Origin of the sequence: Streptomyces sp. CBMA123 (genome assembly GCF_014596465.1) — a bacterium.
Taxonomy (GTDB): Bacteria; Actinomycetota; Actinomycetes; order Streptomycetales; family Streptomycetaceae; genus Kitasatospora.
The window spans coordinates 1-47,834 of record NZ_MECK01000112.1 but is presented as its reverse complement, the minus strand read 5'-3'; the positions used below and the strand labels follow the sequence as shown (position 1 = coordinate 47,834).

General features: G+C 72.8%; 44 protein-coding genes, 4 tRNA genes and 1 pseudogene. 20 read left to right on the top strand and 29 right to left on the bottom strand.

Annotation, left to right across the window (positions count from 1 at the left end):
• Nucleotides 1–1,675 (bottom strand): PAS domain-containing protein (locus tag BG452_RS15465; RefSeq protein ID WP_188304865.1); only part of this gene is annotated, 1,675 nt, incomplete at its 3' end.
• Between the two features lie 178 nt (nucleotides 1,676–1,853).
• Here BG452_RS15465 and BG452_RS15460 point away from each other — a divergent pair.
• The 3 genes from BG452_RS15460 (at nucleotide 1,854) to BG452_RS15450 (ending at nucleotide 2,325) form a co-directional block, all read left to right on the top strand.
• Nucleotides 1,854–1,944, top strand: a tRNA-Ser gene (locus BG452_RS15460).
• A gap of 198 nt (nucleotides 1,945–2,142) precedes the next feature.
• Nucleotides 2,143–2,218: transfer RNA gene (locus BG452_RS15455), tRNA-Arg, on the top strand.
• A 31-nt stretch (nucleotides 2,219–2,249) separates the two neighbouring features.
• Nucleotides 2,250–2,325: transfer RNA gene (locus BG452_RS15450), tRNA-Arg, on the top strand.
• Nucleotides 2,326–2,469: 144 nt separating this feature from the next.
• Here BG452_RS15450 and BG452_RS15445 read toward each other — a convergent pair.
• Both BG452_RS15445 and BG452_RS15440 read right to left on the bottom strand, forming a co-directional pair.
• On the bottom strand, nucleotides 2,470–2,850 hold the full coding sequence (locus BG452_RS15445) for a hypothetical protein (RefSeq protein ID WP_188304864.1): 381 nt from the start codon (nucleotides 2,848–2,850) through the stop codon (nucleotides 2,470–2,472).
• 13 nt (nucleotides 2,851–2,863) lie between these two features.
• Nucleotides 2,864–3,145 (bottom strand): hypothetical protein, encoded by a 282-nt coding sequence (locus BG452_RS15440; protein ID WP_188304863.1) that lies wholly within the window; start codon nucleotides 3,143–3,145, stop codon nucleotides 2,864–2,866.
• A 339-nt stretch (nucleotides 3,146–3,484) separates the two neighbouring features.
• On the opposite strand from BG452_RS15440, the gene BG452_RS47055 reads away from it, so the two are divergent.
• The 3 genes from BG452_RS47055 (at nucleotide 3,485) to BG452_RS15425 (ending at nucleotide 8,883) form a co-directional block, all read left to right on the top strand.
• Nucleotides 3,485–6,391: an Ig-like domain-containing protein gene (locus BG452_RS47055; protein ID WP_188304862.1), complete on the top strand. Its 2,907-nt coding sequence runs from the start codon at nucleotides 3,485–3,487 to the stop codon at nucleotides 6,389–6,391.
• A gap of 195 nt (nucleotides 6,392–6,586) precedes the next feature.
• Nucleotides 6,587–7,861 carry an SPFH domain-containing protein gene (locus BG452_RS15430; RefSeq protein ID WP_188304861.1) on the top strand — a complete coding sequence of 425 codons (1,275 nt, stop codon included), beginning with the start codon at nucleotides 6,587–6,589 and terminating at the stop codon, nucleotides 7,859–7,861.
• Nucleotides 7,858–8,883, top strand: coding sequence for a C40 family peptidase (locus tag BG452_RS15425; protein ID WP_188304860.1), 1,026 nt, complete (start codon nucleotides 7,858–7,860; stop codon nucleotides 8,881–8,883). Before BG452_RS15430 ends, BG452_RS15425 begins: the two co-directional genes overlap by 4 nt.
• Nucleotides 8,884–8,941: 58 nt before the next feature.
• Here the strand turns inward: BG452_RS15425 and BG452_RS15420 are convergent, their stop codons facing one another.
• Nucleotides 8,942–9,895: an aldo/keto reductase gene (locus BG452_RS15420; protein WP_188304859.1), complete on the bottom strand. Its 954-nt coding sequence runs from the start codon at nucleotides 9,893–9,895 to the stop codon at nucleotides 8,942–8,944.
• A gap of 153 nt (nucleotides 9,896–10,048) precedes the next feature.
• Between BG452_RS15420 and BG452_RS15415 the strand changes: the two genes are divergently transcribed.
• Nucleotides 10,049–10,249: a hypothetical protein gene (locus BG452_RS15415; RefSeq protein WP_188304858.1), complete on the top strand. Its 201-nt coding sequence runs from the start codon at nucleotides 10,049–10,051 to the stop codon at nucleotides 10,247–10,249.
• 54 nt (nucleotides 10,250–10,303) lie between these two features.
• On the opposite strand, the gene BG452_RS15410 is transcribed toward BG452_RS15415, so the two are convergent.
• The 8 genes and pseudogenes from BG452_RS15410 to BG452_RS15375 all read right to left on the bottom strand — a co-directional run bounded on the left by BG452_RS15410 (nucleotide 10,304) and on the right by BG452_RS15375 (nucleotide 20,534).
• Complete coding sequence (locus tag BG452_RS15410) at nucleotides 10,304–11,305, bottom strand: endo alpha-1,4 polygalactosaminidase (protein WP_317621054.1); 1,002 nt, start codon at nucleotides 11,303–11,305, stop codon at nucleotides 10,304–10,306.
• 22 nt (nucleotides 11,306–11,327) lie between these two features.
• Nucleotides 11,328–12,023, bottom strand: a complete 696-nt coding sequence (locus BG452_RS15405; protein ID WP_188304857.1) for a spherulation-specific family 4 protein — start codon at nucleotides 12,021–12,023, stop codon at nucleotides 11,328–11,330.
• Entirely contained in the window at nucleotides 12,020–12,937 is a 918-nt protein-coding gene (locus tag BG452_RS15400) for an NAD-dependent epimerase/dehydratase family protein (RefSeq protein ID WP_188304856.1), read from the bottom strand. Before BG452_RS15400 ends, BG452_RS15405 begins: the two co-directional genes overlap by 4 nt.
• A gap of 122 nt (nucleotides 12,938–13,059) precedes the next feature.
• A pseudogene (locus BG452_RS15395) lies at nucleotides 13,060–13,761 on the bottom strand (NDP-sugar synthase); the annotation flags it as partial.
• Nucleotides 13,762–13,834: 73 nt separating this feature from the next.
• A complete protein-coding gene (locus BG452_RS15390; RefSeq protein ID WP_188304854.1) occupies nucleotides 13,835–14,827 on the bottom strand; it encodes an SDR family NAD(P)-dependent oxidoreductase in 993 nt (330 codons plus the stop codon).
• An 80-nt stretch (nucleotides 14,828–14,907) separates the two neighbouring features.
• On the bottom strand, nucleotides 14,908–16,449 hold the full coding sequence (locus BG452_RS15385) for a hypothetical protein (RefSeq protein WP_188304853.1): 1,542 nt from the start codon (nucleotides 16,447–16,449) through the stop codon (nucleotides 14,908–14,910).
• A gap of 150 nt (nucleotides 16,450–16,599) precedes the next feature.
• Nucleotides 16,600–18,114 carry a GT4 family glycosyltransferase PelF gene (gene pelF / locus BG452_RS15380; RefSeq protein ID WP_188304852.1) on the bottom strand — a complete coding sequence of 505 codons (1,515 nt, stop codon included), beginning with the start codon at nucleotides 18,112–18,114 and terminating at the stop codon, nucleotides 16,600–16,602.
• A 113-nt stretch (nucleotides 18,115–18,227) separates the two neighbouring features.
• Nucleotides 18,228–20,534, bottom strand: a complete 2,307-nt coding sequence (locus BG452_RS15375; RefSeq protein WP_223242250.1) for a hypothetical protein — start codon at nucleotides 20,532–20,534, stop codon at nucleotides 18,228–18,230.
• A gap of 415 nt (nucleotides 20,535–20,949) precedes the next feature.
• Here BG452_RS15375 and BG452_RS15370 point away from each other — a divergent pair, with 415 nt between their 5' ends.
• The gene (locus BG452_RS15370; protein ID WP_188304851.1) at nucleotides 20,950–21,837 is read left to right on the top strand and encodes a tyrosine-protein phosphatase; all 888 of its coding nucleotides are present in this window, start codon (nucleotides 20,950–20,952) and stop codon (nucleotides 21,835–21,837) included.
• 18 nt (nucleotides 21,838–21,855) lie between these two features.
• Here the strand turns inward: BG452_RS15370 and BG452_RS15365 are convergent, their stop codons facing one another.
• From BG452_RS15365 to BG452_RS15330, 8 genes are all read right to left on the bottom strand, one after another.
• On the bottom strand, nucleotides 21,856–22,776 hold the full coding sequence (locus BG452_RS15365) for an RNA polymerase sigma factor SigF (RefSeq protein ID WP_188304850.1): 921 nt from the start codon (nucleotides 22,774–22,776) through the stop codon (nucleotides 21,856–21,858).
• Nucleotides 22,777–22,921: 145 nt separating this feature from the next.
• Complete coding sequence (locus BG452_RS15360; RefSeq protein WP_411292954.1) at nucleotides 22,922–23,677, bottom strand: RNA polymerase sigma factor SigF; 756 nt, start codon at nucleotides 23,675–23,677, stop codon at nucleotides 22,922–22,924.
• A gap of 358 nt (nucleotides 23,678–24,035) precedes the next feature.
• Complete coding sequence (locus BG452_RS15355; protein WP_188304849.1) at nucleotides 24,036–24,329, bottom strand: Dabb family protein; 294 nt, start codon at nucleotides 24,327–24,329, stop codon at nucleotides 24,036–24,038.
• Between the two features lie 13 nt (nucleotides 24,330–24,342).
• On the bottom strand, nucleotides 24,343–24,507 hold the full coding sequence (locus BG452_RS15350; RefSeq protein WP_188304848.1) for a hypothetical protein: 165 nt from the start codon (nucleotides 24,505–24,507) through the stop codon (nucleotides 24,343–24,345).
• Between the two features lie 444 nt (nucleotides 24,508–24,951).
• Nucleotides 24,952–25,041 (bottom strand) — tRNA-Ser (locus BG452_RS15345).
• 30 nt (nucleotides 25,042–25,071) lie between these two features.
• Entirely contained in the window at nucleotides 25,072–25,635 is a 564-nt protein-coding gene (gene tadA, locus BG452_RS15340) for a tRNA adenosine(34) deaminase TadA (protein WP_188304847.1), read from the bottom strand.
• A gap of 50 nt (nucleotides 25,636–25,685) precedes the next feature.
• Nucleotides 25,686–26,243 carry a tRNA adenosine deaminase-associated protein gene (locus BG452_RS15335; RefSeq protein WP_188304846.1) on the bottom strand — a complete coding sequence of 186 codons (558 nt, stop codon included), beginning with the start codon at nucleotides 26,241–26,243 and terminating at the stop codon, nucleotides 25,686–25,688.
• 280 nt (nucleotides 26,244–26,523) lie between these two features.
• Nucleotides 26,524–26,760 (bottom strand): hypothetical protein, encoded by a 237-nt coding sequence (locus BG452_RS15330; RefSeq protein ID WP_188304845.1) that lies wholly within the window; start codon nucleotides 26,758–26,760, stop codon nucleotides 26,524–26,526.
• Between the two features lie 162 nt (nucleotides 26,761–26,922).
• On the opposite strand from BG452_RS15330, the gene upp reads away from it, so the two are divergent.
• Nucleotides 26,923–27,558, top strand: coding sequence for a uracil phosphoribosyltransferase (upp, locus tag BG452_RS15325; protein ID WP_188304844.1), 636 nt, complete (start codon nucleotides 26,923–26,925; stop codon nucleotides 27,556–27,558).
• Nucleotides 27,559–27,645: 87 nt separating this feature from the next.
• Here the strand turns inward: upp and BG452_RS15320 are convergent, their stop codons facing one another.
• Together BG452_RS15320 and BG452_RS15315 are read right to left on the bottom strand one after the other, a co-directional pair.
• Nucleotides 27,646–28,317 (bottom strand): LytR C-terminal domain-containing protein, encoded by a 672-nt coding sequence (locus BG452_RS15320; protein WP_223242253.1) that lies wholly within the window; start codon nucleotides 28,315–28,317, stop codon nucleotides 27,646–27,648.
• Nucleotides 28,318–28,568: 251 nt separating this feature from the next.
• Entirely contained in the window at nucleotides 28,569–28,865 is a 297-nt protein-coding gene (locus BG452_RS15315; protein ID WP_030273186.1) for a type II toxin-antitoxin system VapB family antitoxin, read from the bottom strand.
• 181 nt (nucleotides 28,866–29,046) lie between these two features.
• On the opposite strand from BG452_RS15315, the gene BG452_RS15310 reads away from it, so the two are divergent.
• Complete coding sequence (locus BG452_RS15310; RefSeq protein WP_188304842.1) at nucleotides 29,047–30,612, top strand: helicase HerA-like domain-containing protein; 1,566 nt, start codon at nucleotides 29,047–29,049, stop codon at nucleotides 30,610–30,612.
• A gap of 79 nt (nucleotides 30,613–30,691) precedes the next feature.
• Here BG452_RS15310 and BG452_RS15305 read toward each other — a convergent pair whose 3' ends face one another.
• On the bottom strand, nucleotides 30,692–31,858 hold the full coding sequence (locus tag BG452_RS15305) for a hypothetical protein (protein ID WP_188304841.1): 1,167 nt from the start codon (nucleotides 31,856–31,858) through the stop codon (nucleotides 30,692–30,694).
• 150 nt (nucleotides 31,859–32,008) lie between these two features.
• On the bottom strand, nucleotides 32,009–32,692 hold the full coding sequence (locus BG452_RS15300; RefSeq protein WP_188304840.1) for a rhomboid family intramembrane serine protease: 684 nt from the start codon (nucleotides 32,690–32,692) through the stop codon (nucleotides 32,009–32,011).
• 82 nt (nucleotides 32,693–32,774) lie between these two features.
• On the opposite strand from BG452_RS15300, the gene BG452_RS15295 reads away from it, so the two are divergent.
• A complete protein-coding gene (locus tag BG452_RS15295; RefSeq protein ID WP_188304839.1) occupies nucleotides 32,775–33,293 on the top strand; it encodes a YbhB/YbcL family Raf kinase inhibitor-like protein in 519 nt (172 codons plus the stop codon).
• Between the two features lie 140 nt (nucleotides 33,294–33,433).
• Here the strand turns inward: BG452_RS15295 and BG452_RS15290 are convergent, their stop codons facing one another.
• A complete protein-coding gene (locus BG452_RS15290) occupies nucleotides 33,434–34,399 on the bottom strand; it encodes a helix-turn-helix transcriptional regulator (RefSeq protein WP_188304838.1) in 966 nt (321 codons plus the stop codon).
• Between the two features lie 94 nt (nucleotides 34,400–34,493).
• Here BG452_RS15290 and BG452_RS15285 point away from each other — a divergent pair, with 94 nt between their 5' ends.
• Together BG452_RS15285 and BG452_RS15280 are read left to right on the top strand one after the other, a co-directional pair.
• Nucleotides 34,494–35,984, top strand: a complete 1,491-nt coding sequence (locus tag BG452_RS15285; protein WP_188304837.1) for an MFS transporter — start codon at nucleotides 34,494–34,496, stop codon at nucleotides 35,982–35,984.
• Nucleotides 35,985–36,055: 71 nt separating this feature from the next.
• Nucleotides 36,056–36,277, top strand: a complete 222-nt coding sequence (locus tag BG452_RS15280) for a KTSC domain-containing protein (protein ID WP_188304836.1) — start codon at nucleotides 36,056–36,058, stop codon at nucleotides 36,275–36,277.
• Here BG452_RS15280 and BG452_RS15275 read toward each other — a convergent pair.
• Nucleotides 36,250–36,534, bottom strand: a complete 285-nt coding sequence (locus BG452_RS15275) for a DUF2087 domain-containing protein (RefSeq protein WP_188304835.1) — start codon at nucleotides 36,532–36,534, stop codon at nucleotides 36,250–36,252. The two genes, BG452_RS15280 and BG452_RS15275, sit on opposite strands and share 28 nt — an antisense overlap.
• A 95-nt stretch (nucleotides 36,535–36,629) precedes the next feature.
• Nucleotides 36,630–37,271, bottom strand: coding sequence for an HhH-GPD-type base excision DNA repair protein (locus BG452_RS15270; RefSeq protein ID WP_188304834.1), 642 nt, complete (start codon nucleotides 37,269–37,271; stop codon nucleotides 36,630–36,632).
• 296 nt (nucleotides 37,272–37,567) lie between these two features.
• On the opposite strand from BG452_RS15270, the gene BG452_RS15265 reads away from it, so the two are divergent.
• From BG452_RS15265 to BG452_RS15250, 4 genes are all read left to right on the top strand, one after another.
• Nucleotides 37,568–37,915 (top strand): DoxX family protein, encoded by a 348-nt coding sequence (locus BG452_RS15265; protein ID WP_188304833.1) that lies wholly within the window; start codon nucleotides 37,568–37,570, stop codon nucleotides 37,913–37,915.
• 196 nt (nucleotides 37,916–38,111) lie between these two features.
• Nucleotides 38,112–40,523 (top strand): terpene synthase family protein, encoded by a 2,412-nt coding sequence (locus BG452_RS15260; protein WP_188304832.1) that lies wholly within the window; start codon nucleotides 38,112–38,114, stop codon nucleotides 40,521–40,523.
• A gap of 168 nt (nucleotides 40,524–40,691) precedes the next feature.
• Entirely contained in the window at nucleotides 40,692–41,489 is a 798-nt protein-coding gene (locus BG452_RS15255) for a VOC family protein (RefSeq protein ID WP_188304831.1), read from the top strand.
• Nucleotides 41,489–41,977: a DinB family protein gene (locus BG452_RS15250; RefSeq protein WP_188304830.1), complete on the top strand. Its 489-nt coding sequence runs from the start codon at nucleotides 41,489–41,491 to the stop codon at nucleotides 41,975–41,977. The genes BG452_RS15255 and BG452_RS15250 overlap by 1 nt, the downstream gene beginning before the upstream one ends.
• Before the next feature lie 35 nt (nucleotides 41,978–42,012).
• Here the strand turns inward: BG452_RS15250 and BG452_RS15245 are convergent, their stop codons facing one another.
• Complete coding sequence (locus BG452_RS15245) at nucleotides 42,013–42,774, bottom strand: ArsR/SmtB family transcription factor (protein WP_223242248.1); 762 nt, start codon at nucleotides 42,772–42,774, stop codon at nucleotides 42,013–42,015.
• A gap of 64 nt (nucleotides 42,775–42,838) precedes the next feature.
• Between BG452_RS15245 and BG452_RS45610 the strand changes: the two genes are divergently transcribed.
• Nucleotides 42,839–44,185: a hypothetical protein gene (locus BG452_RS45610; protein WP_223242247.1), complete on the top strand. Its 1,347-nt coding sequence runs from the start codon at nucleotides 42,839–42,841 to the stop codon at nucleotides 44,183–44,185.
• A complete protein-coding gene (locus BG452_RS15235) occupies nucleotides 44,182–44,982 on the top strand; it encodes an isocitrate lyase/phosphoenolpyruvate mutase family protein (RefSeq protein ID WP_223242246.1) in 801 nt (266 codons plus the stop codon). Before BG452_RS45610 ends, BG452_RS15235 begins: the two co-directional genes overlap by 4 nt.
• A 21-nt stretch (nucleotides 44,983–45,003) precedes the next feature.
• On the opposite strand, the gene BG452_RS15230 is transcribed toward BG452_RS15235, so the two are convergent.
• Entirely contained in the window at nucleotides 45,004–45,783 is a 780-nt protein-coding gene (locus BG452_RS15230; protein ID WP_188304828.1) for a TetR/AcrR family transcriptional regulator, read from the bottom strand.
• 316 nt (nucleotides 45,784–46,099) lie between these two features.
• Between BG452_RS15230 and BG452_RS15225 the strand changes: the two genes are divergently transcribed.
• Nucleotides 46,100–47,635: an MFS transporter gene (locus tag BG452_RS15225; RefSeq protein WP_317621053.1), complete on the top strand. Its 1,536-nt coding sequence runs from the start codon at nucleotides 46,100–46,102 to the stop codon at nucleotides 47,633–47,635.
• Nucleotides 47,636–47,834: the final 199 nt, after the last annotated feature.

The following is a 47,834-nucleotide window of genomic DNA, read 5'->3' as shown; positions in this document are numbered from 1 at the left end:
CCTCGGCGCCGGCGCGTTCGGCGGCGGCCTTCGCGGCGGCCGGGTCCAGCGGCAGCTCGACCACGTAGGTGGTGCCGGCCTTGCCGGGCAGCTCGTGCGGCTGGAGCACGCCGCCGTGGCGCTCGACCACCGCGCGGGCTATCGGCAGGTGGACGGGGCTGCCGCCGACGCCGGGGCCGCGGATCTCGACCCGGGCGACGTCACCGCGCTGGGCGGCGGCCAGCACGACGGTCGGCGGTTCGGGGGGCGCGGTCGGCGCGGTCGGGTTGCCCAGGCCGGACACCGACAGTCCGGGGACGGCCAGGCCGGGGGAGGAGGCGGTGGGGGCGTCCAGCGCGAGGCCGGTGCCACTGACGTCGGCGACCAGGTGGGCCAGCGCCTGGGCGAGCCGGCGCTCGTCGGCGATCACCTCGACGGCGGCGGCGTGCACCGAGAAGCGCACCCGGCCCGGGCCGACCAGTTCGCCGGCCTGCTCGACGGCCCGGCGCACCACCTTGTCCAGGCCGACCGGCACCTGCCGAGCGGCCTTGCGCCCGTCTTTGCCGTCCTTGGCGTCCTTGTCCTCCTTCGCGCCCGTGGAGTCCTTGGGGTCCTTGGTGTCCTTGCCCTCGCCCGGGCCGGCCTCCCCGGCCTCGGAGCGCTGGTGCTCCAGCACGTCGTCGATCAGCTTGCCGAACCGGCGGCACTCGTCGGCGAGCCGGCGCAGGGTCCAGTTGGCCTCCGGCCAGAGCTGCCCGGCCGGGTCGGCGGCGAGGGTGTCCAGCCGCTGGTTCAGCGCGCTCAGCGCGCCGCCGAGTTCGCCCTCCAGGACGGCGGTGAGGTGCTCGTTGCGGGCGACCAGGGCGAGTTCGCGGCTGCGGTCGGTGAAGGTCATCACCGCGCCGACCAGCTGGTCGCCGTCCCGGACCGGGGCCGTGGTGAGGTCGACGGTGACCGGCCGGCCGTCCTTGCGCCACAGCACGGTGCCGCGCACCCGGTGCTTGCGGCCGGAGGTCAGGGTGTCCAGCAGCGCGGACTCCTCCAGCGCCAGCGGGGTGCCGTCGGCCCGGGAGTGCTGGATCAGCGGGTGCAGCTCGCGCCCGCCCAGCTCGCTCGCCCGGTACTCCAGGATGTGCGCGGCGGCCGGGTTGACCAGCACGCAGCGGCCTTCGAGGTCGACCCCGAGCACGCCCTCGGCGGCGGCCCGCAGGATCATCTCGGTCTGCTTGTGCTGGCGGCGCAGCTCGGCCTCGACGCCGAGCCGCCCGGAGAGGTCACGGACCAGCAGCAGGAGCAGGTCGGAGGACGAGGAGGCGCGCGGGCCCTCGCGGTACGGCTCGTACGGGGAGCGCCCGTAGCCGTCGCCGCCGTCGGTGGCGAAGTCGTTGCCGGAGACCTCGACCGGGAAGGTCGTGCCGTCGGTGCGGTGGGCGGTCATCCGGACCGGGCGGTCGAGGTCGTCGCCGTCCCGGGTGGCCGGGCGCATCGAGCCGGGGATCCGGCTGGGGTCGAACTCGGGCAGCAGTCCGAGCACGCCCATGCCGACCAGCGAGGTGCCGGGCGCCTGTAGCGCCTGGACCGCCGCGCTGTTGGCGTCCACCACCGTGCCGTTGCTGTTCACCAGCAACAACGCGTCGGGCAGGGCGTCGAGTATGGCGTCGAGGCGAGCAGCGCCTCGGATCGGCCTGCTGCTCACGTCGACAGGTCTCCTCGGCTCAGGGCAGCTCCTCCGGAGTCGGCAGTATCTCATTCTTCTTTGCGGCGGGGACGACCCGCCTAGTAACGTGGGCGGTGGTTGGTGCCGAGCCCCACGGTTGTGGCATCATCGCTGACACACGGAACGGGTCCGCATCGCGCGGGCATGGTCCTTGTGGGGAGGCTTCGCCTAGTCCGGTCTATGGCGCCGCACTGCTAATGCGGTTTCGGGGTTATTCCTGATCGAGGGTTCAAATCCCTCAGCCTCCGCAGCCGGGGAGCCCCGTCGACGATCTCGTCGGCGGGGCTCTTCGCATGTCCGGGGCCTGGTCGGCGGCCGGGCCGGAGCCGGCCGGGAGCCGGGTCGTCACGGGCCCGGAGGGGGCCGGATCAATCGATTTCGTCCTGCGTCGCAGGTCATGTAATGTTGTCCCCGCAACGCCCCGGGGGCCACGGTCACCAGGGCGAGCGCTCATAGCTCAACGGATAGAGCACTTGACTACGGATCAAGAGGTTGCAGGTTCGAATCCTGCTGAGCGCACCAACCTTCGCAAGATCGGGTTCGCCCGTTCCTTGCGCTCATAGCTCAACGGATAGAGCACTTGACTACGGATCAAGAGGTTGCAGGTTCGAATCCTGCTGAGCGCACCAGCGAGAAGCCCCTGGCCACCGGCCGGGGGCTTCTCCGTTTTCCCGGTCCGGCCCCGCTCCCGCTCGACTGTGACGACGGTCACTCCAGGTCGGTCCGGTTGATCCAGGGCACGTTCCGGTGGTCCAGGAGCCAGTCCGAGCTGGTCAGCGGCCGGGCCCGGTTGAAGGTGACGGGCGCGGGGTCGTGACGGACCAGCCCGGGGCGGCGCCCAGGGCGAGCACCAGTCCGGCCGGCTCGGCGACCGGCTCCGGCGGGCCGGAGAGGTGGACCTCCCAGCCGGTGAAGTCGCCGTGCCCGTGCAGGGTCCGTCGCAGCAGCGCGGTGGTCCCGTCGGGGCCCGACGGCCGGTCGGGGAGGGCGGTCGGCACCCGCAGCCGGGGGTTGCGGGTGAGCAGCCGCCACGGCGTCCAGGTCGTACTGCCCGGCCGCCGAGCGGGCCGCCAGCAGGACGGTCGCCCCAGGTGGTCGGCCCGGCGCTCGACGACGGCGAAGCCGGCGCGGATGACCGCGGGGTCGAAGGCCACGGACCGCTCCCGGCTAGGCCGACCGGGCGTCGGTGAGCGCCGCGCCCCTGGTGTCGCCGACCACCGCGTAGACGGCGGTCCGGGCGGCCTCGGCCTGCGGGGTCCACGCGTCGCCGGCGTAGTGGGTCAGGCGGGCGAACAGCCGGTCCCGATGTTTTTCCAGGTGCTCGGCGAAGAGGCCGCGGAGAGCGGGATCGTGCTCGAACAGATGCCGGTGGACGTATTCGGTGACGACGGGACCGTGGGGCGCTACGGCGGCGAAACCGCGCCTGACGAGTACGGGGTCCATGGTCACGGGGCCCGACTCTACTGAGCGGATGGGTAATTCAAACAGAGTTCCCTGATGAATGGTCAGGTGCCGGACGCTGGTGTCCGCCTACTCGGCCGGAATTCCCCCTTCTCCGCCATTCGGGTGGGCGCAGCCGTTCGTGTGAGATCCATTGCCGCCCAATGGATGAAATGCAGCCGATTCAGGTACAACCCGTCCTGCCGCCCGGATGACCGCCAAACGGGTGGGACGCGGTTAAAAGCCCAGGTGTCGCCGTATGACCGGTCCGGGATCGTGATTCCGTCTTGTCCGATCGTGTGCCCGGACTGCCCACCACCCCGGCAGCCGACCGTGAAGGAGAGCCGGATGAGCCGACAGTTTCCCCGCACAGCTGCCGCCCTGGCCGTTCTCACGGTCGGGGCGCTGACCGGTTGGGACGCCCCGCTCTCGGTGGCCCAGCAGTCCCCTGACGCCTGGTCGGGCGAGCACCGGGCGGTGCTGCCGTCCGGCCTCTCCGTCCAGCTCGACCTCACGGGCGCGGACGGCACGGCCGTCACCGCCGGGGCCGGCCGGCTCGCCGACCGTTCCGGTGGTGGACGCTCCACCGCGGTCTACGCGGACGGCAAGCGCCCCGGGGATGCCGCCCAGACCTTCGGCATCACCCCCGACCAGCCGCTGACGGACGGTTCCTGGCGCACCGTCGGAACCCTCCGGCTGGGCTTCTCCCGGCCGGTCCGCAATCCCCGGCTGCACCTCAGCGGACTGGCCGCGGTCGCCACCGGGAAGTCCGGCACCACCGGCACCGCCGCCCGGCTGACCCTCACCGGCGGCTCGCCCGCCGCCCCCACCCTGGTCGGGCGCACCGACTGGCCCGGCTGGACGGTCGACGGCGACTCCCTCGCCCCCGCCGGGAGCGACGGCAGCACCGACGGTGCCGCGGGCTCCGCCGCCGAGGGCACCCTGGAGCTCGCCGGCACGGTCCGCACCGCGGTGTTCCGGATCGAGCAGCGCTCCACCGCCCGGGCCGGGAGCACCACCGCCCCGCCCGTCCTGCGCCAGGCCTACACCGTCACCGTGGACGAGGACCTCGGCACCGCGCCGCAGGCCTACGGCAACGCCTCGCACGTGGTCTCCGACCTCTTCCTGGGCGCCGACGCGGCCACCCCGCCGCGCCGGGACCGGAGCCGGACCGGCGCCGGCACGGGCGACGAACCGCTGGTCGAGCTGGACCACGGCGCGGTCCGGCGCGGCAACCCCTTCGCCAGCACGGCCGCCAGCCCGCCACCCCCCAAGCTCCAGCCCGGCCGCGGCGAGTACCAGGGCGCCGACCCGTCGATCGGCTTCCCCGACGAGGCCGCCATCGGCCGCTACTACCGGGTCACCGTCCCGGTCGCGGTGGGCGGCCAGCCCGCCACCCTGGCCGGCTGGATCGACTTCGACCACAGCGGCCGCTTCGAACCCGCCGACCGGGTGCAGACCGAGATCCCGGCCGGCGCCGACACCGCGATCCTGGAGTGGACCGTGCCGCCCGGCGCCGCCGCCGGTGAGACCTGGGCCCGGCTGCGGATCGGCCGCGACACCAGCCAACTCGTCCCCTCCGGCGGCTTCGCCGACTCGGGGGAGGTCTCCGACCAGCGGATCAGGCTGACCGTCGGCGCCGCCCGGCCCGAGATCGCCGAGCCGGTCGACGGCACCATCCTGGCCGACGCCCGCCCGCAGATCCGCGGCGAGGGCGCCGTCGCGGGCGCCGCGGTGGAGGTCCGGGACGGTGACGCGACGCTCTGCAAGGCCAAGGTCGACCGTGGCGGCGCCTGGTCCTGCCGCCCCGGCGGCCCGCTCGCGGCCGGGCCGCACGCCCTCACCCCGGTGGAGACCACCAGCGGCGGCGTGGTGCTGCGCGGCGAGCCGGCCAAGGTCGCCGTGAAGACCGCGCCGCCGGCCGCCCCCGTGCTCACCCTCCCCGCCTACACCAACGACCCGGGGTTGCGGCTCACCGCCACCGGCGAGGCCGGCAGCACCGTATCCGTCACCGACCGGTCCACCTCCTCCGAACTGTGCAGCAGCGCCGTCCGCACGGACGGCGAGTGGTCCTGTCTGCCGGTCGAGAACCTGGCGGACGGCATCCACCAGCTCACCCCGGTCGCCGTCGACGCCGCCGGGAACCGGACGGCCGGGCAGCCGGTCGTCCTGGTGGTGGACACCGTGCCGCCGGACAAGCCGGTGCTCACCTCCCCGGCCCCCGGCGAGGTGCTGCGAGCCGGCCGGCCGAAGCTCACCGGGCGGGCCGAACCGGGCTCGAACGTGCTGGTCACGGCGAGTCCGGCGGCGGGCTCCGACGACCGTACGGTGCTCTGCGGGGCCGCGGTGGCGCTGGACGGGAGCTGGAGCTGCACCGCCAACCGGGACCTGGCGGACGGGGAGCAGTGGCTGACCGTCACGGCGACCGACCGGGCGGGGAACGGGACTGCGGCGGATCCGGTGCGGGTGCGGGTGCGGGTGGCGGCTGTGGTGCCCGGTCCGGTGGCTTCTTCGAGTCCGGTGGTTTCGGCCTCGGCGTCGGCCTCGGCCACCGCAACGCCCGGTTCCACGGTGTCCGTTGGACCGGGTGTGAGTCCGAGCGCGAGTCCGAGGCCGAGTGCCGGTTCGAGCGTGACGGCGTCGGTGGGGGCCTCGCCGAGACCCTCCGGTACGGCGGGGGCGGCCACGGTGGCGCCCACGGCCGCGGTCGGGTCGCCGAGTCCGACCGAGGTTCCGGCGCTCCGGCCGATCCCGCCGGGGCTGCTGCCGATCGTCGTCCCGCCGGTCGTCCCGCCGGTGGTCGGGGCCCCGGCGAAGCCCTCGGCGCCGGTGCCACCAGTGCCGTCCGCCCCCGCGACCCCTGCCGTCCCGACCTTTGCCGTCCCGACCTCCGCCGTCCCGACCTCCGCCGTCTCCGGCTCTTCGAGCCGTCCGGGGGTCCCGTTCGTTCCCGCCGTCTCCGCCCAGCCGTCCGGCAGCGTCGCCCCGTCCCCGGGTGTCCCGTCGGCCGTCGTCGCCGACGCGAGCCCGGCCGTCGTCGCCGAGCCGCTGTCGGCCGCCGACCAGGGCGAACCCCGGACGGGCGGGGTTGCCGCCCGGCCGCTGCCCGCGCCCCCGGTCGAGGGGGCGGCGGTCGGGCGGCCCCGGGAGTCCCGCTGGCACGGTCTGCTCGCCGGGGTACTGCTGGTGCTCGCCGGGATCGGGCTGATCACCCGTCGGGTGTTCGCCCGTGGATCCGGTGCCCGACGGCGCTGACCTGCGCCGAACCGTCCCAACCATCCGCTCATGTGCCTGCGCGTCAGGTCAACTTCGGACGATTCGTCAGCAAATGTCGACACACCTCGGCTCAAATGTCGCATTTGATGACGTATGAACTTAGCCTGACTCTGGCACTGCCCGTCAGATCCGGGCCGCCCGTTGCGCGACACACCAGACCCAGAGGATCCGTGCATGGACGTCACCCGCGATTCTTCGCAGCGACCCGACAACCTGCCCAAGTCGTTCCCGCCGGCCCTGCCGGAACGTTCCGCCTCCGGTGCCAGCCCGCTGGCCAAGGTCTCCACCGTCAAGGCCGTCAAGCCGGCGGGCGCGGTCGGCGCCGGTCCGGCGACCGCCCCGCTGGCGGTCGTCCCCGGTCCGTCCCCGGCCCGCTCCGCCGACCTGCGGGACCCGCTGGAGACGGCCGGCCCGGAGACCGTCGAACTCCCCGAGGCCGACCAGGCCGGGGCCCCCGCCGCCGCCACCTCGCGCCGCCCCCCGCGGGCGGACCAGGCGCTGCGCGAGCACACCGCCGGCGCGCTGCCCGGCTGGGTCGCCCTGCTGGTGGTGCTGCTCGGCCTGGCCGGCGTGGTGTACGTGCTGCTGCGCACCGGTGTCATCCCGTACGGGGACGCGCTGCCCGAACTGCGCGGCCCCGCCGCCCAGGCCAGTGGCCGGCCCGAGGTGGACGCCCCGGCGATCGCCGGGGTCAGCGCGGCCGGTCTGCTGGTGGTGTGCGCGCTGGCCGGCCTGCTGGCCAACGCCGGCGGCGAGACCCGGGTGCTGACCCGCTGGGGCCGCTACCGGGGCACGGTGCGCAGGACCGGGCTGGTCTGGGTCAACCCGCTGCTGCGCCGCCGCCGGGTCGACGTGCGGCTGCGGCACTGGCGCAGCGAGCCGGTCAAGGTGGTCGACCGCACCGGCACCCCGATCGTCGTCCGGCTGCTGATCGTCTGGCGGGTCAAGGACACCGCGCGGGCGCTGCTGGCGATCGAGGACCACGAGAGCTACCTGCGCGAGCAGGTCCAGGCGGTACTCACCCGTACCGCCTCCACCCTGCCGTGCGACAGCAACGCGGCACCCGGGCCCGCCCTGCGCGACGGACAGTGGTTCGCCGACGAGCTGACCCGGGCGCTGGCCGCCGAGGCCGCCCCGGCGGGCCTGGAGGTCTACTCGGTGCAGCCGCTGGCGCTGGACTACGCGCCCGAGGTGGCCGAGTCGATGCGCCGCCGCCGGCTCGCCGACCTGGACGCCGGCCTGCGGACCGTACTGGTCGACGACGCGGTGGAGGCGGCGGCGCTGGCCGTGCGCCGGCTGGAACGCGCGACCGCGCACGAACTGGACGAGGCCGCTCGCAGCGCGCTGATGGAACAGCTGCTGGTCGCCTTCGTCGCCCCGGCCGGAGTGGCCGCCTCGGTACCGCCCCCGGCCGCCCGTGCCGGGCGGAAGGAAGGACGACCCGCATGAGGATAGCCACCGGCGCGTACGCCGACCCCGGCATCGACCCCGGTGCCGACTCCGGTCTGATCGGCTTCGAGGAGCGCCTCGGCAGCATCCCCGCGATCACGGGCTGCGGCTGCCCGAACTGCGCGGCCAGGCCGCGCACCGCCCGCGCCGCCGAGGCCGGCGGTGGCAGCCGAATACACCGGGCCGTGCGAAGTACCTGCCTGGCCACCACCGTGCTGGCGGGCGCCGGCGTGGTCGGCCTGACGGCGGGGGCCGGCTCCGCGCACGCCGCGGCCGGAAAGCAGGGCTGGGACGGGTCGAAGTACTGGTTCAAGAACGGTGCCGGTGAGTGGCGCTGGACCAGCCACTACGACGTCTACGCCAGTCGCACCGGGAAGTCCGGCGGTTCCTCGGGCTCCTCCGGCGCATCCGGCTCATCCGACTCCGGCACCGAGGTCGTCTCGAACGGCTCGGCCTCCTCCTGGGGCCCGCGCCAGGGCTGGGACGGGTCGAAGTACTGGTTCAAGAACGGTGCCGGTGAGTGGCGCTGGACCAGCCACTACGACGTCTACGTCAGCCGCACCGGGAAGTCCGGCGGTTCCTCCGGCGGGTCCGGCGGTTCGGACCAGGCCTCCGGCCGGCCGGACAGCCGCCCGTCCTCGGGCGACGCGTCGTCCACCGGGAGCACCGAGTCGGCCGTCGACTACGCGCTCGCCCAGCTGGGCAAGCCGTACGTCTGGGGCGGCAACGGCCCGTCCGGCTACGACTGCTCCGGGCTGGTCCAGCAGGCCTACCGGCGCAGCGGGATAAGCCTGCCGCGGGTGGCCGACGACCAGTACGCGGCCACCACACCGATCAGCGCGGGGCAGCTGCGCCGCGGTGACCTGGTGTTCTGGTCGGACAGCGGCCGGGCCTCGGGGATCCACCACGTGGGGATCTACCTGGGCGGCGGCACGTTCGTGGAGGCGCCGCGGCCGGGCAAGACCGTCCGGATATCGACGCTCAACTCCGGCTACTACCCGACCCACTTCGGGCGGCCGTAGCCGGAGGGCGGCCCAGGGCCCCCGACAGCGGTGTGCTGTCGGGGGCCCCGGCACGGGCTCAGGCGGAGGCCGCGTCCAGCAGGGCGGTCTGCTCGGGGGTGAGCTTCAGCGTGACGCCGGCCAGCAGCGGGGGCAGCTGGTCGAGGGTGCGGGCGCTGGCGATCGGGGCGGCGACCGTCGGGCGGGCGGCGAGCCAGGCCAGGGCGACACTGGCGAGCGCGACGCCGTGCTCGGCGGCGACCGTGTCCAGCGCCTCCAGGACCTTGGGACCGCGCGGCTCCGCCAGGTAGCGGGCGGCGCCCTCGGCCCGGGCGCTGTCGACGCCCGCGCCGCCCGGGCGGTACTTGCCGGTCAGGAAGCCGGAGGCGAGCGCGTAGTAGGGCACGGTGGCCAGCCCGTGCTCGGCGACCAGGTCGGCCAGCGGGCCCTCGAAGGTGTCCCGGGACACCAGGTTGTAGTGCGGCTGGACCGCCACGTACTTGGCCAGGCCCTCGCGCTCGGCGAAGGACAGCGCCTCGGCGAGCCGCTCGGTGGAGATGTTGGAGGCGGCGACCGCCCGGACCTTGCCGGCGCGGACCAGCTCGTCCAGGGCCGTCACGAACTCCTCGACCGGGGTGTCGTCGTCCCGGTGGGTGTAGTACAGGTCGATGTGGTCCACACCGAGGCGGCGCAGCGACTCCTCGGCGCAGGCCTTGATGTTGGCCGCGCCCAGACCCTTCGCCTCGGGGTGCATGCCGGCCTTGGTGGCGATCACGATCCCGTCCCGGTTGCCCCGGCTGCGCAACCAGTTGCCGATCACCGTCTCGGACTCGCCGCCGGTGTTGCCGGGGGCCCAGGCGGAGTAGACATCGGCGGTGTCGACGAAGTTGCCGCCGGCGGCGGCGTAGGCGTCCAGTACGGCGAAGGACTGCTGTTCGTCGGCCGTCCAGCCGAAGACGTTGCCGCCGAGGGAGAGCGGGTGGACGGACAGGTCGGAGGTGCCGAGGCGGACCCGGCTCTGGTTTCCGGTCATGACCGAAGTCAACCCGCTTGCGCGGCAGCGCATTCCGTCGGTCACACGGATTTCACGATCCGGTCGTGTCGCCGCCGCACGCGCGAGTGGTGGGTCGCCCGAGCAGGGGTCCGGGGTGTGCCTGAGGTGGGCGGATTCGTTAGAGTCCGTGCCATGGCTGACAACGACTACGACCCCGCCGGTAGCACCCAGATGTTCCGGGCGTTCGTCGACGAGACCCCGGCGCCCCAGGCGCCGGGCTCCGTCTCCACCTACGGCAGCAGCAACACACGCAGTCGCACCGGTGTGATCGCGCTGATCGCCGTCGTCGCCCTGGTGGTCCTGGGCGCCGTCGTCTGGCTGGCGGTCAAGTGACTCTCGCGCGGGTGGCCCTGGTGAGGGTCACCCGCGCGACGGGTGGCTCCGACCTCAGCAGGGCTTGCGCCAGGCGTTGAGGTCGAGCTTCTTCTGCATCGAACTGAAGCCCAGCGCCTTGGTCTTGGCGCAGAACTGGTCCGTGTCGAGCTTGTACTCGACGTGGAAGACCGCCTTGCCCGCCTTGATGAAGGGCGAGACCCGGTCGCACTCGTCGAACTGCGAGCACTCCTCGTTGACCGCGAAGTCGAAGTCCGGCTGCAGCGCGGGGATCTGGTCCAGGTCGTTCTTCAGGCCGATGGCCAGACCGCGTTCGTGGGCGAGCTGGGCCAGCATCCGGTTGTACGCCAGCTGGTCGTCCGGGGTCAGCGGGAAGCCGCTGTTCTGGTTGTAGGCCTCGATGGTGTCCGGTTCGATGGCGTCGAAGCCCTTGCTCCTGCACATGTCGAAGCGGGCCGCCATCAGTGGCCTCAGCTGGTCGAGCTTGCGGATGTCGAACCACTTCTCGCCCTTCCAGCCGGTGTCCGAGCCCTGGAGGGACTTGGCGAAGGCGGCGGCGTCGGGGCGGAAGTTCTCCCAGGAGCCGGCGTTGACGTAGCAGATCACCTTGCGGCCCTTGGCGTGCAGCGCGGCGACCACCGAGGCGTCGTTCTCGAAGCCGTCGATGTCGTAGACCGGCACGTCCACCGACTGGTCCACCGGGCCGCCGCCGAGCTGCCACTGCCAGGCCAGGCCCGGGGTGGGCTGCCAGCGGGCGCCGGCCGGCGGCGGCCCGGTGGTGCCGGGCGGGGTGGTGCCCGGCGGGGTGCCCGGGGCGGTGGTGCCGCTCGGGGTGCCCGGGGCCGAGGTGGTGCCGGGGGCGCTGGGCGTGCCGGGGTCGGTCGGCGGGGTGGTGCCGGGGGTGCTCGGCGCGGTGGCCGTGGGAGAGTCGCTCTGGTTGCCGTCGGCCGAGTCGTTGTCGTCCTCCGAGCCGGAGCTGCTGCACGAGCTGACCAGCAGGGCGGTGACGGTGGCGAGGGCCATGGCGGCGGGCAGCAGCCGGGTGCGGCGGTTCACGGTAGTCGAACTCCGGATCGGGTCAGGTCAGTTCAGCGGCGGTCAGGCCGTACGGGAGGGTGCGCCAGGGGTTGTCCCCGGCGCCGGGTACGGCGCAGCCGACGCCGGCTCGCCGGGCGGTGATCAGTGCGGAGGCGTCCTGGGCGGACTCGGCCGGGACGTCGTAGACCAGGTGGCAGAAGCGGGAGGCCGCGTGGCGGCCGGTCCACAGCGGCAGCGTCATCGAGCGGTACGCGTCCCAGTCGCCCTCGAAGGTGACCAGCAGGTCGGCCAGGCCGACTTCGGCGTACCCGGGGTCCGGGTGCTCGCCGTGGCCGAACACCACGATGCCGCAGCCGGCCGCCCGAGCGGCCGTCGCGAGGCGCCGGTAGTGCGCCAGCGCGCCCGGGTGGGTGGCGACCTGGTCGAGGTAGACGCCGGTGATGCCGTGTCGCTGACGGTACGTCAGGATATCGGCGACCACGGCCGCGTGGGGACGGCGGCCGTAGTCGGTGTCGGCGTACCCGACCAACGGCAGGCCGGCCGCCCGGAGTTCTTCGGCGGCCTCGGCGAAGACGTGGTCCGGAACCTCGCCCGGGCCGTCCGCGAGGTTGAGCACCACGGCGGCGATCCGGGCGGGGTCGGCGGCGGCGACCGCCCGCCAGGCCGCTGGGTCCACCGCGGGGTGGACGTACAGCGGCACCAGCAGGCGGCCGTCGGGGGTGGTCCCGGCGGTCATGCGACCACCGGGGTCGGGGCGGGCTCGGCGGTGCTGAGCCACAGGTCGCGCAGGGTGTCGGCGAGGCCGGTCTCCGGGTGCCAGCCGAGTGCCCGGGCGGCGGCCGACACGTCGGCCTGCTGCCAGGAGACCGCGGTGGAGCGCTCGGAGCCCACTCCGCTCTCGTCGATCCGGCCGGTGAAGCCGGACGCCGCGACCAGGCCGTCGGCGATCGCCCGGACCCGCTGGGCCCGCCCGGTCGCCAGGTTGAGCACCCGGGGGAGCGGGCCGTCGGCGGTGACGGCCAGGCCGATCGCCTTGGCGATGTCCCGGGCGTCCACGAAGTCCCGGAAGGCGGAGAGGTCCCCGACCGTGATCACGGCGTCGGCGCCCTCGGGCGCCGCCCGGCGCAGCTCGGCCGCCAGCCGGCCGGGCAGCGAGCCCGCCGGGGCGCCCGGACCGACCGGGTTGAACACCCGCAGCACCACCGCGTCCAGCGGCGAACCGGCCACCGCGAGGGAACCGGCCAGCTTGGTCGCGCCGTACACGCCGACCGGGCGGGCGTCGGCCTGCTCGGAGAGCGACTCGCCCTCGTCGCAGACGCCGTACTCGCCGGCCGAACCGATGTGCACCAGACGGGCCTTCGGGGCGCCCAGGGCGAGCGCCTCGCAGAGCACCGCCGGGCCGCGGGCGTTCACCTCGGCGAGCTTGACCGCGCTGCCGGCCACCGCCCCCGCGAAGTTGATCACCACGTCGGGAGCCAGCGCGGCCAGCTCCTCGCCGAGCGGGCCGACCTGGGCGGTGCCCAGGTCCAGCCGGAGGTCGTGGGTGGGTCGCCGGCCCGCGGACAGCAGGGTGGCCCCGGGCAGTGTCCGCAGGACGGTGACGGCGTGACGGCCCAGGAAGCCGTCGCCGCCGAGGAGCAGGATTCTCACGCGGCCCGTCCGTCGGTCTCGGCGCCCGCGGGGACGGGCTCCTCGGCCGTGTCGTCCGGGGCGGTACGGGCGGCCGGGACCGGCAGCTCCGTGACGCCCGGCGCGGCGGCCGATTCGAATGGCATCAGGACCGGGCGGATCGAGGAGAACTCGGCGTTCGCCCGGTCGTAGTCGTCGGGGCGGCCGATGTCCAGCCAGTAGCCGCCGAAGTCGTAGGCGGCCGGCGGGGTGTCGGCGGCCAGCAGGTCGAGCACCAGCTCGTCGAAGCCCAGCGGCAGGCCCGGGGTGTACTTGGCGAGCGCGGCGCGGGAGACGCCGTACACGCCCATCGAGACCCGGTAGTCGATGCTGGGCTTCTCCTGGAAGCCGGTGATGGTGCCGGAGTCGGTGGTCAGCACGCCGAAGTCGATCTTCACCTGGCGGGCGTAGGTGGCGATGGTCAGCGGGGCGCCGGACTGCTCGTGGTGCTTGAGCACCCCGGAGAAGTCCAGGTCGGTGAGGATGTCGCCGTTCATCACCAGGAAGTGCTCCGGCAGGCGGTCCTGCATGGTGAGCAGCGGGCCCATGGTGCCGAGCGGGCTGTCCTCGACGGCGTAGCCGACCCGCAGGCCCCACTGCGAGCCGTTGCCGACGTAGGCGCGGATGATGTGGCCGAGGTGGCCGATGGCCAGGGTGACGGTCTTGAAGCCCGCGGCGGCGAGCTGGCGCATCACGATCTCCAGGATCGCGTGCTGGTCGCCGATCGGGACGAGCGGCTTGGGGAGCGCGGTGGTGTACGGGCGGAGCCGGACGCCCTTACCGCCGGCCAGGATCACTGCATGCATGGTGTTTCCCCCACGGAAAAGGTGTGTAGGACACGAACCTTGGCTACCAGGACGATCATGATCGGTACGGCGGTCAGACGTTGTAGATGTCGGTCTTGTAGCGGGCCAGGTTGGCCGGGTCGCGGAAGAACTCGATGGTCTGCTCCAGACCCTGCTCCAGGCTGAACTGCGGGGCCCAGCCGGTGGCCTGGCGCAGCCGGGTGGCGTCCGCGACCAGGCGCATGACCTCGGAGTTGGTCGGACGGATGCGCTGCTCGTCCTCCTTCACCACCAGGTCCACGCCCATCAGCTTGCCGACCAGGGTGACCAGGTCGCCGACCGAGATCTCGCCGCCGGTGCCGGCGTTGAAGGTCCGGCCGACCACGTTCTCGGCGGCCGCGGTGCCCACCGTGCGGAAGGCGTTGGCGGTGTCCTTGACGAACGTGAAGTCGCGGGTCGGGCGCAGGTCGCCGAGGGTGATCTCGGTCTGGCCGGACGCGACCTGGGCGATCACGGTCGGGATGACGGCGCGCATCGACTGGCGCGGGCCGAAGGTGTTGAACGGGCGCAGGGTGACGACCGGGGTCTCGAAGCTGGCGTGGTAGCTGTCGGCCAGCCGGTCCCCGCCGGCCTTGGAGGCGGCGTACGGGGACTGGGTGTTGATCGGGTGGTCCTCGGTGATCGGCACGGTCTGCGCGGTGCCGTAGGTCTCGCTGGTGGAGGTGTGCACCAGGCGCGGGATCTCCAGGTGGCGCACCGCCTCCAGCACGTTCAGGGTGCCGGTGACGTTGGTGTCCACGTACGAGTGGGGGGCGCGGTAGGAGTACGGGATCGCGATCAGCGCGGCCAGGTGGTAGACCGCCTCGGTGCCCTTGACCAGGCCGTTGACCGAGCCCGGGTCCCGGACGTCGCCGAGGACGATCTCGACCGAGTCCAGCACCTCCGCGGACAGGGTCTCCAGCCAGCCGAAGGAGGAGAAGGAGTTGTACTGGACCATCGCGCGGACGTGGTGCCCGTCGGCGACCAGGGTCTCGACGAGGTGGGAGCCGATGAAGCCCTCGGCTCCGGTAACCGCGACGCTGCTCATGCGTATTCGCTTTCTCGATTTCGGGAGCAGCCGGACGTGTGGTCACGACCGGCCGATGGTGCCTCGGGAGAGGCGGATTCTCAGCGGTGTTGGGTGGTGCGGCCGAGCGCGGGCCCGGCGGTTGCGGTGAGGACGAGTGCGGCCGCCCCGCAGCCGATCAGCTGCAGGACGATCGGGTCCGCACCGGTCAGCAGCCCGACGCTCTCGGCGATCGCGGCGGCCAGACAGATGAGGGCGGTGCTCCAGCTGAACCCGAAGGCGTTCAGCAGCAGCGCCAGCCAGAGCGAGCCGCCCAGGAGCAGCATCGCGCCGAGCTGCGGCACGCCGAGCGACGGGGCGCCCGGCCACAGCACGGTCGCGGCGGCGTCCAGCGCGGCCACGGTGGTGAGGTAGATGAACAGGCAGCCGAGCAGGATCCCGCCGGTGCGGCGGGTGAACTGCCCGCTGGTGTGGCTGATGCGCAGTGCGGCCACGGCCATTGCCCGGTAGCGGAACAGCAGCCACTCGGCCAGGCCGAGACTGAGCGTCAGCGCGATCATGGCCGGGCCGGTCGGAGCCGTCTGGACGTGCGCGCCGTGGGCCGGGGTGTGCACCGCGTGCGAGGCGGCGTGCACGGCCTGGTGGATGGTCTCGCCGAGGCCGGCGATCAGCGTGAGCGCACCGCAGGCCAGCCCGAACAGCAGGTGCGGGACCTCCTGGCGGATCGGCAGCCTCAGCTTCACGCCGTCCCGTTCGCCGCCGCGGGCCGCGACCAGCAGCTCCCGGACGGCCAGGCCGACCGCCAGTGCCACCGAGGCGAGCAGCACCGCCGTACGGACCGGCTGCGGGACGTCGACCGCCAGCACCACGCCCGCGCCGACCGAGGCCGGGGCCAGCGCCAGCAGCAGGAACTTCTCCCGCCCGAGCACCAGCAGCGCGGTGGCCGCGGCCAGGTAGCAGGACTGGCCCGCGGCGAACCAGAGCGCGCCCAGCGGTCCGCCGATCACGTACGCGCAGCCGGAGGCCAGCAGCGCGCCGATCGGGGCGCCCACGGCCAGGCAGACCGCCGCGTCCCGACGGCGCAGCCGGCTCAGCCAGCGGTACGAGCGGTGCGCCAGCGCCTGGTTGAAGCCCCAGCTGACCAGCGTGGCGATGGACAGCGCGAGCATGCCCGAGGGCAGGCCGAAGCGCATCCGGGCGGTCGCGAACAGGTTGGCGCCGAGCAGGTAGCCGAGGCCGGGCAGGGCGAACACCAGGCCGCGCACCACGCAGCGCCACGGGTCGGCCCGCCAGGGGTTGGCGAACTCGGAGCTCGGGCCGGGGTAGCGGCGCTCGACCTTCTCGAACAGCTCCTCGGCGACGGTGAACGCGTCGGGGCGGCCGTACAGCAGGGCCGCCTGCTCGTCGGAGAGGCCGTCCGACTCCAGGAAGGCCGCGATCTCGTACGGGTGGACGGCGTCGGCGCAGACGTCCTGCAGGCGCTCGGCGAGCTCGTCCAGCGGGTCGTCGGAGAGGTCGAGCTGCTCGGCGGGGTCGGGCTCGGTGGGCGGGGCGGGGCGGCGGCGCTTCAGCGGCAGGGTGCGCAGCTGCATCGTCCGCTCGGCGCCGCCCTCGTCCGGGACGAGGCGGATGGGGCCACTCATGCGCCCACCTCGCTGCGCTCGGCGGCCCCTTCGCGGTACGCGCGCCTGCTGATGGTTCTCTCGCTTCGCTCGTTCACGCGCCCACCTCGCTGCGCTCGGCGGCCCCTTCGCGGTACGCGCGCCTGCTGATGGTTCTCTCGCTTCGCTCGTTCACGCGCCCACCTCGCTGGGCTCGGGCCGGGCGGCGGTCAGCTGCTGGTCCCAGTCCGGGCTGGGGACCTCGTCGGTGACGGTGACCATCCCGCCGGGCATCCAGCGGGAGGTGCCCAGGAGTTCGGTGTAGATGCCCCGGAAGCCGTCGATGTTCTGGCGGAGCGTGAACTGTTCGATGACCCGCAGCCGGGCGCCCTCGCCGAGCCGGGCGCGCCGCGCGGGGTCGCGCAGCAGCTCGATCGCGGCGGCCGCCATCGGCTCGGGCTCGCGCGGCGGGACGACCAGTCCGGTGTCGCCGACGGCCTCGCGCACGCCGCCGACGTCGGTCGAGATGGTCGCGCGGCCGCAGGACATGGCCTCGATCAGGGTGAACGGGAAGCCCTCGCTGATGCTGGAGAGCATCACCACGTTGCCCGCCGCGTACGCGTCGGTGATGTCGGCGACGCGGCCTTCGAAGGCCACCGAGTCGGCCACGCCGAGCTCGGTGGCCAGGGCTATGCAGCCGTCCCGGTACGCCTCGCCGCCCTTGGGGGTGCCCCCGAAGAGCCGCAGCCGCGCCTCGGGGATCTCCTGGTGGACGATGGCGAAGGCCCGGATCAGCGTTTCCAGGTCCTTGATCGGGTCGACCCGGCCGGCCCAGCTGAGGGTCGGCGTCTCGGGCTCGGGCCCGGCGGGGGGGAAGGCGGCCGGGTCCACCCCGTTGTAGACGGTGCGGATGTGCGTGGACGGGGTGCCGCCGCGCTCCTCCCAGCGCCGGTTGTACCGGTTGCCGGGGGTGACCAGGGCTGCCTGCCGGTAGCTCTCCTCGGCGAGCATCCGGTAGAAGCCGAGCAGCAGCGCCTTGACCGGCCAGCGGTACGGGCCGGTGCGGTAGCCGAGGTAGCGCTCGCGCAGGTAGATGCCGTGCTCGGTGAGCAGAAACGGTACGCCGAACTGCTGGGCGGCGATCAGCCCGGGCAGGGTGGCGAGGCCGCCGCTGGCCGCGTGGGCGACGCCGTCGGTCGGCGGGTCGACCGAGAGCGGCCGCAGCGCGTGCTCCAGCAGGTCGGTGGCGTTCAGCGCGTCGTGCATGGTGGGCCGGGAGACCGCGGTGGGCAGGTAGTCACGGGTCCACACGTGCTGGAGGGTGCGCAGGGCGCGCTCGCTGCGCAGCGCCGGGCTGAGCAGCCCGCGCCGGGCGAGGTCGGCGAAGCCGTACAGCTCGGTGCCGAAGTGGGTGGTGTAGACCGGGTCGAGGATGGAGTGCAGGAAGCGCTCGTACGCGTTGAGGAAGCGTCGCATCTCCTTGCCGCGCGGCGGCCGGGCCTCGGAGGCCGGGCCCCACAGCGGTGCGGTGGTGACCGACCGTACGTTGGCGGGCAGTTCCCAGGCCAGTGGTTCCTGGCCGGTTCCGGTGACGGCGATGATGTCGAAGTCGACGTCCGGCATGCCCTGAACGAGTTGGTCGCACCAGACGCTCACGCCGCCGTGCTGGTGCGGGTACGTCCCCTCGGTGAGCAGGGTGACGCGCATCTCCTGTCCCCCCTCCTGTTCTTGCGTCGTTGTCCGGACTGGGTGGCCGGCGCGGGACCCGTGGCGGGGTCGGACCGGGAGACCGGCCCGACCCCGCTACGAGGTGCTAAGGGTTACCGGTTGCCGGAGCGTCCGGTGGGGGCACCGTTGCCCTGGGGCTTGGCGCCCTGGACCACGTCCTTGCCGGGCACCGGGGTGCCGCTGCCGGGGACGAGGGACTGGGCGGGCTTGCGGGTGACGTCGCTCGGGCCCGCCGGGACGGGCGTGGCCACGCCCTGCGGCACGACCTTCTTGTCCGCCGGCGCCGGTGCCGGGACGGACTTGGCCGCCACGTTCGGCGCGACGGCGGCCGGGGCGGCCGGCGCGCTGCCGGAGGGGAGTTGCAGGGTGATGCCGCTCTGCAGGGCGCCCGGGGACGCCCAGCCCGAGAGCGTACCGGCGTAGGCCGAACCGAAGGCGGCCGTCCCGATGGCCATCTTCTGAGCAGTTCCGGTCGGCATGGTGGCCTGGACCTGAACACCGGCCGGCGCGCTGACGGTGACGGTGTTGCCGATCTTGTAGGCGGTGACCTGCCCGGCGGCGACGGCCTTGTTCCAGGCCGCGCGCTTCTGGAACTCCTGGCCGATCTCGCGCTCGCCGAGGTTCACGATCGGGGTGCTGTCGGCGAACAGCGAGCGGTAGTTGCCGAGGATCTTCTCCAGCACCGGGTACAGGATGCGGTCCTCGGAGAGGTTCGACTGGTGCACGAAGTGCGGCCGCGGGTCGTTGTTCAGCACGTGGCCGAGGTCGATCCGGGCCTCCAGCGGCACGATGTACGACTGGTAGCCGGTGGCGGTGTCCAGCGGCTGGGGCAGGCAGGTGGAGTTGGCGTTGTTCTCGCAGACGCCGCTGCCGCCGTTGGCCTTGCTGGTGTAGATCCAGTTGTACTCGTCAGCCTCCTCCTTCGCCGAACCGGCGTTGTAGAAGACGTTCATCGGGTACCGCGGCACCGTCAGCGTGGAGGAGCCGACGGCCCGCTGGCCGGGCTCGCGGGAGGCGTCGCTGCCGGTGAACTTGATGCCGTTGGCGGCCAGCGCCGGCGCCAGGTTCGGGTTGTCGCTGGTCTCCTGCGGGGCGGTGAGCAGACCGGAGTGCTCACCGGTGACGAGCGCCTGCGGGTCGGGCTTGAGGCCGTTGGCGGTGGCCCAGTCGAAGTTCTGCTTGATCTGGGTGGAGATGGTGTTCTGGTCGGTCCAGACGGTGTTGCCCGTCGCGTCCTTGGTGCACTTCCACGGCACCACGGTGACGTCCTGCACGCAGCCCAGGTAGGGGTGGGTGTAGGTGTGGTTGATCCAGCGGTAGCTGTTCTGGTCGGCGATCATCTGGCCGGCGGTCGGGTCCACCGTGGTCTGGTGGTCGGCCTTCCAGTCCTCGCTGCCGCCGCCGTTGAACACCATGTCCAGCGTGAAGTTGTTGGCGGTCTGCCACTGCTTGAGGTACTGCGCGTCGGCCGGCGTCATCCGGATCGGGTTGGCGGTGTCCGGGGTGCCGGGCGGGCAGGTGACGTCACCGGGGGTGCACTTGAGCACGGTGTCCCAGCGGTCGTCGGCCAGGAACACGTCGTCCACGTGGGTGGCGAAGTAGTTGCGGTCGTAGCCGAGGTGGACACCCTGGGTGATCCAGTCGACCATGCCGCGGGCCAGCAACCGGTACTGCTGCTGGTACTGGTTGTAGACGAAGGTGACGACCAGTTCCTTGCGGCCGTCGTGGGTGTACTCGCCGACCAGCGAACCGCGGTTGGTGGTGTTGGGTATCGCCGCGTCGACCAGCGGGACGAAGGAGGCACCGGACGGCAGGTTGGCGAGCGGGGTGGCCAGGTAGCCGTAGCTCTCACTGACGTTGGGGTCGTTGTCCTCGAACGGGACGCTGCCCTTGAGGTACCCGAAGGGACCCGAAGTGCCGGCCGTCGTGGTGGCCGCCTGGAATCCGTCGAGGGTTCCGACGAATCCCGGATTCTGGGCGTAGTTCAGACCCACGGCCGGGCTGGCCCAGGTGTACGCGTCGATCTGCCGGACGTTGAAAGCCGCCTCGTAGGTGGCGATCGCGGTCATCTCGGCGGCGCTGTTGGGGAAGGGGTTTTCGTTGGGCAGCACGATGCCCTGGTACTTGCCCCGGGGCAGTCCGTTCACCGTGTCGCTCAGGAAAGCGGAGTTGATGACGGGGCGGCTGGGGTCATTGAGGCTGACGACCTTGTACGGCGTGCCCTGGCTCTTGAGCTCGGCGGTGATCGCCGCGACGGACGGGCCCCCGTCGTCGATGACCAGGATGGTGAGGTCGATCCTGGGCGGCGTGGTGTCGCCGTGGGCCAGGGTGGTCTGCAGGCCGCTGGCCAGCAGAACTGCCGCTGCGCAGGCGGCAACTCTTCGGGTCGCTCGACCCATGTCTGATCCTCCCCTTGGGCCAGGCGCCGCGCTGTTTCGCGCTCGCCTGCCCGTGTAGCTGTTCGCGGGCAGCAGGCTGCCCGGCGCCCATCCTGGTCGAGGGTCGGCGGTGCGAGGGACCAATTGGGCGAGAGTGCAGCGAACCTGTTACCAACGTTCATGGTGAAGCCATGGAGGCGCTGATTGTGACCGTAACCGGACCGCCCGCGCAAATAATGAATTGAAAATGAAAAACCGGAAGCCGAGTGCTACACCTGGTTACCGACTGTGCGGCTCACACGGCTCTGGGGGGCACCTACACTGTCGTCGTTGCGCACGACACTCTTGCACATCTTGCCGCTCCAATGGGCAGGTTCATGCAATATCAGGCACCGCTGTGCCATGTGACAGTCCGAATATGCAATGGAGGCCTCTGGTGGCTGATCGTCAGATCGCATCCGAGCGAATCGGGAACGTACGGAATGCGCTCCCGGAACCGGACGGAACGGTCCTGGTCGGCCGTAGTCTGGGCCTGCGCGGTGCGGTCAACGCCCGGGATCTGGGCGGCTATCGGACGGTCGAGGGGGCCGCGGTCCGCCGTGGAGCGGCCCTGCGCAGTGATGGCCTGAACCATGTCACCGCCGAGGACCTCGGCCCGCTGGGCGCGCTCGGACTGCGCGCGGTGGTCGACCTGCGCGGCCCCGAGGAGGTCCGCGAGGCCGGTCCGGACCGGCTGCCGGACGGCGTTGCCGTCCATCATCTCCCGCTGCTGGCAACGGACTTCGACATCCACCTGACGCTGCGCGGAGCCCTCGCCGACCGCAGCCCGGACAAGCAGCGCGCCGTGCTCGGCGACGGCCGGGCGGCCGCCATGATGACCGGGCTCTACCGCTGGTTCGTCACCGACCCGGCGGCCCGCGAGCGCTTCGCCGCCCTGCTGCGGCTGCTCGCCGCCCCGGACGGCGTGCCGCTGCTGTTCCACTGCTCGGCGGGCAAGGACCGCACCGGCTGGGCGGCGGCGCTCGTGCTGACCGCACTGGGCGTGGACCGCGAGACGGTGCTCGCCGACTACCTGCTCACCAATGCGCGCTCCGCCGCGGTGGTCGAGCGGGTGCTGGCCGACTTCGGCGGCCGCGGCCTGATGCGCGAGCCCGAGCTCCTCCTGCCGGTCTTCCGGGCCGACCGCGGCTACCTGGACGCGGCCTTCGCGGAGGTCGAGGCCGGCTGGAGCGGCTTCGACGCGTTCTGGCGGGAGGGGCTCGGGCTGGACGCGGACGTGCTGGCCGGGCTGCGCGCCAACCTCCTGGAAGACGGCGGCAGTTGAGCCGGACGGTGGCGGCGGTCAGCCCTCGCTGATCAGCCCCGCGCGGAGCTGGGTGAGCGTCCGGGTGAGCAGCCGGGAGACGTGCATCTGGGAGATGCCGATCTCCTCGCCGATCTGCGACTGGGTGAGGTTGCCGAAGAACCGCAGCATGATGATCCGGCGCTCGCGCGGCGGCAGCTTGGCCAGCAGCGGCTTGAGCGACTCCCGGTACTCCACGCCCTCCAGCGCGAGGTCCTCGTAGCCGAGCCGTTCGGCCAGCGGCCCCTCGCTGTCCTCCTCGCCGGGGCTGGAGTCCAGCGAGCTGGCGGTGTAGGCGTTGCCCACCGCGAGGCCCTCGACCACGTCCTCCTCGCTGACTCCGAGGCAGGCGGCCAACTCGGCGACGGTGGGGGAGCGGTCCAGCCGCTGGGACAGTTCGTCCCCGGCCTTGGTGAGCGCCAGCCGCAGCTCCTGCAGCCGCCGTGGCACCCGGACCGACCAACTGGTGTCCCGGAAGAAGCGCTTGATCTCGCCGACCACGGTGGGCATCGCGAAGGTGGGGAACTCCACCCCGCGTTCCGGGTCGAAGCGGTCGATCGCCTTGATCAGCCCGATCGTGCCGACCTGGACGATGTCCTCCATCGGCTCGTTGCGGCTGCGGAAACGCGCCGAGGCGTACCGGACCAGCGGCAGGTTGAGCTCGATCAGGGTGTCCCGGACGTAGGTGTGCTCCTCGCTGCCCGCTTCCAGTGCGGCCAGCCGCAGGAACAGCGAGCGGGAGAGCGTCCGGGTGTCCAGCCCGGCGCCGGGCGGCGCCTGGGTGGACGTCACCGGGCCGGGCGCCCCGGCGCCGGGCCTTTCGAGAGACGTGGCCCGCTGGAGCGGGATCCGGTCCTCGGCGACCGCCGTACCCTTGGCCTGACCAGCGTGGATCTCCGCAGTGCCCAGCTCTCCGGACATGCACCCACCCCCTTGTGACTGACAGTTGAACGGGGGCCGTCGCACGGAGGTTCCCGGCAGGGGCCCAACCCCCTCCATACCGGAACACGGTCCTCGGCAAACCCGAACGTCGCAAGATGTCACGTCGGAGTAACGCGCTGCAATCTCACTCTTCCCAGGAGTTGCCGGTCCGAAGCCTGGTCAGGATCCGGGAGAGCAGCCGGGAGACGTGCATCTGGGACATCCCCAGTTCGGTGCTGATCTGCGACTGGGTGAGGTTGGCGAAGAACCGCAGCATCACGATCCGCCGCTCCCGCTCGGGGAGTTGGACCAGCAGGTGGCGGACCATGTCGCGGTGCTCGACCTCGGCCAGTGCGGCGTCCTCGTAGCCGAGCCGGTCCAGCAGGGCGAGCCCGCCCTCGTGCTCCTGGGCGGCCTCCAGGGAGGCGGCGTTGTAGGCGCGCCCGGCGTCCAGGCAGGCCCGGACGTCCTCCTCCGGGATCCGCAGGCTGGCGGCGATCTCGGGCACCTTGGGGGTCCGCCCGTGCTGCACCGTCAGCTCCTCCATGGCGCCGCTGACCTGGACCCACAGCTCCTGGAGCCGGCGCGGGACGTGCATGGTGCGGACGTTGTCCCGGAAGTAGCGCTTGATCTCGCCCAGGATGGTCGGCAGCGCGTAGGTGGGGAACTGGACGCCCCGGGTCGGGTCGAAGCGGTCGATCGCGTTGATCAGACCGATGGTGCCGACCTGGACGACGTCCTCCATCGGCTCGCTGCGGCTGCGGAAGCGGGTGGCCGCGTAGCGGACCAGCGGGATGTTCACCTCGATCAGGGCGGCCCGGACCCGCTCCCGTTCGGGGGCGTCCGGCGGCAGCTCGGAGAGTCGTTCGAACAGCACCCGGGTGAGTGTCCGGACGTCCATGACGGGGCGGCCGCCGGGGCCGCGAAGCCCGTCCGGACGGAGCTCACCGGCCGGGCTGATGATCGCAGCCAACACGTCGTCCACGGACACGTCACCCCTCCCAAATTCAACAATGGTGGGCCCTGCGGATCGGGTGTCGCGGCTGGTTCGCACCTCGCCATGTCCGGCAAAACCGGTCATAGCATCACAAGGTGGGCACAGGTCGGGCAAGCACCCGGTGGAGGTGTGTTGGTGGGGTGCCCGGGCTTGGCCGGTCCCGCCGGCGAGGCGCCGCAAGGATTGTTCCGGGGCAGACCAAGACGCCCCGTCCGGGGACCGGACGGGGCGGGCGCGGGCCGTCCGGGGGACGGCGGCGGGGTCAGACCTCGATGTCGGCGATCACCCAGGTCGCGAACTCGCGCCACTGGCCGGCCGCGGCCTGGTGCGCGGGGTGGGTCAGGTACGCCTGGAGGGCCGTGCCGTCCTCGACCAGGCTGTTGATCGCGTAGTCGTACGCGATGTCGCGCTCGGTGGTGTTCCAGCCGCACTCCCACTCGCGCAGCTCGGGGATCAGCGAGCCGAGCTCGGCGAACGCCTTGGCACCGGACAGCACGCGCTGCTCGTCCTTGGCGACGCCCTCGTTGAGCTTGAACAGGACCAGGTGGCGGATCACGATGTGCCGCTCCTTACTTGATCAGACCGGTCATGAAGGTGCCGACCGCCTTGGCCGCGTTCGAGATGCCCTCGAAACCCAGCTGGACGAGTTCGGCGGACCGGGCCGGCGAGGTGATGATCGAGTAGAGCACGAAGATGAGCAGGAGGGCCATGCCGATCTTCTTCGCCTGCGCCATCGTGACCTTCCTCCCTGCGGTGGGCCGCCGTCATCCGGGTCCCCGAGCGGCCCTGCAGGGCAGCTTATCCACCGGACGGGCTATCAAGTGTGCGGCGCGTTCGCCCGGCGGGACGAAGGTCCCCGCGAGTGGGGCCTTTCTCCGGATGTCCCGGCGCGGCCCGGACGGCAGGATGGTTGACGTGCCGAGGATCTGGCAGGAATCCCCGGCGTGTGGATCCGGAGCCCCCGCTGTGGGACCGGTGGTCGCGGCTACCCCCCTCGCGGCGCCGGTTGTGGGACTCCGCCGGGGGAGCGGTCAGTCCCCCCGAGCCGCTCCCCCTCCAAGGCTCCGTACGAGCCGGGCCATGGTGGTCATCAGCCCGGAGTACGGGGCCCTTTCCGTGTTCGAGGGGGCGCGGAAACGCCGAGGGCCCGTCCGGATCGGACGGGCCCTCGGGCTTTCTGGCGGTAGCGGTGGGATTCGAACCCACGGTGGAGTTGCCCCCACACACGCTTTCGAGGCGTGCTCCTTTGGCCGCTCGGACACGCTACCGAGGGGAACTCTACCGGACGGGTGGCACGGTCACGAAATCCGTATCGAAGGGCCGTCGCCGGGGCCTCGGCGGTGGGTGTCGAAGAATGCGCGCAGCTGCTCGCCGCACTCCTCGGCGAGGACGCCCCAGATCACCTCGGGCCGGTGGTTGAGCCGGCGGTCGCGCATCACGTCGAAGAGCGAGCCGGCCGCGCCGGCCTTCTCGTCGAGGGCGCCGTAGACCACCCGGTCGATCCGGGACAGCACGATGGCTCCGGCGCACATCGTGCAGGGCTCCAGGGTCACCACCAGGGTGCAGCCGCTGAGCCGCCACTCCCCGAGCCGGTCGGCGGCCTGCCGGATCGCGACCACCTCGGCGTGCGCGGTCGGGTCGCCGACCGCCTCGCGCTCGTTGTGGCCGCGTCCGATCACCTTGCCGTCCGGGCCCAGGACGAGCGCCCCGACCGGGACGTCCCCGGTGGCCGGCGCCAGGGCGGCCTCGGCGATGGCGAGGCGCATCGGCGCCGCCCAGCGGTCGCGGACCGGGTCGGGGCGGACGGGGGCGGGCAGCGGGGGGACGTACGGGACGGTCAGCGGGGTGGATGCGGGCTGCATGGCATCCAGTGTCGGGCATCCGGTGGTGGACACCGGTGCGACCGGGGCCGTTACCGGACCGACTCCAGGACCTCGCCGCAGCCCAGGGCCTCGGCGATCTCCTCCAGGGCGTCGCCCGGCACCGCGCCCTCGCCGCTGAGACCGAGCAGTTCGTCGGCGGCCAGGCCGAACTCGGTGAGCAGGTGGGCGTCGCCGAGCGGGCCGACCGGGACGCCGTCGCGGGCGTCCGCGTCCTCGTCGTCCCGCGCCTCGGTCTCCGACTCCTCGTCCAGCAGGTGGTCCAGGTCGCCGAACTCGCTCTCGCCGGCCTGGTCGACCAGCTCGTCGGTGAGGACGGAGCCGTAGGAGCTGCGGGCCGCGGCGGCGCCGTCCGACACGAAGATCCGCGGGTCGTCCTCACCGTCCACCCGGAGGATGGCGAACCAGGAATCCTCCTGTTCGATGAAGATCAGGACGCTGTCGTCGTCCTGTGCGGAGCCGCGGGCCAGATCGGTCAGATCGGCCAGGGTTTCGACGTCGTCGAGCTCCGTCTCGCTCACATCCCACCCGTCCTCGGTGCGAGCAAGCACTGCAGCGAAGTACGCCACCAGGGACACTCCCAAGATCATCGGTCTCGGCTGTCGGCGCGTTCGGGCAACGCGGAAATCTGGCCGCCCCCGCGCCAGAGGCGATCCGCTTGTTCGGACCGTCCCATCGGAATCGTGACAGAAAGCCCGCCCTCGCGGGGGGTGTTCGGCAGCGCGTCTTTGCAGGTCGTGTCGGAAGGGCCGGGTGGCGGCGGGCGGAACCCGGGCGGGACCGTCCGACGCCGGTCGAATTTTGTTCCGAACGCCCGGAGGAGGGGCGGCCGGGTCGCGACGGGGTCTCGGCGCGGCCGGCGGAGCGGTGTCAGATCCGGAAGGTTCGCATCCGCATCGCTTCGCGCATCCGCCGTTCCTTGGTCCGTCGGGGCTGTACCCGCTCCCTCAGTTCACGGGCTTCGGCGAGCTCGCGCAGGAAGACGGCCCGCCGCCTGCGGCGCTCCGACTCGGTCTCCGGGGGGTCCTGCGGCGGGCCGGCGCGAAGGCCCGCCGCGCCGGCGGGGTCGTCCGCCGAGCCATCCCCGGCCTTCGGGTTGCTCGTCATAAGACGTGACATTCCCCGAACGGCCGGGTTGATACCACAGGAGCCGGTTCCGTCCGGACATCCGGCGTGCGTCACGGCGTGTCACGAAAAGGTGACCGCGGCCGGTGGGCGGCCTGGCACGGCGTGTCGTACAGGCGTCCAGGACCGGGCTAACCTCGGTACATGCGTCTCCACGTCGTCGACCACCCCCTGGTCGCCCACAAGCTCTCCACCCTGCGCGACGAGCGCACCGACTCGCCGACCTTCCGTCGCCTGACCGACGAGCTGGTGACCCTCCTCGCCTACGAGGCCACCCGGGACGTCCGCACCGACGAGGTGGAGATCACCACGCCCGTGGCGGTCACGCTCGGCACCCGGCTCAGCTACCCGCGTCCGCTGGTCGTCCCGATCCTGCGGGCCGGCCTCGGCATGCTGGACGGGATGACCCGTCTGCTGCCGACCGCCGAGGTCGGCTTCCTCGGCATGGTGCGCAACGAGGAGACCCTGGAGGCCTCCACGTACGCCACCCGGATGCCCGACGACCTCTCCGGCCGCCAGGTCTACGTGCTCGACCCGATGCTGGCCACCGGCGGCACCCTGGTCGCCGCGATCAGGATGCTGATCGAGCGCGGTGCCACCGACGTCACCGCCGTGGTGCTGCTGGCCGCGCCCGAGGGCGTCGAGGTGGTGCAGCGGGAGCTGGCCGGCCTGCCGGTCACCGTGGTCACCGCCGCCCTCGACGAGCGGCTGAACGAGAACGGCTACATCGTCCCCGGCCTGGGCGACGCGGGCGACCGGCTGTACGGCACGGCCGGCTGACCACCCTTCCCGCACGACTCCGAACGTCCGAGAGCCCCCGGCACTGCGTCTGCCGGGGGCTCTCCTCGTCCTGCATGGTCAGTACACCTAGCAGCTGCCGGTGGCGCTCGGGGTGGGGGAGGGCTTGATGGCCAGGGCGAGGGCCGCGGCCGCCTGGGTCTCGTCCAGCAGGGCGTTGTAGCTGTCGCCGATCACGAAGTCCACGGTGGTGTCGGCGCGGGCGTCGGCGGTGACGGTGGCCCCGGCGATCTGGGAGCTCACCAGGGTGCCGGCGGCGACGCCGGTCGGGCCGGCGATCACCTGGGCGGTGCCGGGCACCTTCTTGTCCAGCTCGGCGGGCGCGTTGCCGACCTTGCCGATGGTGAAGCCGCGCTTCTTGAGCTCGTCGGCGGTCCGGCCGGCCAGGCCGGCCTTGGTGGTGGCGTTGTAGACGTTCACCGTGACGGCGGAGGGCTGCGGGACGGCGTGCGGGTCGACCGGCGCGCCGGAGGCCGCGGGGGCGCCCGGGGTGGCGCCGGCGGTCGGGGCCGCGAGCGGCTTGCCGGACGGGGCGGCGCAGGCCTGGGCGGCGGCGTTCCTGTCCTTGCCGCGGAAGATGTCGTACAGCTGTACGCCGCCGAGGCCGATCAGGGCCAGGGCGAGCAGCGCCGCGAGTGCGGCGATCACCTTGCGACTCTTCTTCGGGGGCCGGCCCAGCCGCGGATAGGCGTTGCCGGTGACGCGGTACTGCTTCCCCTTGAGGCCTTGGGGAGTCAACATGCTCACGGTCTGTCTCCCCCTCGTGCCAGGGCGGGTCGGGATGACGGGGTGGGCCGGGTAGGAGACGCCCTCAGGTGGGGGCGGATCCCCTGGTCGCGGCCGTAGTCAGCAGCGTAGTGCCGGACAGCTGTGAAGGTACTAAACGATCATCATCTGGAGTACCCCGGTACCCGAAAGGAGGTATCCGGGTACGCGCGGACCGCCCTCCGCCGGGTGGCGAGGGGGCGGTCCTGGGAGCCGGGGTGCGGCCGTCAGTCCATTTCGAGGACACGGGCGTGCAGTACCTGGCGCTGCTGCAGCGCGGCCCGTACGGCCCGGTGCAGCCCGTCCTCCAGGTAGAGGTCGCCGTGCCACTTCACCACGTGGGCGAAGAGGTCCCCGTAGAAGGTCGAGTCCTCGGCCAACAGGGTTTCCAGGTCGAGTTGGCCCTTGGTGGTCACCAGCTGGTCGAGCCGCACCGGGCGTGGGGCGACGTCAGCCCACTGACGGGTGCTCGTCCGGCCGTGATCCGGGTACGGCCGCCCATTGCCGATGCGCTTGAAGATCACACGGAAAGCCTACCGTTCGGACGGCGCGCGGCGCAGCAGCCGCGGCGCCGCCACGCGCACGGGTGCGAGCTGCGGGAGGGCGATTGCGGCTGTTTGATGGGAAATGTCGTGAACATCGCCTGGGCCCGGCCGGGTTCAGGACCAGCTCCCGTCCGCCGATCCCGCCCAGGAGCGTGCCCCGATGCCTTCCGCCACCACCCCGCCGGCCGTCCGGGAGATCGCCGACGGGTACGCCTTCACCGGGCCCGCGCTCGACCTCGGCGCGGTGCTGCTGGACGGCACCGCGTACCCCGACGCGCAGGTGCGCATCCCGCTCGGGGTGCTCAACCGGCACGGGCTGGTCGCCGGGGCCACCGGCACCGGGAAGACCAAGACCCTCCAGCTGATCGCCGAACAGCTCTCCGCCCAGGGCGTGCCGGTGTTCCTCGCCGACATCAAGGGCGACGTCTCCGGCATCGCCGCGCCCGGTGCGCCGGGCGACCGCACCACCGCCCGGGCCGCCGAGGTCGGGCAGGAGTGGACGCCCCGGGGCTGCCCGGCCGAGTTCTACTCGCTCGGCGGGCAGGGCACCGGCATCCCGATCCGGGCCACCGTCACCAGCTTCGGCCCGCTGCTGCTCGCCAAGGTGCTGGACCTGAACGAGACCCAGGAGTCCTCGCTCAGCCTGGTGTTCCACTACGCCGACCGCCAGGGCCTGGAGCTCTACGACCTCAAGGACCTCACCGCCGTCATCGGCCACCTCACCTCACCCGAGGGCAAGGAGGAACTGCGCACCATCGGCGGCCTCTCCGCGGCCACCGCCGGGGTGATCCTGCGGGCGCTCACCGTGCTGGAGAACGAGGGCGCCGGGGCGTTCTTCGGCGAACCCGAGTTCGACACCGCCGAACTGCTGCGCACCACGACGGACGGGCAGGGCCTGGTCTCGGTGCTGGAACTGCCCGCCGTGCAGGACCGGCCGCGACTGTTCTCCACCTTCCTGATGTGGCTGCTCGCCGACCTGTACCAGGAACTGCCGGAGGTCGGCGACCTGGACCGGCCCAAGCTGGTGTTCTTCTTCGACGAGGCGCACCTGCTGTTCAAGGGCGGCTCCAAGGCCTTCCTGGAGGCGATCACCCAGACCGTACGGCTGATCCGCTCCAAGGGCATCGGCATCTTCTTCGTGACCCAGACGCCGAAGGACGTCCCGGCCGAGGTGCTCGCCCAGCTGGGCAACCGGGTGCAGCACGCGCTGCGCGCCTTCACCCCGGACGACGCCAAGGCGCTCAAGGCCACCGTCTCGACCTTCCCCCGCTCCTCCTACGACCTCGGCACGGTGCTCACCTCGCTGGGGACCGGCGAGGCCGTGGTCACCGTGCTCTCCGAGAAGGGCGCGCCGACACCGGTCGCGGCCACCAGGCTGCGGGCGCCGCAGTCGCTGATGGGGCCGATCGAGGAGGGAGCGCTGCGGGCGGTGGTGGACGCCTCGCCGCTGACGGCGCGCTACCGGGACGCGATCGACCGGGAGTCCGCGTACGAGAAGCTGGCGGCCCGGGCACCCCGGCCGGAGCCGGCACCGGTCGAGCCCGCCCCGCGTGAGCCCGCCCCGCGTGAGCCCGCGCCGCGGCGGGAGGAGCCGACGGGGGCGGGCGGGCTGCTGGGCTCGCTGCTCAGCAACCCGACCGTGAAGTCCTTCGCCCGCTCGGCCGGGAAGCAGCTCGGGCAGGAGATCTCGCGCAGCCTGTTCGGGACGTCCAAGCGGCGGCGGTGAACCCTCGGGCGGTGAGCTACCGGTCGGTGAGCTTTCCGTCGGCGGGCTATCGGCCGGTGAGCCTTCAGACGGCGGGCTGTCAGCCGGCGAGTGCGGCGCCGATCCGGTCCAGCGAGGACAGCCGCATCAGGCCGTAGTTGTAGAACTCGACCTCGGGGACGCCGAGTTCGCGCAGGGCGGCGATCTTGGCGGCGAGGTTCTCCGGGCCGTCGCAGTCCGAGGCCATCGGGCGCAGGATCACCGCCATCCGCTCCGGGCGGACGCCGTGCAGAGCGAAGGCGGCGAGTTTCTCCCGGACGGCCTCCGGGGTCCTCGCGTAGCCGAGGGTCTCGATCTGGTCGGTGGCCCGTGCGAGGGCGGGCAGGTCGATGCCGGACAGCCAGCCCTTGCCGGGGCCGCCGCCGTCCATGAAGCTCAGCCGCATGCCGTGCCGGCGGGCCTGCTCGGTGAGCTCGGCGGCGAGCGTGGTGACGGTGGCGGCGGAGGCGTCCACGTAGGCGGCGAAGGCGCCGTCGGCGAGGGCGCTCAGGTCGGCCGGCTCGGCGGCGGCGCTCTCGTCGGCCAGGCGGCGGCGCAGTTCGCTCCGTACCGCCTCGGCGACCCGCTCGGCGGGGACGCCCGCGCGGGTGGCGGCGGCGCGGCAGTGCGGACAGAAGCAGACGCCGAGCAGGGCCTCGGCGGTCGGGCCCAGCTCCTCGAAGTAGCGCTCGTGGTGGTAGCCGTGGCGCAGGCCGTGGAAGTGCAGGGACTCGGCGCGGATCGCGTCCACGCCGTACCGGGCGAGTTCCTGGACCAGGGTCAGCGCGTACTCGCGGACCTCCGGGTGGGCCGGGCAGAGCTCGGTGAGGTGGCGGTCGCCGAAGGCGTTCGCCGGGGCGCAGTCCGGGTGGGCGAAGCCGAGCCGGTCGTTGTGGCAGAAGACCGTCCAGGCGTGCAGCTTCAGGCCCCGGCGGCCGGCCTCGGCGGCGGCCTCGGCGAAGGGGTCGCGGTCGCCGATCGCGGTGGACGGCACGGGCGCCAGCCGGCGGCCCCGCCAACGGGCCCGGTCCGGGCGGAAGTAGGCGGCGCCGGGCTCCAGGTAGCGGATCACCCGGCGGGGGTTGTGCGGGAAGACGTCGCGGGCCTCGTGGTAGACGGAGGCCAGGGTGACGCCGCCGACGCCGGCCCGGTCGGTGAGGTTGCCGAAGAAGGTGTCGGCGCCCTCGTCGAGCAGGTCGGTGGCGAAGGCGAGGACGGACGACTCCACGGTGCGGCTCCGGAGCTGGGGGCAGGTGCGTCGTTCACGCTAGCCGCAGGGGTGGGAATGGTCTATACCTGGCTGGTTCGGAAGGCCATTCGGACGGGCCGTTCGGATAGGCCGTCCGGAAGGGCCGTTCGGAAGGGCCGTCCGGATGGGCTAGAGGCCCAGGTCGTCGAGCTCCTTGAGCAGGGCGGCGTTGGGGCTGCCGGGCGAGGGCGCGATGCCGGCGGGCGCCCCGGCGGGGGTGGCGGGCGCGGGCTTCGGCTGCGCCTGGTCGCGGAGCAGGACGGCGGCGGCCAGCCCGCCGATCAGCCCGCCGAGGTGGCCCAGCCAGCTGACGCCGTGGGCGATCGGCAGGATGCCGATCAGGGTGGTCCAGTAGACCGCGGCGACGCCGAGGCCGACGACCGCGTCCAGCACGTTGCGGTCGAGGACCCCGCGCAGCACCACGTAGCCGAGGTAGCCGTAGACCATGCCGCTCGCCCCGGCCGTCACCGTGTTCGGGCTCTCCAGCAGCCAGACCGTGAGTCCGCCGGAGACCGTGATCACCAGGCTGGCCAGCAGGAACTTCCGCATGCCCCGGTAGGCGGCCAGGAAGCCGAGCACGAACAGCGGCCAGGAGTTGGACAGGATGTGGTCCCAACTGAAGTGCAGGAACGGCATGGTGAACATCTCGGGCAGGTCGCCGACCTGCTCCGAGCGCAGGCCGAACTCCCTGGACAGGTCGTAGTCGTCCAGCCAGTTCAGCACCTGTACGGACCAGATGACGGCCTGGATCCCGAGCATGGTGAACAGCGCGCGGCGGGAATCCGAGAACAACTGGGCGAGTTTCGAGACCATGACGTCGACTGTAGGGGCGCCCGGATCGGACGTGCACCCCATTACAGTGACCGGTGTCATCCCGACCGTGAGAGGTGCACCCATGAGTGTTCGTCCGCCGCTGCCGTACGAGTTCCTGCCGCAGGTGCCGTCCTTCCCGCTGAGCAGCCAGGACTTCACCGAAGGTGCCACGCTGGACCGGGAGTTCATCCACGCGGGCGGCAACCTCTCGCCGCAGCTGGCCTGGTCGGGCCTGCCGGAGGGCACCAGGAGCATCGCCGTCACCTGCTACGACCCGGACGCGCCGACCGGCTCCGGCTGGTGGCACTGGCTCGCCCTCAACCTGCCCGCCGACACCGTCGAACTGCCGCGCGGCGCCGGTTCCTCGGACGACAGCCTGCCCGGCGCGGCCTCCTTCCACGGGCGCACCGACTTCCCCGGCAACAAGTACGACGGCGCCGCCCCGCCGCCCGGCGCCCCGCACCGCTACGTGTTCGCGGTGCACGCGCTGGACGTCGAGAAGCTCGACGTCACCGCCGACACCCCGGCGGCCCAGGTGGGATTCCACCTGACCTTCCACACCCTGGGGCGGGCGCTGCTGACCGGCGAGTACGGGGTCTGAGCAAAGCGCTGAACAAAGCCCTGAGCGAAAGCCCAGAGCAAAAGCGCTGGGCAAAAGCGCTGGGCAAAAGCGCTGGGCAGCGCCCTGAGCAATGCCCTGAGCAATGCCCTGAGCAATGCCCTGAGCATGCGGGCGAGGGCCTAACTCCCGCTTTCCGCGGCGTGTTCGGCCCTCGCCGCTATCGCGCGCAGGTGGGCGCGCAGCTCCGGGGGCTCGTGCACCTCGAAGTCGCAGTCCAGCATCAGCAGTCCGGCCGCCATCCACTTCAGGGACTCCGCGCGGGCGCGCAGCCGGCAGCTGTGGTCGTCGATCGGCTCGATCTCGTAGTCCCCGGTCCAGGGCATCCAGCCGTCGACCTCGGCGGCGGGGCGGTGGACGGTGGCCACCATGGAGCGGGTCGGTGAGCGGCGCAGCCGGTTGGCCACGAAGACGGCGGCGTCCTCGGCGGGGAGCGGGCGCGGGGTGAAGCGGGCACCGGTGGCGAACGGGTCGGCGATCCGGTCGACCCGGAAGAGCCGCCAGTCGTCCCGGTCCAGGTCGTAGCCGATCAGGTACCAGCGGCGGCCGGTGGAGACGAGGCGTTCGGGTTCGACGTTGCGCCGGGTCTCGGCGCCGTCGCGGTCCCGGTAGGCGAAGCGCAGGCGTTCGTGGTTGGTGACGGCGCCGGCGAGCAGGGTCAGGGCCTCCGGGTCGACGGTCGGGCCGTCCCCGGTGAGCAGGGGCACGGTGGCCTTGTTGAGGGTGCCGACCCGGTGCCGCAGCCGGCTCGGCAGCACCTGGAGCAGTTTGCCGAGGGCCCGTACCGAGGCCTCCTCGATGCCGACCACGGCGTGCCCGGCGGCCGCTCGCAGGCCGACCGCGATGGCCACCGCCTCCTCGTCGTCCAGCAGCAGCGGCGGCATCGCGGTGCCCGCGACCAGCCGGTAGCCGCCGTCCGCGCCCATGGTGGCCTGCACCGGGTAGCCGAGGTCGCGCAGCCGGTCGATGTCGCGGCGGATGGTGCGGGGGCTGACGCCGAGCCGTTCGGCGAGTTCGCTGCCGGGCCACTCGCGCGGGGTCTGCAGCAGGGACAGCAGGTTGAGCAGCCGGGCCGGGGTGTCGGTCATGCCGTCCAGCATGCCGGACGAACTGGGACAGCTCCTGACCTATATCGCCCGTACCGTTCTCCGCGTGGAGAAGCGGACGAGCGAGGAGAGCGGAATGAGTACGGCAGGAGCCGACCGGCGGAGGTGGATCGCGCTGGCGATCGTGATGGTCGCCTCCTTCATGGACCTGGTGGACGTGACCATCGTCAACATCGCCATCCCCAGCATCCAGCAGGACACCGGTGCGTCCTTCAGTGCGATCCAGTGGGTCACCGGCGGCTACGCGCTGGCCTTCGCGGTCGGGCTGATCACCGGCGGCCGGCTGGGCGACATCCACGGCCGCAAGCGGCTGTTCCTGATCGGGATCGGCGGCTTCACGCTCGCCTCGGCGCTGTGCGGGCTGGCCTCCGGCCCGGAGATGCTGGTCGCGATGCGGATCGTCCAGGGCCTGACGGCGGCCCTCATGGTGCCGCAGGTGCTGTCGATCATCCACGCGACCTTCCCGGCCGAGGAGCGCGGCAAGGTCTTCGGGATGTTCGGCGCGGTGGTCGGACTGGGCGCGGTGTCCGGTCCGATGATCGGTGCGCTGCTCACCGAGTGGAACCTGCTCGGCCTCGAATGGCGGCCGATCTTCCTGATCAACCTGCCCGTCGGCATCGCCGGCCTGCTCCTCGGCCGCCGCTTCATCGATGAGTCCAAGGCCGAGCACGCGCTCAAGCTCGACCTGGTCGGCGTGCTCCTGGCCAGCCTCGGCCTGCTGATGCTGATCTACCCGCTGACCCACGGCCGGGAGGCCGGCTGGCCGCTCTGGGGCTACCTGTCGATGGCCGGCAGCCTCCCGGTGTTCCTGCTGTTTGTGGCGTACGAGAAGGCCAAGACGCGGCGGGACGGCTCCCCGCTGGTCGAACTGTCGCTGTTCCGGGTGAAGAGCTTCGCCGCCGGGATCTGCGTGCAGCTGGCCTTCGGCGTCGCGCTCGGAATCTTCTTCCTGGTCTGGACCCTCTACATGCAGGTCGGGCTCGGCTGGAGCCCGCTCAAGGCCGGCAGCACCGGCATACCGTTCTCGCTCGCCGTCTCCACGGCGGCCGGGCTCTCGGTGCAGAAGCTGGTGCCGCGGTTCGGGCGCAAGGTGCTCCAGACGGGCGCGCTGGTGATGGCGGCGGGCGTGCTCACCTACATCTGGGAGGCCGACCGGTACGGGACGGCCATCGCGCCCTGGCAGATGGCGCTGCCGCTGGTCGTGATGGGCCTCGGGATGGGGCTGATCGTCGCGCCGATCACCGACGCGGTGCTGTCCGAGGTGCCGCGCCGGCACGCCGGCTCGGCCTCGGGGCTGATCAACACCGTGCAGCAGATCGGCAACGCGCTCGGGCTCGGGCTGGTGTCGGTCGCCTTCTTCGGGGCGATGGACGACGTGGTCGCGCCGGACAAGCTGGGGACGGCCTTCGGCGGGGCGTTCGTGCACGCGATGTGGTGGGTCGCCGGGGTGCTGCTGGCGGTGTTCCTGCTGATGTTCGCGCTGCCGCGCAAGCGCGGGGTGGCGGTCGAGGACGGCGCCCCGGCCGTTCCGGGGCAGGCGGAGGAGCAGCAGCCCGTGCTGGTCTGAGAGCCGTTCCCCAGGTCGGGGGCCCCGGTCGCACTGCGCGACCGGGGCCCCCGCCGCACACTGGGAGGGTCATGGACCGTACGGCGGTGGACTCCTCGGTGCTGCGCTCGGTCGGGTACGACCCGCGGGCGCGGGTGCTGGAGCTGGAGTTCACCGGCGGGCGGGTGTACCGGTACGCGGACGTACCGGCCCGGGTGCACCGGGAGTTGCTCGCGGCGCGGAGCCACGGGCGGTACTTCCTCCGGTCGGTCCGGGGGCGGTACGCCTACTCGGCGGTGCCGGCCCGCCGGTAGTCGCTGCCGTCCCTGGTCCGGGCCAGGTGCCCGGCCTCGACCAGGTCGCGGCGCAGGGCCGGGGCGTCGTCGTGCACGGTGCGCAGGGCGTCGTTGACCTCGGCCTCGGTGTAGCCGCGCCCGGGCTCGAACAGGGTTTCCGCGAGGTGGGCCAGCAGCTGCTCCCGTCGGGCCGCCTTGCGCGGGACGGTGATCAGGCGGCCGTCGGGGGAGAACAGGCCGGCCACGCTGCGGGCGGCGGGGGTGGGTGCGGTCATACCGGAAGCGTCGCCGGGTGGGGCGGGGTGCGGCAATCGGTTTTCGGGGGCGGGTGGGGTCCATCGGGGCCGCCCGGCGGGTGCCGCGGGTCGGATCAACGGGCGCCGGTGAGGCCCGCGGTGACGGTGCGAGTGGTGGTGCGGGGCTTGGCGGCGGCCTTGGCCTCCTTCGCCGCGCGCTTCATCTCCTGCTTGAACTCCCGTACCAGGATGAGGGAGTCGGGGCCGGTGATGTCGGCGACCGAGCGGTGCGCGCCCTCCTCGCCGTACGCGCCGGCCGCCTCGCGCCAGCCCTCCGGCCGCACCCCGTACTGCTTGCCGAGCAGCGCCAGGAAGATCTGCGACTTCTGCTTGCCGAAGCCGGGAAGGGCGTTGAGGCGGCTGAGCAGTTCCTTGCCGGTGCGGGCGTCCTTCCACAGGGCGGCGGCGTCGCCCTCGTACTGCGCGACGAGGAACTGGCACAGCTGCTGCACCCGCTTGGCCATCGCGGCCGGGTAGCGGTGGACGGCCGGCTTGGCGGAGAGCAGGGCGACGAACTCCTCCGGGCTGTAGGTGGCGATCTCGTGGGCGTCGAGGTCCTTGCGACCGAGGCGCTGGGCGATGGTCAGCGGGCCGGTGAACGCCCATTCCATCGGCACCTGTTGGTCGAGGAGCATGCCGACGAGTGCGGCGAGCGCGCTCCGTCCGAGCAGTTCGTCGGCCTCGGGCTGCTGGGCGAGCCGGACGGTGACGTTCATGAGGTGTGCCCTCCTCGGAGTTGACGTCGGTCGGCGCCCAGTCTGGATGACGCGGAGTGGACGGACGCCGTCAACACGCCCGGAGCTGGGGAAGTCTTGGTGTTCCAACCCTTGCCAGAGCTGCTTTGTTCGTTGGCGGAGCGGTTGTTGGGGGTTTCCCGGAGGTGTCGCGGAAACATTTTTGTCCGCGGTGGTCACATTCGGCGCGTGCGCCGGGTCAGTGCTGTGTCCGACCGGATCCGACCGGAACGGACCGACCGGACCGACTCGACCAGCCACCGAACGGGAGCACTCCAATGTCCGTCGCCCACATCGTCGTCACCGTCCTCGGCGCCCTCATGGTCGGCTTCTCGGCGTACTCCGTCTTCGCCGGCGCCGACTACGTCGTGGGGCCCCTCGCCGAGTACGGCGTCCCGCGCGCATGGTGGACCTGGCTCGGCGTCGCCAAGGCCGCCGGCGCCCTCGGCCTGCTGGCCGGCCTCGCCGTCCCGGCCATCGGCTACGCGGCCGCCGTCGGCATCATCCTCTACTTCCTCGGCGCCGTGATCACCGTCGCCCGCGCCCGCGCCTACGCCCACATCCCCTTCCCGCTGATCTACCTGGCCCCGGCCGCCGCCTCCCTCGCCCTGGGCCTCGCGGCCTGACGGAACCCACCGCCGGCCCCCGTCGCCGGAGAAGTCCGGTCCTCGATGGGCGGGTTGAGGGTGGGCTCCCGGGGTTCGGGCGGGGGTTCGAGCGGGTGGGGTCATCTCATATGACTGTTGGTGTTGTGGCGATGTGAGGGGTGCGTGGCGGGTCATTCTTGATCCCCGACGACGCGTCCAGAAAGGCCAGCCCGCCGTGACCCAGCCGTTCGAACTGCCGTCCTTCTACGTGCCACACCCGGCGCGGCTCAATCCGCATCTGGAGGAGGCCCGGGCCCATTCCTCGGTCTGGGCCCGGGAGATGGGGATGTTGGAGGGGTCGGGGATCTGGGACCAGGCCGATCTGGACGCCCATGACTACGGGCTGCTCTGCGCCTACACCCACCCCGATGCCTCCGCCGAGGCGTTGTCGCTGGTCACCGACTGGTACGTGTGGGTGTTCTTCTTCGACGACCACTTCCTGGACATGTACAAGCGCACCAACGACCGGGTGGCCGGCAAGGCGCACCTGGACCGGCTGCCGCTGTTCATGCCCGCCGATCCGGCCGCGCCGGTGCCCGAGCCGGAGAACCCGGTCGAGGCGGGGCTGGCCGACCTGTGGCGGCGCACGGTGCCGGCGATGGGGGAGGACTGGCGGATCCGGTTCGCGCAGAGCACCCGGAACCTGCTGGACGAGTCGCTGTGGGAGCTCGCCAACATCGACGCGGGGAGGGTCGCCAATCCGGTCGAGTACATCGAGATGCGGCGCAAGGTGGGTGGTGCGCCGTGGTCCGCGCAGCTGGTGGAGTACGCGGCCGGGGCCGAGGTGCCGAAGGAGGTGTCCGGTTCGCGGGCGCTGCGGGTGCTGATGGACGCCTTCTCCGACGCCGTGCACCTGCGCAACGACATCTTCTCGTACCAGCGCGAGGTCGAGGACGAGGGTGAACTGAGCAACGGCATCCTGGTGTTGGAGCGTTTCCTGGAGTGCTCCACCCAGGAGGCCGCCGAGGCGGTCAACGACCTGCTCACCTCGCGGCTGCAGCAGTTCGAGAACACCGTGTTCACCGAACTGCCGGTGCTGTTCGAGGAGTTCGGGATCGATCCGGCAGGCCGGGCTCGGGTGACGGCGTATGTGAAGGGGCTGCAGGACTGGCAGTCCGGCGGGCACGAGTGGCACATGCGGTCCAGCCGGTACATGAACGGCGGTGGCACGGCGGCGGGTTCGGCGGGCGCGGTGCCGCCGGGCACGGGCGGTGCGGGGCTGCCGGGGTTGCCGGGGCTGTCCGGGGCGGGCAACTGGTGGGACCAGTACGCGATCAACGGGATCGGGACCTCGGCGCTGGACATCCTGCGCAAGGGCGGCGCGAACGCCGGCGCGCCGGCCGTGCGGCGGGCGCGCGCCCACGGGCACGTGCCGTTCCAGCCCGTCGGGCCGTCCTGGCTGCCCGAGTTCCGGCTGCCGTTCGCGCTCACCCTGAGCCCGCACCTGGACGGCGCGCGGGAGCGGGTGGTCGAGTGGGCCCAGCGGGTCGGCCTGCTGGACGCCGCCCACCCCGACGTGCCCGGATCCGGGCTCTGGGACGCCGAGTCGATGCGCGACTACGACCTCGCGCTCTGCGCGGCCGGCCTCCACCCGGACGCCACCGCCGAGCAACTCGACATCGCCTCGGCCTGGTTGGCCTGGGGCACCTGGGCCGACGACTACTACCCGGTGGTCTTCGGCCGCACCCGCGACCTGGCCGGCGCCAAGGCCGCCAACGCGCGGCTGCCGCTGTTCATGCCGCTGGACGGCACCCCCGCGCCCGAGTCCGCCCACCCGCTGGAGCGTTCCCTCGCCGACATCTGGGAACGCACCGCCGGCCCGATGAGCGTCGAGGCCCGGGGCCGGCTGCGGGAGGCCATCGAGGTGATGACGGCGAGCTGGATCTGGGAGCTCGCCAACCAGATCCAGAACCGCGTCCCGGACCCGGTGGACTACCTGGAGATGCGCCGCTCCACCTTCGGCTCCGAGCTCACCACGCTGCTCGCCCGCCTCGGCCACGGCCGGACCGTACCGGAGGAGGTCTACCGGCACGGCTCGATGCGCGCGCTGGAGAACTCGGCGATGGACTACGGCTGCATGATCAACGACCTTTTCTCGTACCAGAAGGAGGTCGAGTACGAGGGCGAGCTGCACAACATCGTGCTGGTGGTGCAGAACTTCTTCGACTGCGACTACCCGTCGGCGGTCCGGATCGTCGACGACCTGATGCACTCGCGGCTGGAGCAGTTCCAGCACGTCGCGCAGAAGGAACTCCCGGTGCTGTACGAGGACTTCGGGCTGACGGCGGACGCCCGGGAGCTGCTCGACGGGTACGTGGTGGAGCTGGAGAACTGGCTCGCGGGCGTGCTGAACTGGCACCGGGAGTGCCGCCGGTACCGCACGGCGGACCTGGAGCGGCACTTCGGCGCCGGGCGGGACCTCGCGGGCGCGGTCCTGGCGCGGGCGTCGGCGGCGGTCGAAACGGCGGCGGTCGAAACGGCGGGGACGGCTGGGGGCGCCGGGACGGCCGCGGTGCCGACCGGTCCGACCGGCCTGGGCACCACCTCGCTGCGCCCGCCGGGGACCGGCGCCGTCCCGGCGCACTGACCGGGCGTCTCCGGACCCGGGCGTTCCCGGACCCGGGCGTCTCCGGACCCGGGCGCACCCGCGCGGTTCAGCCCGCGCGGGTGCGCCGCGTCGTGGCTAGGCTGGCGAGTCGGGGGCCGCGCGCGCCTTCCGGCGCGCGCCCGCACCGCCGGACACGAGGGCTGAGAGATGGCTGCGCTACCTGAGGGCACACCCTGTTGGGCCGACGCGATGTTCACCGACCTGGAGGGCGCCAAGGCCTTCTACGGCGACGTCCTCGGCTGGACCTTCGGCGAGAGCTCGTCGGAGTACGGCAACTACACCCAGGCGTACTCGGACGGCAAGGCGGTGGCCGCGATCGTGCCGCCGATGCCGGGGACCGAGGCGCAGTCCGCCTGGTGCCTCTACCTGGCCTCGCCGGACGCGGCCGCGACCGCCGAGCGGATCCGCACCAACGGCGGGGAGGTGGTGATGGGCCCGATGCAGGTCGGTGACTTCGGCACCATGGTGATCGCCAGGGACCCGGGCGGGGTGGCGTTCGGCGTCTGGCAGGGCGGGGTCCACGAGGGCTTCGAGAAGCAGGTCGCGCCCGGCGCGTACAGCTGGGCCGAGATCGTCACCCGCGAGCCCGCGAAAGCCGACACCTTCTTCCCGGCGGTCTTCCCGTACGGCGTGCGGAAGATGGACTCCGAGCAGTTCGACTACCGGATGTTCCTGGTCGGCGGCGAGCCGGTGCTGGGCCGGATGGGCGCGGAGGGCGACTTCCTGCCGCCCGAGGCGCCCTCGTACGTGAGCGTCTACTTCGCCGTGGACGACGCCGACGCCGCGATCGAACGGCTGAGGAAGCAGGGCGGCACGGTGTACTTCGGGCCGATGGACAGCCCGTTCGGGCGGTTCGCCGCCGTCGGTGACCAGCAGGGCGCGGCCTTCGGGCTGATCGACCTCGGCCGGACGGTGGGCGCGCGGCCGCCGACGACGGACGTCTGATGGGCGAGCGCGAGGAGCTCGTCGAGACGCTGGACAAGCACCGCGGGCTGCTGCGCCGCACCGTCCGGGACCTCGGTGACGAGCAGGCGGCCCGGCGCACCACGGCGAGCGAGCTGTGCCTGGGCGGGCTGGTCAAGCACGTGGCGGCGGTCGAGGCGCGCTGGGCGCGGTTCATCACTGGCGGCGCGGAGGCGATGCGCGGCGGGGACGACGGGGACTGGGCGGCGCAGTTCCGGATGGCGGACGGCGAGACCCTGGCCGGCCTGCTCGCCCGGTACGAGGCGGTGGCGCGCGGCACGGACGAGCTGGTCCGGAGCCTGCCCGACCTCGACCTCGCCCACCCGCTGCCGTCGGCGCCCTGGTTCGAGCCGGGGGCGAGCTGGTCGGCCCGGCGGGTGCTGCTGCACCTGATCGCGGAGACCGCGCAGCACGCCGGGCACGCCGACATCATCCGGGAGGCGCTGGACGGGGCGAAGTCGATGGGGTGAGTCGATGGGGTGAGCGGCGGGTGCCCCGAAGGGGCTCAGGGCACCTCGACGCCGAGCAGCTCGCGCAGCGCCCGGCCGCCGTCCGGGGTGACCCGCAGGGCCCGGCCGGAGCCGATCCGCTCGACCCAGGCGCGGTCCAGCGCGGCCCGGCAGAGCGCGGCGCCCAGCGCGCCGCCGAGGTGACTGCGGCGCTCCGTCCAGTCCAGGCAGCTGCGCACCACCGGGCGCGCGCCCGGGCGGCCGGAGCGCGGCGGCAGTTCGATGACCTGCGCGGCCAGCCAGGCGTGGCCGCGTCGGGTGATGGCGAGCCCGGCCCGGTCGGTGACCAGGCCGCGGTCGAGCAGGGCGTCGGCGACGGCCACGCCGAGGCGGCCGGCCAGGTGGTCGTAGCAGGTGCGGGCGCGGGCCTCGGCGCTCTGCCGGGTGGCCTCGCGGAGGGTGCGGGGGCCTGGCCGGGCGGATTCACCCGAGGAATGTCCGATGGCTCCGGCCGCGGCCTCGGCGAAGACCGTCAGGTCCTCGATCAGCGTCGCGACGGCGGGGGAGGCCAGCCGGACGTACCGGTGCCGCCCCTGCCGCTCCTCGGTCAGCAGCCCGCCCGCGATCAGCCGGGACAGGTGCTCGCTGGCCGTCGACGGCGCGACGCCCGCCGACCGGGCCAGCTCGCCCGCCGTCCAGGCCCGGCCGTCCAGCAGGGCGGAGCAGAAGGCGGCGCGGGTGGGGTCGGCGAGCAGCGCGGCGAGGGCGGCGAGCGGCGAGCCCCGGTGGTCCACTGGCGTGCGTCCAAGGTCGGGCATGCCCCCATCGTCGCCCCGGCACGGTTCGGCCGGGACCGAAACGACCCGGGGCCACGATGGCGGCATGAGCGATCCGACGCCCCGAGGACTGACCTTCTCCCACGACCAGGACGTGACCGCGGCCCTGGCCGACCCGGCCCTCGTCCCACCGCCGGCCACGCCCGGCCCGTACGGCACGGTGGCCTGGCTGCGGGCCACCGTCGCCCGGTTCAGCGCGGGCGAGCCGCACGCCCGGCGCCGGGCGCTGGTGCTGGCCGACCTGGACCGGCTGGACCTGGTCAAGCTGCGGATCCTGGCCGCGGGCGGCTACCAGCCGGACGTCCGGCTGCGGGTGGTACGGGTGCTGGCGACGATGCTCGGCCTGGCCGATCCGGCGGCCGTCGCGCGGGACGTGAAGGCGGTGGCCCGGGCGTACTTCGAGCCGGCCCCGGCCGAGTCGGCCCTGGACGGCCCGGCCCCGGGCGACCCGGAGGCGGATGCGGCGGTGGCCCGGCTGCTGCCCGCCATGGGCGACGAGGACGCGGAGACGGCGGCGAACCGGATCGGCCTGCTGGTGCAGGCCTGCGACGCCACCGCCACCCTCGTCGAGCACGCCCGGCGGCACCCCGACGGCCTGGCCGGCGCCCTGCGGGACGATCCGCCGGTCCGGGTGATGCGCCGGTTCGCGGCCCGGGCGACGGTGGTCGGCGGGGTCGCGGTGCCCGCCGGGGCGCACGTGCTGCTCGACCTCGACGCCGCCCGGGGCCCTGACCGTGAGCCGCCGGCCTTCGGCGCTCCGCCCCGGCTCTGCCCGGGCCGCGCGCAGGCGATGGTGATCGCCGAGGGCATCCTGTACGGCTCCTCCGACCCGTCGGACACCTCCGTGCCGCCCGCCGAGACCCACCTCGACCAGGCCGGACTCGCCGCCCTGATCCCGGAGACGATCGCGCACGTGCTCGCCCTGGCGGACACCTGGACGGACTGGGACGGGCGCCCGGTGGTCAACGCCGACGACCGGACCTACACCCCGCACAAGGTGGTGCGCCGGGTCGCCGACCACCTCCTCGACCATCTGGCCGAGGTGGAGGCCCGCCTGGCCGGCGAACCCGCCGCTGCCGACCACTGGCACGCCTCCAACGTCACCACCCCGGCCGACCTCGTACCGTTCACCGCCGCCGACCTGGACGAGACCCGCAGCCGGCTCACCCGGCTCGGGCGGATCTGGGCCCAGCGGGTGGCCGCGCTGCCGGAGTGGCAGCTGGACGACTCGCCGGGGGCGGGCTGGAGCTTCCGGCAGATCGTCTGCCACCTCGCCAGGACCGCCGCCTACTACGCGGACTCGGTGGGCCCCACCACGAGCAAGGACTCGGTGGGCCCCGCCACGAGCAAGGACTCGGTGGGCCCCGCCACGAGCAAGGAGCAGCCGCGATGACCACCACCCCCGCCCCGATGACCGCGTTCACCGCCCTGCACCACCGCCCCGGCCGACCGCTGCTGCTCCCGAACGCCTGGGACCACGCCTCGGCCGCCGCCCTCGCCGCTGCCGGGCACCCCGCGATCGGCACCACCAGCCTGGGCGTGGCGGCCGCCGCCGGACTGCCCGACGGCGCCGCCGCCACCCGGGCGGAGACCGTCCGGCTGGCCCGCCGGCTGGGCCGGGACGGCTTCCTGCTGAGCGTGGACGTGGAGTCCGGGTTCAGTGACGACCCGGCCGAAGTCGCCTCGCTGGCCGTTGAGTTGGCGCGGGCCGGGGCGGTCGGAATCAACCTGGAGGACGGCCGGCCGGACGGCACGCTGGCGCCGTCCGGGGCGCACGCGGCGAAGGTCGCGGCGGTGAAGGCCGCCGTCCCGGAGCTGTTCGTCAACGCCCGTACCGACACCTACTGGTGCGGGTGCGGGTGCGGGGACCCCGAGCCGGAGACCGACCGGCGGCTGGCGGCCTATCGGGAGGCGGGGGCGGACGGCGCGTTCGTTCCCGGGCTGAGCGAGCCGGCGGCGATCGCCCGGCTGGCCGGACGGTCGCCCCTCCCGCTCAACATCCTCTGGACGCCGACCGGTCCGGGCCTCGCCGAGCTGGCCGCGCTCGGGGTGGCCCGGGTCAGCCTGGGCTCGCTGCTGTACCGCTCGGCGCTGGCGGCGGCGGTGGCGACGGCCGCCGCGGTGGCCTCGGGCGGGCCGGTCGGGCCGGTGCCCGGCTACGCCGAGGTCCAGGCACTGAGCGGGAGTTGACGGCTGGTCGAGGGCGGTGGTTCAGGACGTGGAGCGCCTCGCCTCGATGCCGTCCAGGATGACGTCGAGGCCGCGGCGGAAGCTGCTGTCCCGGCCGGCCTCGATCTCCCCCGGCACCTCGGTGGTGTACAGCCGGTGCAGTCGCGGGTACGGCCGGGTGGCGTCGACGACGGCGGGCAGCAGCCGGTCCATGAACTCCTGCTCACCCTGGCCGCTCTTGGTCAGCGCGCTCAGCCAGGCGGCCTCCACGGTGGCGGTGCCGATGGTGTAGCCCGTGACGACGCTCATCACGTCGCTGGCCTCGCCGAGGTCGAAGCCGGCCGTCTCCATCAGGACCAGCAGGGCCTCGGAGAGCCGCATCCAGTTGGGGCCGAGGTAGACCATTCCGACGTCGCCGATCACCGAGACCATCCACGGGTGGCGCACGATGGCCGCGCGCATCCCCTCGGTGCACTCGACGATGGCCGCGCGCCAGACCTTCGGGTCCTCGGCGCCCTCGGCCCGGGCGAGCGGGAGTTCGCCGAAGACATGGTCGACGACCAGGGCGAGCAGCTCGTCCTTGTTGGCGACGTGGGTGTAGAGCGAGGTGGCGCCGGCGTTGAGGCGGGCGCCGAGCTTGCGCATGCTCAGCGCCTCGATGCCGTCGGAGTCCAGCAGGGCGAAGGCCTCGGCGACGATCTGCTCGCGACTGAGGGCGGGCTGGGTCCGCCGTTTCTGCGGACGGTTCCACGGCGACGGGAAGTCCGGCTGGGCGTCGGTCCGGTGCTCCGGCGGGGTGTCGTCCTCCGACGTGGCCGTCATCAGGCCCTCCATTCCACATGCCCCCTGGTCGGGTGCGGTCCGTCCAGCATAGGCCCCGGCGCCGCACACCGTACGGCTGTCCGCACACCGTACGACCATCCGGACGCCGTACGGCGGCCCGTACGTTGTGCGGCCATCCGTACATCGTGCGGTCTTGCGAACAGTGTTCGGTGTCCGTACAGTGTTCGGCGTAGCGCACACCGTTCGGTCAGGGACGGGCGAACGGTGTGCGCCATGAGGACTTCCGCGCGGCCTGCCGCCGACGCGAGGACGTGCGCGGGCTGCGGCCGACGCGCCGAACCGAAGGGGGAACGTGGTGGACCGTCAGACGGATCGTCACCCGCGTCGCTGGCTCATCCTGGTCGTGCTCTGCCTCAGCAGCCTGGTGCTGGTGATCGACAACATGGTGCTCACGGTGTCCATCCCGCCGATCGCGGAGGACCTCAAGGCCGGGGCGCAGGACATCCAGTGGATCATCGACTCGTACATCCTGGTCTTCGCCGGACTGCTGCTGACCTCGGGAAGCCTCTCCGACCGGTTCGGACGGCGAAAAGTGATGATCATCGGGCTGGCGCTGTTCGGCGCCGCCTCACTGGTCGCGGCGGTCGCCTCCAGCCCCGGTGAACTGATCGCCGGCCGCGTGCTGATGGGCGTCGGCGGTGCCCTGGTCATGCCGAGCACCCTGTCCATCCTGATCACCGTCTTCGACGACGAGGAGCGGCCCAAGGCGATCGCCGCCTGGAGCGCGGTGGCCATGATCGGCCTGGTCGGCGGCCCGGTGCTGGGCGGCGCGCTGATCGCCCACTTCTGGTGGGGCGCGGTGTTCCTGCTCAACGTGCCGGTCGCGGCCGTGGCCATCGTCGCGGCGGTCGTGCTGATGCCGGAGTCCAAGGGCCCGTGGCGCAAGCCCGACCTGCCCGGCATGCTGCTCTCCATGGTCGGCATGACCGCCCTGGTCTGGTCGATCATCGTGCTGCCGCGGGACGGTTTCGCCCACGTCAACACCCTCGGCGCGATGGCCCTCGCGGTCGCCGCGCTGACCGGCTTCGGCATCCGTCAGGTCCGCACCGACTCGCCGATGGTCCCGCTCAAGCTGTTCCGCAACCGGGTCTTCACCGGCGCCAGCTTCTCCCTCGTCCTGCTCACCTTCGCCACCGGCGGCCTGATGCTGGTGCTCACCCAGTACCTGCAGTTCGTGCTGGAGTTCTCGCCCACCGACACCGGCCTGGCCTTCATCCCGCTGGCCATCGCCTCGCTCGCCTTCAACGTGATCGGCGCCGCGCTCGGCAAGAAGCTCCCGGCCCGGGTGCTCACCTCGGTCGGCATGGTGATCATCGCCGGCGGCTTCGGACTGCTGGCCACTCTCTCCGTCGGCGACGGCTTCGGCAAGGTCGCCCTCGCCATGCTGGTGCTCGGCATCGGCTCCGGCCTGGGCATGCCCGCCGCCGCCAACGCCCTGATGGGCGCCATCCCCGGCGAGCACGCCGGCGTCGGCTCCGCCCTCAACGACACCATCCAGCAGTCCGGCGCCGCCCTCGGCGTGGCCATCCTCGGCACCGTGCTCTCCAGCACCTACACCGGCGCGATGCCCACCGACGCCCCCGCCCCTGCCCGGCACGCCATCACCGACGCGCTCGCCCTCTCCGCCGGCAACGGCGCCCTGGCCCGGGCCGCCCGGGAGGCCTTCAACACCGCCACCTCCACCACCTTCACGGTCGGCGGGATCGCCGTCCTGGTGGCCGCGGTGCTCACCCTGGTGCTGATGCGGGGCACGCCGGCTGCCGAGGCCGGTGCGGAGCCCGTCGAGGCCGCCGCGGAGCCCGTCGAGCCCGCCGTCGAGGCGGTCGTCTGAGCCCGCTCCGAAGCGGCCGGCCCCCCTGACCGGCCGCCCCCGCCCCCCCGCCGGCCCCCCCCCCCGCCCCCCCCGCCGCGAGCATGGTCGAGCCCGGCACCGGCAAGATCCTGGCGATGGCCCAGACCCGCCCCTACGGCCTGGACACGGCCAAGAACCAGACCGTCGTCAACCTCAACGTCGACCTGGCGATGGGCGG

Excerpts from the sequence above, each read along its gene's own strand:
- BG452_RS47055 (WP_188304862.1), top strand. The coding sequence starts at position 3,485 with ATGAGCCGACAGTTTCCCCGCACAGCTGCCGCCCTGGCCGTTCTCACG.
- BG452_RS15430 (WP_188304861.1), top strand. The coding sequence starts at position 6,587 with ATGGACGTCACCCGCGATTCTTCGCAGCGACCCGACAACCTGCCCAAG.
- BG452_RS15425 (WP_188304860.1), top strand. The coding sequence starts at position 7,858 with ATGAGGATAGCCACCGGCGCGTACGCCGACCCCGGCATCGACCCCGGT.
- BG452_RS15420 (WP_188304859.1), bottom strand. The coding sequence starts at position 9,895 with ATGACCGGAAACCAGAGCCGGGTCCGCCTCGGCACCTCCGACCTGTCC.
- BG452_RS15415 (WP_188304858.1), top strand. The coding sequence starts at position 10,049 with ATGGCTGACAACGACTACGACCCCGCCGGTAGCACCCAGATGTTCCGG.
- BG452_RS15405 (WP_188304857.1), bottom strand. The coding sequence starts at position 12,023 with ATGACCGCCGGGACCACCCCCGACGGCCGCCTGCTGGTGCCGCTGTAC.
- BG452_RS15390 (WP_188304854.1), bottom strand. The coding sequence starts at position 14,827 with ATGAGCAGCGTCGCGGTTACCGGAGCCGAGGGCTTCATCGGCTCCCAC.
- BG452_RS15385 (WP_188304853.1), bottom strand. The coding sequence starts at position 16,449 with ATGAGTGGCCCCATCCGCCTCGTCCCGGACGAGGGCGGCGCCGAGCGG.
- pelF (WP_188304852.1), bottom strand. The coding sequence starts at position 18,114 with ATGCGCGTCACCCTGCTCACCGAGGGGACGTACCCGCACCAGCACGGC.
- BG452_RS15375 (WP_223242250.1), bottom strand. The coding sequence starts at position 20,534 with ATGGGTCGAGCGACCCGAAGAGTTGCCGCCTGCGCAGCGGCAGTTCTG.
- BG452_RS15365 (WP_188304850.1), bottom strand. The coding sequence starts at position 22,776 with ATGTCCGGAGAGCTGGGCACTGCGGAGATCCACGCTGGTCAGGCCAAG.
- BG452_RS15360 (WP_411292954.1), bottom strand. The coding sequence starts at position 23,677 with ATGGACGTCCGGACACTCACCCGGGTGCTGTTCGAACGACTCTCCGAG.
- BG452_RS15350 (WP_188304848.1), bottom strand. The coding sequence starts at position 24,507 with ATGGCGCAGGCGAAGAAGATCGGCATGGCCCTCCTGCTCATCTTCGTG.
- tadA (WP_188304847.1), bottom strand. The coding sequence starts at position 25,635 with ATGCAGCCCGCATCCACCCCGCTGACCGTCCCGTACGTCCCCCCGCTG.
- BG452_RS15335 (WP_188304846.1), bottom strand. The coding sequence starts at position 26,243 with ATGATCTTGGGAGTGTCCCTGGTGGCGTACTTCGCTGCAGTGCTTGCT.
- BG452_RS15330 (WP_188304845.1), bottom strand. The coding sequence starts at position 26,760 with ATGACGAGCAACCCGAAGGCCGGGGATGGCTCGGCGGACGACCCCGCC.
- upp (WP_188304844.1), top strand. The coding sequence starts at position 26,923 with ATGCGTCTCCACGTCGTCGACCACCCCCTGGTCGCCCACAAGCTCTCC.
- BG452_RS15320 (WP_223242253.1), bottom strand. The coding sequence starts at position 28,317 with ATGTTGACTCCCCAAGGCCTCAAGGGGAAGCAGTACCGCGTCACCGGC.
- BG452_RS15310 (WP_188304842.1), top strand. The coding sequence starts at position 29,047 with ATGCCTTCCGCCACCACCCCGCCGGCCGTCCGGGAGATCGCCGACGGG.
- BG452_RS15300 (WP_188304840.1), bottom strand. The coding sequence starts at position 32,692 with ATGGTCTCGAAACTCGCCCAGTTGTTCTCGGATTCCCGCCGCGCGCTG.
- BG452_RS15295 (WP_188304839.1), top strand. The coding sequence starts at position 32,775 with ATGAGTGTTCGTCCGCCGCTGCCGTACGAGTTCCTGCCGCAGGTGCCG.
- BG452_RS15290 (WP_188304838.1), bottom strand. The coding sequence starts at position 34,399 with ATGACCGACACCCCGGCCCGGCTGCTCAACCTGCTGTCCCTGCTGCAG.
- BG452_RS15285 (WP_188304837.1), top strand. The coding sequence starts at position 34,494 with ATGAGTACGGCAGGAGCCGACCGGCGGAGGTGGATCGCGCTGGCGATC.
- BG452_RS15280 (WP_188304836.1), top strand. The coding sequence starts at position 36,056 with ATGGACCGTACGGCGGTGGACTCCTCGGTGCTGCGCTCGGTCGGGTAC.
- BG452_RS15275 (WP_188304835.1), bottom strand. The coding sequence starts at position 36,534 with ATGACCGCACCCACCCCCGCCGCCCGCAGCGTGGCCGGCCTGTTCTCC.
- BG452_RS15270 (WP_188304834.1), bottom strand. The coding sequence starts at position 37,271 with ATGAACGTCACCGTCCGGCTCGCCCAGCAGCCCGAGGCCGACGAACTG.
- BG452_RS15265 (WP_188304833.1), top strand. The coding sequence starts at position 37,568 with ATGTCCGTCGCCCACATCGTCGTCACCGTCCTCGGCGCCCTCATGGTC.
- BG452_RS15255 (WP_188304831.1), top strand. The coding sequence starts at position 40,692 with ATGGCTGCGCTACCTGAGGGCACACCCTGTTGGGCCGACGCGATGTTC.
- BG452_RS15250 (WP_188304830.1), top strand. The coding sequence starts at position 41,489 with ATGGGCGAGCGCGAGGAGCTCGTCGAGACGCTGGACAAGCACCGCGGG.
- BG452_RS15245 (WP_223242248.1), bottom strand. The coding sequence starts at position 42,774 with ATGCCCGACCTTGGACGCACGCCAGTGGACCACCGGGGCTCGCCGCTC.
- BG452_RS45610 (WP_223242247.1), top strand. The coding sequence starts at position 42,839 with ATGAGCGATCCGACGCCCCGAGGACTGACCTTCTCCCACGACCAGGAC.
- BG452_RS15235 (WP_223242246.1), top strand. The coding sequence starts at position 44,182 with ATGACCACCACCCCCGCCCCGATGACCGCGTTCACCGCCCTGCACCAC.
- BG452_RS15230 (WP_188304828.1), bottom strand. The coding sequence starts at position 45,783 with ATGACGGCCACGTCGGAGGACGACACCCCGCCGGAGCACCGGACCGAC.